This is a genomic window from Paenibacillus sp. CECT 9249, assembly GCF_918697855.1.
In the GTDB taxonomy this organism is placed as follows: Bacteria; Bacillota; Bacilli; order Paenibacillales; family Paenibacillaceae; genus MSJ-34.
The window spans coordinates 230319-287989 of record NZ_CAKKLI010000001.1; the positions used below are offsets into that span (position 1 = coordinate 230319).

Sequence of the window (57671 nt, forward strand, 5' to 3'; positions counted from 1 at the left end):
CCGGTTTATCGGATCGCGCAAGTTTATCGTGCAAACTTATTTGCGCTTGAACAACCGCAACGGCGAACCGTTCGACATTCGCGCCTTAGTGCAAAAAGGAGAGAACGGCTTATGGCAATTGACGGGCATGGCCGTCAGGAAAGGAAAAACCGGCACCTTAACCTCCAATTTGCACGGCGGCGGGCAAGCGGCGAAAGTATCCCCTTTTTTGGAACAGGAATTCGGCAAAGAAAAAGGAGAAGCGATCATCGAGCAAATCCGGCAGCTTTCCGCCCGGATTCCCGAGATATTGGAATCCGGCCACGGAAGACTTGTAGAACTCGGCATCGATTTCGGCGTCGATTGGCAAGGGCGTTTATGGATTTTGGAAGTGAATTCCAAACCCGGACGTACCGTTTTTTTACGAATAGGCGATACGGAAAGCTCCGCCGAATCCGTTGAAAATCCGATTCGATATGCCCGCTATTTAGTGCTTCGACAACTTAGGAGGGTCAATTCATGAGTTTGACTTTTTGTAATGTTCATTTTACGCAGCAGCCCGAAAAGGTCGTCTATGTATCCAATTCCTTGCTGAAAATGCTGAAACTGTCCGGGAAGAAATCGATTTATTTGCGTTTGGGAAAGATTAGCGTCTCGGCGACGATCAAGCCGATCAAAAAGTCGGGCAAACATCTTTATTTGCCGGCAGGAATACGCAATTCGATCCGAGTGCCGAAAGCCGGCAGCATCATGCTCTTGAACAACAACGACGAAGTCCATATCGGCCCTTTAATCGGCGTTTTATCCGACAGCGCCGTCCGGTCCGTCACGCATCCGTTCGGAAACCGTACCGGTTTTATTAAGCAGCTTCTGCGCGAAGGGAACAAGAGAGCGTATATATTCGCCTTTACGCCGCGGGATATCAATTGGCAGCAGGAAACCATTTTGGCATATTTTCTTAGCGAAACGGGCGGTTGGACGCGCAAAACCGTCCCTTTGCCCGACGTGATCTACAATCGGCTGCCAAGCAGGCGGGCGGAGACGGGCGCCGCCGTCAACAGTTTGCGGGAAAGGTTTATTCGCAAAAAGATCCCTTTTTTCAACTGGAGCTTTTTCAATAAATCCGATGTCTACGCATTGCTGGAAAACGAACCGGAGTCGTACCGGTACGTTCCCGAATCGTTCAACGGTCCCAGTCCGGATAAAATGAAGGAAATGCTCGAAAAGCATCATTTCGTTTATTACAAACCAACGGCGGGCAGCCTTGGCAAAGGCATCTACCGTTTAATCTATCATCCGAAAAAAGGCTATTTCGCCCGATATCGCCGAAGCGGCTCGAACGTGCTGCTGCGGTTCAGCAGTTTCAACAGCATGATGAGAATGCTTCATGCCAGGCATGGGCGCTCCTTGCGCAATTATGTCGTGCAGCAAGGCATCCGGCTGATTGAAATCGACAGCTGCCCGATCGATTTTCGCTTTCATATGCATAAGAACGGCAAGAACGAATGGGTTGTCGTCGGCATCGGAGCGAAAAAAGCCGGGAAAGGGAGCGTGACGACCCATTTGAAGAACGGCGGCCAGCTGCTCACTCCCGAGCAGGCATTATCCCGTACGTTCGGTTCGCGCGCGTCCGACGTACTGCATAACGCCAAACAAGTGGCGATCAAATTAGCCGAAGCGATCGAGCGCAACTACCCGCATCTGCTCGGCGAACTTGGTTTCGACATCGGGATCGACCAAGACGAACGCGTCTGGATGTTCGAGGCGAATTCCAAACCGGGACGCTCCATATTCAAGCATCCCTCGCTGAGGTCGGAAGGAAGATCTTCGTTAACCCATATTTTCGAGCATTGCCTCTACCTCAGCAAATTCCGGAGGAGGGATGAACAGTGAGCGCCAACGCTGAACCAAATTCGACCCGGCCGACCATCGCCATCTTGACGGTGGATGACGACAAGCTGTTTTTCCGCGGCAATCGCGACAATTTTATGGATTTGCTGAAATTGGGAAAGGAGGCCGGCTATCCGATCTATATCGTTACGGCGAAAGATTTAAAGCTTTCGGCCAAAAAAGTGATCGGCTACACGTTCGATTTCGAGCAAAAGGTATGGGTGCAGCAATGGTTCCCGCTGCCTAACGTCATCTATAATCGGATCCCGCTGCGCGAGGACGAACTTGCCCCTTCCGTGCAGCGGAAAATCGACGAATGTTTGAAGCATCCGAACATACGCATATTCAACCCTTATTTTTTCAATAAATGGAACTTGTTCGAGTGGCTGCGCAAATCGAAGACGACGCGTCCCTTCATTCCGCTCACCCGCAGAATGACAAGTTCGACGGAGCTCGGGAAACAATTGCTCAAACATCCGTTTTTATTTTTGAAACCGGAAAGCGGTAAAGCCGGGGCGGGTATTATGACAATTAAATATCAACCCGCCAAACCGCTTCCTTTCAAACTTCAAATCCAAAATAAGAAGAAAAGTTCGACTTACAGATGCGCCACGATTGGCAAACTTTGGGCACGTATTAAGAAGGAAGCCGGATCGATGCGCTATATCGTACAGCAAGGCATCGAACTCGTCTCCACGAACCGGCGCCCGTACGATTTGCGCGTCCTCGTGCAAAAAAATCAAAAAGGGCAATGGGATATTTCCGGGGTCGGCGCCCGCGTAGCCGGTTCTTCAAGCATTACAACCCATGTTCCGCGCGGCGGCAGCATCGAAGACCCGGTAAAGCTGCTGGAAGCGTCCTTCGGGCCCGAAGGATCGAAGCGAATCCTGGTTCGCGCCAAAAACACGGCCTTGCTCATCGCCAGACAAATCGAGCGCGGTTCCGGCTATTTGCTTGGCGAAATGTCGATGGATCTCGGCATCGACCAGCAAGGCGGCGTTTGGTTTTTCGAAGCGAATTCCAAGCCGATGAAATTCGATGAGCCGCATATAAGAAAGCGCTCATTGGAACGCATTTTTCAGTACAGCCATTTTTTGGTAAAAGCGAAGTGAGGTTATAGGCGATGAAAATACGAGTCATTGAACCGGGCAACGCGGATAAGTGGCCCAAATTAAAGCAAATGCTGCTCCGATTTGTTACCAAATACGGCGACGGCCGAATTACGACGGATGCCTTCGATCGGTTGGCAAAGCTCGCTCCCGAGCATTTGCGCAGGCGGGGAACGCAAATCGTCACCGCGACCGTATCCGTCGACGGCAAAAAGCGGCTGGTTGGCTTCTCTTTCGTCTCCGATTTCGGCCGGGAAACTTGCATCGTCATCGTCCATCCGGACTATCGGAAGCAAGAGATCGGCACCAAGCTGCTTCTGGAACAAACTTCGCGTTTGGGGCAGTTGATGTGCCAGGTGGCGCTGGACAATGCGGCCAGCATACAGATGTGTTTTAAAGCGGGGCTTGTGGCGGCGCACATGTCCGACGGACCGACCGGAAAGCCTACCTTTCATTTCGAAAGCCGGCCGGTTGCCGTCAAAACCGCACAGTCTCTTACAAAAGGATCGCAAAGAAGGTGAATTTGTTTGCCTCAACCCGTCCTAGGTATTTTAACGATATATATGAATGAGAAAAAACAATTGGAAGAGCGGTCCATCTATCAAAAAATGACGATCGCCGGCAAAAAAATCGGCATCGATTTATTCGTTTTTACGCCGGAGGACGTCGATCAGCGCAAAAAGCTGATCAACGGCATGTTTTATCAAGTTCAATCGAATAAATGGACGCGTAAATGGACGTCCTTTCCCAATCTCATCTTCGACCGCGCGCGTCTGCAAAAAAGCTACCGTTTCACCCAGTTAAGGCAGTTCCGTTCCCGCTATCATTCGCTCCTGTTCCTTAACCGTCCGCTCGGCGACAAATGGAGTACGTATCAAACGCTCAAGGAAAATTCGCTCATCAGCCCCCATTTGCCGGCTACCAAAGTGTTTACTTCCCCCGATGATGTGCTTCAAATGTTGAAACGGGAAGGAATCGTGTTCGTCAAGCCGATCAACGGCACCGGGGGCCGCGGCATTATGCGGATCGAAAAATGTAAAAATCCGAAATTATTTTATATTCAAGGCCGCGATTTGCGCCGTAAAATCATTCATCCGCAAAAAATTCACGCCGCCACGTTAGGAGCGAAGCTGAACGTTTGGACGTCCAACCGTCCTTATATCGTTCAAAAAGGAATACAGGTGAAGCTGCCTGACGGGCGCGTGCACGATTACCGCATGCTGGTGCAAAAGGACGGCAGCGGCAATTGGGGGGTGACAGGCTGTGCCGGGCGCGTCGGTCCGCAAAAGAGCGTCACGTCCAATTTGCACGGCGGAGGAATAGCCGTCGGAATGTTAAAGCTGCTTGAAGTGTGGATCGAAGACGAAGAGAAAATCAAGCAGGTAAAAGAAACGGCCGAGAAGCTAGGCGTGGAAACCGCCAAACATTTGGAACAAAAATATGGAGCGCTCTGCGAGCTGGCGCTCGATTTGGCCATCGACCGCGACGGAAACGTCTGGCTGCTTGAAGTGAATCCGAAGCCGGCCCGCGAAGTGTTTCAGCTAGCCGGTGAAAAGGAAACTTACAACCAGGCGATCTCGAAACCGCTCGAATACGCGTTATGGTTGTATAACCAAAAAGCGCTCAAAGTAAAACGAGCCAAAAAAACGTCCACAAGCAAAGAACGGAAATAATCTTCGCTATGGATGCAAGCGTCTGATTTGTTCGGCGACTTGGCTGGCCGCATCGGCTACGTCCGCCGCTTCGCAAACGATTTGCGCTTGATTGCCGGCAGCGTAATCGTAACGCGGGTCGTAGTAATGCTCAAGCAGAAGCGATATCGCTTCTTCGAACCGGTCTTCGCCCAGCAGCGATTCGATGAGAGCCGCGACAGGCGTATGGATTCGCTTTTTAATCTTTTGAAACGCCTCAATATATTGCTGCTTGCGCTCTTGCGGCTTGTACACTTCCATAATATTGCGAACTCGTTGCGCTAACGGCATGTCCACATAGATGGAGATGCCGTTAGTTTTCGCTTGGACGAGGAAATCGGGCAAAACCGCCTTGCCGATCCGTTTGCTCTCCGCCTCGATAATGATATACGGAGTGTCGCGCCACTTCTCCAATTCCTGTACAAGCAGCGACTCGAATGTTTTCTGGTTGCTCGCTTTCATGCCGATATGCCCGAATACCGATCCGCGGTGTTGCGCGAGTCGCTCCAGTTCGATCACGGGATACCCGAACTTCGCCAGGTGCCGCAATATTTCCGTCTTCCCGGTTCCGGTACGGCCGGCGACGACAATCATTTGCGAACGCAGATCGTAATTCGCCAGCGTCTCCACGACCCAATTCCGATAGGCGCGGATTCCTCCCGACAAGCGATCGGCTTGTATGCCCATCAACGAAAGGACGGTTGCCGTCGTTTTGCTGCGCATGCCGCCGCGCCAGCAGAATACGGCCTTCCTTCCTTCGATTTGCCGGAACTGCCTCACCAAATGCGGCAGCTTGGCCGAAACGATCTCCAGGCCGCGGTCCTTGGCAGCCTGGATGCTTATCTGCTTATATATCGTGCCGATTTCGGCGCGTTCCTCGTCATCGAAGAGCGGAATGTTGACGCTTCCCGGTATCGTAAATTCCGCAAATTCCCCCGGAGAGCGAACGTCGATGAGACGAACGCCTCCGGCGTTTTGAAGTTCTCGCAATTGTTCGATCGTTATGTCTTGAAACATCGAGCGGCACTCCTTTTTCTAGTTCTACTCGATCGTACCCACTACGATACGCCCCGGATGTTCGGCGACCGCTTCGCCGACGATCCTTGCTTCCACCCCTGCCTGACGGAGCGCAGCCAGCAAATCGTCGGCGCCTTCCCGGGCGGCGGCGATAAGCAGTCCGCCCGACGTTACCGCATCGCAAAGGATCCATCGATCCGTTTGATCCAGATGCGAAGCGAACGTCACCGTATCTTGCACATGCGCATAGTTGTTCTTCGTTCCTCCCGGTACGAAGCCCGCTTCCGCCAGTTCGCGGACCCGCGGCAAGACCGGAACTTGGCCGGGGTCGATCCGGAGCCCTACGCCGCTTCCTTTTGCCATCTCCGCGGCATGGCCGAGCAGTCCGAAGCCCGTTACATCCGTACAAGCGTTCACCGCGTACGGTTCCATCGCTTCCGCAGCTGTTTTATTCAATGTCGTCATCACTTGGGTGACCCGCTTGATTTCTTCTTCGTTCAGCTGATCCTTCTTGATCGAAGTCGTCAAGATGCCTACGCCGATCGGTTTTGTCAGTATCAGCTTGTCCCCCGGTTTGGCGCCCGCGTTCGTGCGCACTTTGTCCGGATGAATCGTCCCCGTTACCGCCAATCCGAATTTCGGTTCGTTGTCGTCGATGGAATGCCCTCCTACGAGCGTTGCTCCGGCTTCGCTTACTTTGTCGGCGGCGCCGCGCAATATCGCGGCAAGCACGCTTTTGTCGAGCTTTGTAATCGGGAAGGCGACAATATTAAGAACCGTCAGCGGCTTCCCTCCCATCGCGTATACGTCGCTGAGCGCATTGGCGGCTGCGATTTGCCCGAACGAATAAGGGTCGTCCACAATCGGCGTAAAAAAATCGACGGTCTGGACCAGCGCCAGTTCGTCATTGATGCGGAACACGCCCGCGTCGTCGCTCGTCTCCAGTCCGACAAGCAAATTCGAATTCGGCGTCCCTTGCGGAATGTCCCGCAACACCTGGCTTAATTCGCCCGGTCCGATTTTGCAGCCGCATCCTCCTTTGCTCGAATAAGCGGTCAATTTGATATGATGATCCCGTTCGTTCATGCGAACTCCCTGCCTTTCGATTACTTAACCTATGTATTCCATTATAATACGATTGAAGCGAATATGCGATTTATCTATGTTTGCTACCGTTAATTCGGCACGTTTGCCAAGGCTATTTTACTAACGCGCGATTTTTGTTATAATTACCTCTAAATTTATTGGAAACACGATGTGATGTGGAGGGGAAACAATATGTTCGATCTTACTACGTTGAGCACTTTTGTAGTGATTGTAATCGGCCTTTTTCTTGTGCCGGGGCCGGCCGTTCTTCTCGTCGTGACCCGTACGGCTCAGGGCGGGCGCAAAGCGGGAGTGATGGCCGGGCTTGGGATCGCGACCGGCGATTTGATTCATACGCTATGTGCGGCGGTAGGGCTTTCCGCGATTTTGATGACTTCCGCGGTCGCGTTCAATTTTGTCAAATTTGCGGGAGCGGCTTATTTGATTTACTTAGGAATTCGCGCGATATTGGAGAAGCCCGCAGATCCAGAGATGCCGAAGGTAGCCCCGGTGTCGGCTTTCCGTTCTTACGGTCAAGCCATTATGGTGGAAATTCTTAACCCGAAAACCGCCCTCTTCTTCCTGGCGTTTTTGCCCCAGTTCGTGCATCCGGAACTAGGGCCGACGATTCCGCAATTTTTGGCGTTTGGCCTCATCTTCGTACTTCTTAGCGCGGTTTATACAACGCTCATTGCCATGAGCGTCGGCGTTCTCGGGCGCTTGATCAAGCGTATCTCCTGGATCGGCCGCTGGAGCGGCAAATTTGTAGGGGCCATCTATATCGGACTCGGATTGAAAGTGGCGTTTCAAAGCCGGTGAGCACAGCAAAAAGCCTCTTCCGCGTCGAATGGAGGGGGCTTTTTCACTCTTGCTCATTGCCGCAAGCGGATCGTCTTTTTTCGCCTTTTGTGGAAATCCCTTTCGTTCAGAAAGATACCGGGTCCGCCGCGATCGTGCCGCGCCGGCATTGCCGGGGACCGTCGTTCCGTGATTTGAATCGTATCTGCGTTGGCCTGAATGAGGGGGATATCGAGCCACAGATCGCTGAATCAAACTACTGAATGAGGGGGATATCGACAGAAGGGCGGGATAAAGAGAGGTCCGAGTCGTCAGAACCGGAATAATGGACTGTTTATCCGCGTTACCCCCAATACCGTTACCCTGCCAAAAAACTTTCGATAACGCCGCGCATAAAAAATAAAGCATCTTCTGCCTGAACCAAGTTCGGCGTAAGATGCTGCCATTTTTCGTATTCTCAAAACACCTTCTTTTTATCCCGCTCGTCCTTCAATATTTCGACCGCTTCCCGGAAACGAAGGGAATGAACGATTTCCCGTTCGCGCAAAAACTTCAGCCCGTCCTGCAAATCGACATCGTCCGTCATATCGATCAGCCATTGATACGTAGCGCGGGCTTTTTCTTCGGCTGCGATATCCTCGTAGAGATCCGCGATCGGATCGCCCTTAGCCTGAATGTATGTAGCCGTCCACGGATCTCCGGCGGCATTTTGATAAAACAGCGCCTTGTCATGATTGACATAATGCGGGTCCAATCCCGCCGCTTTGATCTGCTCCACCGTCGCGTCTTTTACGAGTTTGTAAACCATCGTCGCAATCATTTCCAAGTGCGCAAATTCTTCCGTGCCGATATCCGTCAGCAGGCCGATCACCCGATCCGGAATAGAATACCGTTGATTTAAGTACCGCAATGCTGCCGCAAGCTCGCCGTCCGCTCCGCCGTACTGCTCCAGCAGCAATTTCGCCATATGCGGATCGCACTTGCTGACGCGCACCGGATATTGCAATTTTTTTTCATAGATCCACATGGATACGTTCCTCCTTATTTAGATATGACAACCGGGCGAACCGCGCTTACACCTGCCACGGCCAAGGACTCTCCACCCATTGCCATGGATACTTGGAGAAGCTGTGCCCGAATTGCATCAGCGGACCGTATGCCTGCTCGAATTGATAAGCGCATTGCATCCGCTCTTGAGCCAACTGGTTGAATTGTTTAATGGCGTTTGCGTCGGTCGGATGCGTATTCAAATAAAGAGAAAGTTCAACAAGGGCGAAATCCAACGTTTGCAATTGCTCCAGCATTTGATAATATCTTTCGTCCAAACGGTTTTCCGTTTCCATAGCGGATTACCTCCCTTTCCCCCATTTCGACTCGTACGGACTGTAGAGCGCCGGCCATAACGTTCCCCGCTTAAGCGCCTCACGCAGCGGAAACTGCGGTAAATTCGGCGGCTGAAACACGATGAATTGATTCGGCGGGACAACGTACGATTTCACCCTAATCGGCGGACATGGATCGAAAGGTCCGATAAAAGGGTAGTAATATCTAACCTGCGAATTCACTATTTTTCGACCTCCTAAAAAGTGATTTGCGATTCGCTTCGCTTCCGTTTTCTTTTACTAACATATGACGTTCGCCCATGAAAGTGACCGCTTTTTTTAGACAAAAAAACCTTCCAAGCCCGACAAGCTTGAAAGGTTTGTCACAAAACAACGATGAAACGTTTGGTTGCCGTTGCGGATTTAAAACCTGATTTTGATTTGCAGCAGTCCCGCTTTGCGCATCGCCTGATAAATAATGACGACGAGCGGACCGAGAAACAGTCCGACAACGCCCACCAGTTTAAATCCGACATAAAGGCTGATTAACGCGGACAAAGCGCCGATTCCGACGGCATCGCCCAATATTTTCGGTTCGATGACGCGGCGCAGTACGGTAATGAAGATAAATAAGACGATCAAACCGATTCCGACAAACCAGTCTCCCGTCAGCAGACAATAGATCGCCCACGGAACCAATGCCGAACCGACGCCCAAAATCGGCAAAATATCTACAATCGTGACAAGCAAAGCGATGGCCAGCGGATATTCGACCCGCAATATTAACAGTCCTGCCAATGTCGTAATATAGGTAAACAAGCTCAGTATGATTTGCGCGCGAATGAAGCCGAAGATCGATTGTTTCAAGCTGCTCATCACTTCGTTCACTTGCTTATGGGACCTTTCCTCGAACAAAGATAGAATCGACGCTCTCATCGTCCCCATGCCGAAGCTGAACATATAAACGGCTACCAAGAATACGATGAAGAACACGAACAATCCCGGAATGCCTTTGGCAAGAGACAGAAACGTTTGCGACAACGTGTTAACCACTTTCCCGAGCTGACCGCTCAATCCGGACAAAAATTGCTCGATGGAGCCTGCGACATCCGGCGAGAAATTTTGGTACAATCCTTGCGCTTGCGCGAACGCGGATTGAATATAAGCCTGTACGTCTTGAAAGTAGACGGGAGCGTATTGCCAGTAGTTCATAAATTGGACGAATACTTGCGCGCCGACGATATAAATGCCGCCGATCAGAAGAAGGAGGAATACCGTGCAAGTCAACGTCGCTGCAGGAATGCGCTTCAGTTTCAACGACCGCATCAAAAACGCGGTGATCGGCTCGAGCAGCACGGCAAGCACAATCGCGAGCAGAAAGGGCGCGCCGACCGTGAACAGCCCGTACAAAAAGCCGAGACCGAGCGCAATGACAATCAGTTGCTTGACAGACATAACTCACAACCTTTCCCGTAGATCATCTCGTTATACGATGTCAGGAAATGCGATTCTCGTTGTAAAGTCGATATTTTTGTAGTACATATCCGCTACCAGCAGATTCGGTCCGCAGCAGTTCGCAGCCGGGCAATGGCAGTTCACTTGCGCGGCAAGCGGATGCTTCCGCAACCATTCGTTAAAAACGGAATCAAGCGTCTGTTCGCGGATGTTGCCGAACGAAGGAATTGCGGCGAAATCGGTCACGAACACATCGCCGGTAAACAAATTGACATTAAGCCGGTTGCGCCCGTCGGGATCGTTGCGGAGCGTTACATTCGGTTCTGCCTGCAGCCGCCGCAACAACCGCCGGTCCTCGTCGTTGTCATTGCAGCGGAAGAACGGCAGCGTCCCGAAGAGCATCCATAACTCCGGATTGCGGCCGTCGAGCAGCCGATGAATGGCTGCGCGCATTTCGTCCAGCGACAGCATCGGCAAATTGGATGCGAACGCCGACGGATACATCGGATGCACTTCATGCCGGCGGCAGCCCATCTCGTCGATGAGCCGATGAATTTCGACGATCTTATGATGCGTGCGGTAATTGATCATCGATTCCGCCGATACGAACATACCCGCCGCGCTCAGCTTGCGCGCGTTCTCGATCATTCTTTCATACAGCTTCGCCGCGGCGTTGTAATTGACCTCATGCCCCGTACGGGCGAAACCGACCGCGTGAAAGTCTTCGGCGCTCGTATAGTTGAAGGAGATATGCATAACGTCCAAGTAAGGAGCGAGCGCCTCGTACCGTTCGTAATCCAACGTGACGTTCGAATTAAGCTGCGAGCGGACGCCACGTTCGCGGGCGTATTTCAGCAACGGGATCATGTATTGTTCCACCGTTTTCCGTTGAAAGGAAGGTTCTCCTCCCGTTATGCTGATCGTTTCCAAATGCTCTACTTCATCGAGCCGCTTCAACATCAGTTCAAGCGGAATATGCTCTCCCTCCGTCACGGATAGCGAGTATCCGACCGCGCAATGCTCGCACCGCATATTGCATAAATTCGTCACCGTCATCTCGACGCTCGTCAATACATGCTTGCCGTACATTTGCAGGGAACGAATCGGATCCCACGGATCGTATTCCGGCGATAAAGGCTGCGCCGTTAATGCTTCTGCTACACTATTTCCATTCTTCATCTTGCAAACACCCGTTCCTATTCCGTTATTTTGACCGGGGACGAATCGGGTTCATCCATTTGGGCGCCCACCAATTCGCCTTTCCCATCAGTTTCATGAAAGCCGGCACGAGAAAAATACGAACCAGCGTTGCGTCCAGCAACACCGCCGTCGCAAGCCCTAAACCGACCGCTTTCATCATTTCATTATCCGTGAAAATAAACGCTCCGACCACCGTAATTAAAATAACGCGGCGCTCGTAATCATGCCTCCGGTCTTCATCAGTCCTTTAGCAGTACTACGCATGTTATCGCCCGATGTTTCATATTCTTGGGCGATGCGCGAAATGAGGAATACTTCGTAGTCCATCGAAATGCCGAACACGACGCAAAAAATGATCAGTATCATAAATACGGTGCCGGTCGACGTTGCCTGAAACAAATCTTTCAAATAGCCCGATCCAATGGCCCCATCGCCAAAAAACGCCCTTCACGGCTGCTTCTCTCAACTGCTATGCTCCCTACGGTCGATGTTCGTTCCGCGGCTTGGCTATCCATCGATGAAACTCGAAAAAAACCTGGCGCGTTGCCAGGTTTCATGCGAAACGACTTGTGCCGATCGAAGCATGCAACGTCGATCTAACCCACTTCCGTAATGATCAAATTCAGGCGGGTGGACAGATCGATCTCGTAAGGAGCCGAGAGCACGGTATTGTCGGGCGACTGCAGCACGCGCACGACCGGACGCTGCGGGTTGCTCGGATGAATCCGTACAACGACGCCCTTCTCCCCCGTGTTTAGCCGCACGTCGATTCCTAGCGGGTAGATGGCTACCTTGTCCCGAAACGTTTCCAGCATGCGCTGCTCGTACAATGTTCCCGAACCGGTATACAATATTTCCATCGCCTGATGCGGAAGGCGGGCTTGCCTGTACACGCGATGACATGTCATGGCATCGTATGAATCGACTACGCCGATCCATTTGGCGTATTCATCGATCGCGTCCCCCTGCAGTCCGCGCGGATACCCGCTTCCGTTAATCCGTTCATGATGTTGAAACGCGCAATGGGCGGACAACAACGGAATATTGGGCTCGTCCTTCAACATTTGGAAACCTAAGACGGTATGCCGTTTCATCTCCGCAAATTCCGACTCCGTCAGCGGTCCGGGCTTTTGCAAGATGTCATCGGATATTTGCGTCTTGCCGATATCGTGCAGCAGCGCACCGAGTCCGAGCGTCATTAGCTCATCGCGCGAATACCCGTTAGCGATGCCTAACAGCGTCGCATACATGCATACGTTCAAGGAATGACGAAATAAATAATGATCGGTTGAGTTGATTTCCGTAAGCATAATCATCGCATCTTCGTGGGCGCTCAAATCGTCAATGACCGATCCCAGTACCTTGCGAAATTGCTTGCCCAATTGCGGATAGGAGAAAGCCTGCTTCTGCACGGGCTGCTCCATTAACCTGCGAAATTGGGATCGTATTTCAAGCATCGCCTCTCGCCTCGTTGTTTCCGACAATAGTTCGGGAACGACGACATCCTCTGTCATCGCGTCTACGATATACACGAAATCGATTCCTAAACGCTCCAGCCGCTTCAAAATCGAAGCGGTCAATTCGGCGTTCTCCGCCAGCAATACAAGTCCTTCGTCGTTGATTATTTTTTTGGCAAGCCTCATGCCGGGCTTGCAAGCATGAATGGATAACAAACGCAATGACAAAACCCCTGTTCCGCTCCGTGAATATTTCTTAGCAATCGGCAAGGGGCAGAAATTCCGTCCCTTTTAGTATTGGCATGTTTGCCAAATTTTAACGCATCACGAAAAGCCAAAATAGTGCGGCGATCAGAAAACGATAATACGCAAAATGCCGAAGCTGAATTTTTTGAATATATTTTAAAAAAGCGACAACCACGATATAGGCGACGACGAATGAAACGATGAAGCCGACGACGAAAAAGCCAAGGTCGCCCGATAAAATAGCTTTGTAGCTGCTCAGCAGTTCATAGCCTGTGGCGGCGCACATAATCGGAATGGCGATCAGGAAGGAGAAATCCGCGGCCGCTCGATAGCTAAGACCGCTTAACATTCCCCCGGAAATCGTCGCGCCCGAACGGGAGAAGCCGGGCCACAAGACGGAAATACATTGATATAAACCGATGATGGCCGCTTGCTTGTATGTAATGCCGTCCATATCATGCGCCGTCGTTCTAACTTTGCTGCGCGACATAAGTTCGGCGAACAACATGAACACCCCACCGGCCACCAGGGCGAGAAGCACCGTCTTGGCGCTGAACAAGCTTTTAATATAATCTTTGGCGAAAAAAGCGACGATTAATGCCGGCGCAATCCCAAGGGCGACGTGCAGCAAATTCAGCGTCTTCCTCGCCGGTTCGTTCCATTTCCGCGATTCCGTGCGGTAAATGCCGAGCATATTCATAATCCGCTGCCTGTAAACGACGGCAATGGCCAAAATGGCCCCAAGCTGAATAATGACTTCAAACGATTTATGCAATGCGTCCTGGTCGTTAATGCCCATTAATTCCGATGCCAAAATCATATGCCCTGTCGACGAGACAGGGATAAATTCCGTCAAGCCTTCCACGATGCCCAAAATGATTGATATGAGTATGGAATTCATACCGCATCATGCCCCTTCCGCTATAAGAGGTAAAATAGAAAGCCCTCCTTCATCGTTTCGCCTATCGTGTTCTTATGCTCCGCTTCGATGCCAACGGCGTTGAAGGCTTCGCCGCACTTGATCGCCGTCCTGTAATTCCATTCTGACAAGGTCGCGAATGAATTCCGGCAAATAATATTGCACGTCCGTACCTTCCTTCAACGTCTGATAGCCGATGCCGAACGTGAACATGTCGATCGTTCCGACGTTATAGGTTCGTTCGGCGTCAAGCGGTTCCCCGCCAACGGTAACCTGTACAATTTTATCATACGGGGCGTTGTTTGGGTGAAACATAATTTCCATCCCGTCTAGGCATAATGTGCCGAGCGTCTTGCCGCGGAAGCCGAATCCGCGAATTTCCAGTTGCGTGAACTCGGGCAGCAGCGCTTCCTCCAGCGCGCGAAGCAGTCCCGCGCCCGTTAGCGTTATACGGCACGGGTTGATCGGCGAAGGGCAAATGCGATGCAGCATTCCGCTCGTTACGGGGCCCGCAGCCAACGGCGCAGTAAATTGTCCCGCGTTGACCAGTCCGATGTCCGCTTTCGTCCATTTGCGCAGGGCGGCGGCAAGCAAGTTGCCCAAAGACGATTCTTCGTCCGTTTCCGCCGAAAGATCGCAAGCCAATTCGGCTACCGTCTCGTTTAAATTCCGTTCCGCTTCCGTCTTGCGACCCCTTATTAACGTCTCGATCCCCTCATGCGAAGGCAGATCGTCAACCGGAACGCAGCCGGCTTCAAGAACGCAGCATCGCCTTGAAAGGCGATCGAATTCGATCACGACTTTGCCTACATGATGTCCGAATTTGCCGGCAGCGCAAACATAGGTTTGTCCGATCCGTTCGGCCTTTTCAAACAAATGATGCGTATGACCTCCCAGAATCAAGTCGATGCCCGGAATTTGCTCTGCCATCATGCGGTCATGTTTCATGCCCAGATGGGACATGACGACGATGAAATCGACCTGTCCGCGCAATCGAGTCACGCATTCCGCTACAGCCGCCAAAGGATCGGTCACATGCCAATCGATCAAACGGTAGAAATCGGAGAACGCGGCTGTCACTCCGATCAAGCCGATCGACATTTCTCCTTTGCCGATGATGGCATAGGGTTTCAACCAAGCCGGTCTCTTCCCATCGCCGGAGCGTACCATATTGCTGCCGATAATTTGGAACGAGATGGGATCGGCATAGGCTTGGGCCAACTGCTGCGGCGTATAGGTCAACCCTTCGTTGTTGCCGAGTACGACCGCTTCGTAGCCCGTTGCGTTCAGCACCTCGACGTTCGCCAGACCGCCGGTTCCTTCCGTTTCGACGCGCATCCGATCCATATGATCGCCGATATCGAGCAGCAGCGTCTCCTCCCCGGTTTTCCCTTGCCGTTCCCGACGCACGAACGTGGCGATTTTGGCCATTTGCTCGAAGTGGCTGTGAATGTCGTTCGTATGCAGTATCGTCAAAATTTGTTGCTCGCTCATAGCGTCTCCCCTCGCGTGTTTACCTGCCGGATTCGATCAAGATTCGCGCCGGCTTTCATCGCTTAAATGCGGCCGCTCGTCCGCGAAGGACCCCGATAGTCGTCTCTCTCATATATACGGCGTCATAGATCGTTTCAGTACAACCTTAAGATGGCGATGCAACCGGATCCGCATGCCCATAGGTCTTTGGAACCCGTTATCATCGATGCCGGCCATATACCGGCCCCCTTCCGATACTTAGGTCTTAGTCCTATTTTCGCAAATCATATGAATCTGTCGAAACCTTATTGTAAGAGCATAATTTAGTTGATATCATTATAGCAAGAAAAATATGGCATAAAAAAGGTGGCGTCCTAGTTGAAAATACATGTATCCGAACTCTCCGTAGGAGACATAGTACTAACGGACATTTTCAATTCCTATGGACTTCATGTATTATCCAAAGGAACGTGCTTGAACGAACAAGATATTTCCAAGCTGTACAACCATCAGATCGAATATGTCGATATTGAGCCTAGATCCAAAGAATCGTTTCTGACGGAATTCGACGAATTGTCCCAAGAAGCGTTCCACAGAATTAAACCGTATTATGACCAAGCGGTGGATGGCTACGGCGAAATATTCCACGAAACCGCCAGAAGCGGCACGATCGACAAAAAAGCGGTACAGGAAATGGTTACCCCGCTCACCCAACATATTAAACAGCAGAGCGATGTCGTCAATTTGCTGCTCATGTTGAATAATAAAGACGATTATACGTACCAGCACTCCATCGAGGTCGGTATGCTATCTTATTATATCGCCGTTTGGACAGGTTATAAAGAGGAAGAAGCCTTAATCATAGGCAATGCCGGTTTTTTGCACGATATCGGCAAATGCCGCATCGATTCGGATATATTGAACAAAACGGAAGCGTTGACGAAGGAAGAAGCGGAAGAGGTTGCCAAACATACCATTTACGGCTACGAGCTGATCCGCAACTCGCTGTATCAATATTCGATCGCCACGGCCGCCCTCCAGCATCACGAGCGGGCGAACGCGTCGGGATATCCGTTTGGGATGCCGGGCGACAAAATCCACCCCTATGCCAAAATCGTCGCCATCGCCAACGAATACAGCACGATGATTTCCGCCAGAAATTCGCAGGCCCAGCGGGATTTGCTGACCGTACTGCATGAATTGCATCGGCTTAGCTTCACGGAACTGGATCCGACCGCGACGCATACGTTTATTGCGCATATGATCCCGAATTTCATCGGAAAGAAAGTGGTGCTCCAAACCGGAGATGTCGGCAAAATCATTATGACCAACAAAGACGATTTTTTCCGTCCGCTGATCCAAATCGACGACCGTTTCATCGACCTGTCGACGGAAAGGGATTTGGTTATTAAAGATATTTATTTATAGGAACGTTCCTGAGCGGAAGCTCAGGAACGTTTTATTCTTGTAGCAGCGAGCGAGGGACGATAGGATATGCGGAACCACGATCTGCGGCGATACCGACGAGGTATGTTCAGCGGCCGGAGCGAGGGGGTCGATTTATTGCGGACCGTTTTGACGTGAGAGAACGGAACAGAAAACGAAAATGATTTTTTCGTTTACATTTAGACGGATTAGGGTGGATTAAGGTTCAAATATCGCGATTTGTGTATGAAATTTCGAACAAAATCGACGGATTGGATCAGTGCGGTCATTGTGTGATTTATTGTACACATTTACGAATTAGGGCTCAAATCCACCGGCGTTTCCTCGAAATAGGCTGCGAATTCGATTTCATGAAAGTAATCATACGTGATTGGCCGGCAACTCACCGAATACCAATTCCTGCGAACATGCATGTATTTGCCCAACCAAACAGGAAATGAGTCAAAAAGCGTGTGATTAGAGTTAATTTCATCATTCGCCACCGTTGGTTATTGCGCATATTGAAGGGTCTACCTCCCTAGGTGATCCGTGCGGACCTACGCTCCTTATTGGCGCTAACGAAACTGGCAAACCTTATTGGGCTCAAAATGAAGACGTTCCCAATTTAACGAATATACGTATCGTTATTCATAGGAAATCGGCGGTTTTATCGCATTTTTTCCCTCATTAGCGTGTTTCCGTTTCATTACAAAGAACAACAAGGTGATTTACAGGCGATTAGCGTCTATGCGTTTCGTTAGCGCTACGATGAGTCGTCGGCCGCAAGCGGTATTTTGAAATTGACTCATTATGCAGGAATTCCGCCCTAAATCATCCCACTCGCCATCGAAACGAGAAAAAAGATGCATTTACCAGGCTTTGCTGTAGCATCCGCTACTTGGCCATCAACAATAGTGACAACTTCTGACACAGACTTGATATAGCGCAAAAAAATAAGAAGACGAACTTTAAAAGTTCGCCTCCTATACGAAAAGAAAAATCTGAATCGGCACAAATTCGGCACGTGCCTTTTTGTAAGAGCGGAAAACCATTCTGGAATAAGGCTTATCCGATACTTCCTTCCATCTCGAACTTAATCAACCGGTTCATCTCTACCGCGTATTCCATCGGCAGCTCTTTCGTGAACGGCTCGATAAAGCCCATGACGATCATTTGCGTCGCTTCCGCTTCGCTTAAGCCGCGGCTCATCAAGTAGAACAATTGATCCTCGGATACTTTCGATACGGTCGCTTCATGCTCGAGCGTAATGTTGTCGTTCATGATTTCGTTGTACGGAATCGTGTCCGAAGTAGATTCGTTATCCAAAATGAGCGTGTCGCATTTGACGTTCGCTTTGGAACCTTCGGAATTGCGCCCGAATGTCGCCAGCCCGCGATACGTTACTTTGCCGCCATGCTTGCTGATCGATTTGGAAACGATCGTCGACGTCGTATCCGGAGCCAAATGATGAATCTTCGCGCCCGCGTCTTGATGCTGTCCTTTGCCCGCAACGGCGATGGACAATACCATCCCTTTCGCGCCGCGTCCTTTCAGGATAACGGCCGGATATTTCATCGTCAGCTTGGAGCCGATGTTGCCGTCGACCCACTCCATTGTCGCATTTTCTTCGGCGACGGCGCGCTTCGTCACGAGATTGTAAATGTTCGGCGCCCAGTTCTGAATCGTCGTATAGCGAACGCGGGCGTTTTTCTTACAGATAATTTCGACAACCGCGCTGTGCAAGGAATTCGTACTGTAGATCGGCGCCGTACAACCTTCAACGTAATGTACGAAGCTGTCTTCATCGGCGATAATGAGCGTGCGCTCGAATTGGCCCATGTTCTCGGAATTGATGCGGAAATAAGCTTGCAGCGGAATTTCGCATTTGACGCCTTTCGGCACGTAAATAAAGCTTCCGCCCGACCAAACCGCACTGTTCAGCGCAGCGAATTTGTTATCTGTCGGCGGAACGACCGAACCGAAATGCTCCCTGAAAATTTCCGGATGTTCCTTCAAAGCGGTATCGGTATCCATGAAAATAACGCCTTGCTCTTCCAGATCTTTCTGCATGCTGTGATACACGACTTCCGACTCGTATTGCGCCGAAACGCCGGCCAGAAATTTCTGTTCCGCTTCCGGAATCCCCAATTTGTCGAACGTTTCTTTAATTTCCGCAGGAACTTCTTCCCATGTTTTCCCTTGTTTCTCGGACGGTCTTACATAATATTGAATGTCGTCGAAGTCCAAGTCGTCCAAATTGCCTCCCCAACGAGGTACCGGCATTTTTTGGAATTGGGCCAACGATTTCAAACGGAATTCCAGCATCCATTCCGGTTCGCCTTTAATCCGCGAAATCTCTTTGACGATTTCCGGAGTCAAACCTTTTCCGGTTTGGAAGACAGCCTTATGTTCGTCGCGAAAGCCGTATTTATACTCTTCCAGTTCAGGCATTTTTTTCGCCATTTCGAATCCCTCCTAAAAGTTTGGTAAAGGGGCGTCTCCGCCTCGAAAGCGTTCGTTCGCCATCGTTAGGCGAGGCTTCCCCGTAAGTCCACATTTAATGTTTATGCTGCTCTTGCTCTATTCCTTTGCGCAAAGCGTTCCAAGCCAGCGTGGCGCATTTGATGCGCGCCGGGAACTTATTGACTCCGGCCAACGCTTCGATATCTTCGTATTCTTCGAATTCGGCCGCTTCGCCTTTCATAAGCGAAGAGAAGCGCGCTGCCAAATCCATCGCTTCTTCCAACGTTTTTCCTTTGACCGCGTCCGTCATCATCGATGCGGAGGACATGCTGATAGAGCAGCCTTCGCCGGTAAATTTCGCCGCTTTCACGATGCCGTCTTCCACTTGCAGCTGCAGTGAAATCCGGTCCCCGCATGTCGGGTTGTTAAGGTCGACCGTTACGGCTTCCGCGTCGAATTTCCCTTGATTGCGCGGATTTTTATAATGATCCATGATAACGCGGCGGTATAAATCATCCAATTGCATCGCCGAAGAACTCCTTTGTTTGGATTAAGGCGCTCGCAAGACGGTCGACATCATCTTCCGTATTGTATAAATAGAAGCTCGCCCGCGCCGTGGCGCTCGCCTTCAGCCAGCGCATCAGCGGTTGGCAGCAATGATGTCCGGCGCGGATCGCGATCCCTTGCGAGTCGAGCACCGTCGCCACGTCATGCGGGTGAATATCGCTTAGATTGAACGTAATGAGTCCGGCGCGTTCCTCGCGCGGCCCGTAAATCGTTAATCCTTCGATTTGCGAAAGCCGGTCCAGCGCGTAGGCCGTAAGCCGCTTCTCATGACGATCGATTTCATCCATGCCGATCTCTTGCAGAAAATCGATTGCGGCGCCAAGTCCGACCGCGCCAGCGATGAGCGGCGTGCCGCCCTCGAATTTGTAAGGAAGTTCCTTCCAGGTCGACTCGTACAAATCGACATGATCGATCATCTCGCCGCCGAATTCGATCGGCTCCATCCGATCGAGCAAATCTTTTTTGCCGTACAAGACGCCGATTCCGGTCGGACCGCATAATTTATGGGCAGAGAACGCGTAGAAATCGCAATTCAAATCCTGCACGTCGATTTTCATATGCGGGGTGCTTTGCGCCCCGTCGACAACCATGACCGCGCCGCGGCGGTGGGCAATTTCCCCAATTTGCTTGATCGGGTTCACGACGCCGAGCACATTGGACACATACGTCATGGCGACGATTTTCGTGCGGTCGGTAATGGTCCGCTCCGCATCGCTCAGGTCGATCGTGCCGTCTTCTTGCAGCGGGATATATTTCAACGTCGCTCCCGTCGCCTTCGCCACCTGCTGCCACGGAATCAGATTGCTATGATGCTCCATCGGCGTAATGACGATTTCGTCGCCTTCGCGGCAAACCGCCCTTCCGTACGACGAAGCGACGAGGTTCAAGGACGTCGTCGTTCCGCGCGTGAAAATAATTTGTTCCGAACGCTCCGCGTTCAAAAACTTCGCCACTTTGGCGCGGGCGCCTTCATACGCATCGGTTGCGCGGGACCCGAGCGTATGTACGCCGCGATGCACGTTGGCGTTATCGTGTTCATAGTACTGTTTCACGGCCTCAATGACCGAGACCGGCTTTTGCGAAGACGCGGCGCTGTCGAGATACACTAACGGATGCCCGTTAATTTCCTGATTCAAAATCGGAAAAAGCTCTCGAATTTGCGCGGCGTTCATTGTCCTAACTTCCTTTCAACGAGGCTTTGCAGCTGATTTTGCGTGCCCTCGTGCGTAATTTCCGCAATGACGGGAGCCAAGAAACCGTATATAATGAGCCGTTCGGCCTCTGCTTTAGAAATGCCCCGAGACATCAAATAATACACTTGCTCCGGATTGACCTGTCCGACCGATGCGGCATGTCCCGCCGTAACGTCGTCCTCGTCGATCAACAAAATCGGGTTCGCGTCTCCGCGCGATTTCGGGCTGAGCATCAACACTTTTTCGGTCTGCTCCCCGTTCGCTTTCGTTGCGCCTTTTTCGATTTTGGTAATCCCGTTAATAATCGCCGTCGCTTCGTCGCGCATGACGGCGCGGGTAATCATTTGGCTGTCCGAGCTTTTGCCGAAATGGACGGCTTTCGTCGTAATGCTCAAATTTTGCGAATGGTTGCCGATCGCGATGATTTTCGCATCGGATTCGGAACCGTTTCCTTGCAATACGGACATCGTCTCCGACATCGCATTGCCGTTATGCATCTCTCCTACGACCCATTCGATCCGGCCGTCGTTCTCAACGACGGCGCGGCGGTATGTCAAATCCGTCGCCGACTCGCCCAAATGATGGACGGAAGCGTAATGCACTTTCGCGCCCGGTTTGACGAATACTTCCACGATGCCGTTATGAACGAAAGGCTCGGCCATGTCCGCCGAAAAATACCGGTCGATATACGTTACCCGGCTGTTCGAGTCGGCAACGATCAACACATGCGGCGCAAACGTCGCTCCGGCGTCGTCAGCCAGGAAGCAAGCTTGCAGCGGCACTTCGACTTCCACGTTTTTCGGCACGTAGACGAACACGCCTCCGTTCCACAAAGCCGCATGAAGCGCGGTCAAACGGTTTTCGTCCTTCTTGACGGCCGTCATGAGATGGCGTTTCACCAAATCCTCATGTTCCTTGGCAGCCGTCTCCAAATCGGTCAGAATGACGCCTTTGGCCGCCAATTCGGCAGACAATTGCTTCAAGACGGCGCTCGAGTTGCGCTGCACGACCACATTGCTTGCGTCGTCCAATTTGGCCAGATCTTGCACGGTCTGCGGCAATTCCGCCACGGATTTCACCGCATCCGCTTGTTTATAGGAACCGTAGGCGTCCAAATTCCAACGGTTGATTCTCATTTTCTCCAATGTTGGCCATTCCAACCGGCCGGCGAGTTCCAAAGCGTTCAATCGCTCGGCGGACAGCCAAGCGGGTTCGTTCTTGCTTTGCGACAAGGCGGCAACAGTTTCGCGGTCAACCGGAAGAATCGTTTGTGTACTCATGTTTCCTCATCCCTCCTCCGGTGTTAGGCTTCTTGGCCCACGGTTTCGTCAACGATGCCGAGTTCTTCTTTCACCCAGTCGTAGCCTTCGTTCTCGAGACGTTCCGCCAGTTCCGGACCGCCGGATTTGACGATGCGTCCTTGCATCATGACATGCACGAAGTCCGGTTTAATGTAGTTTAACAAACGCTGGTAGTGCGTAATAATCAAAAAGCCGCGGTCTTCTTGACGCATTGCGTTGACGCCGCTCGCCACGATTTTCAAAGCGTCGATATCCAAACCGGAGTCGATTTCGTCCAAAATTACGATTTTCGGCTCAAGCATCATCATTTGCAAAATTTCGTTCCGTTTTTTCTCCCCGCCGGAGAAGCCTTCATTTAAGTAACGGTGCGCGAATTCCGGATTCATTTCGAGCTCTTTCATTTTGCCTTCCATTTGGCGAATGAACTTGATCAATGAAATTTCGTTGCCTTCGCCGCGGCGGGCATTGATTGCGCTGCGCAAAAAGTCGGAGTTGGTCACGCCGGCAATTTCGCTCGGATATTGCATGGCGAGGAACAAACCTGCGCGCGCGCGTTCGTCTACTTCCATTTCCAGCACATCTTCTCCGTCCAATGTAACGGAACCTTCGGTCACTTCATATTTTGGATGCCCCATAAGCGCGGAAGCGAGTGTACTTTTCCCCGTTCCGTTCGGTCCCATGATGGCATGGATTTCTCCGCCATTCATTTCCAGGTTGATGCCTTTCAAAATTTCTTTTCCTTCGATGGTAGACTTTAGCCCATCAATAACAAATTTCGTTGCCATGATTTTGCTGCTCCCTCCGAGATCGTATATTTTGAAAATCAGAAAAGGTATTACGTTGTAATTATTCTAAAATGATTCTCATTGATTCTCAATATACTCATCTTATAATATTTTTTATAATAAATCAATTGAACGGCAAGCTTTTTCGATTTGTTCAAGCTGGATTTCAAATTCGCGATCGCCTATAACCGGGCTCATCCCGGAGGCCGAATTTCCCGCGTCGAGACCGACCCACGACTTGCAGCCGAGATGCTCCGGAACGATCGGAATTTCCAGCGGATCCTGCAAGCGGTAGACGCGAAGCACGATAACATGCAAAGGATGCTTTCTCTTCCATTTCAGCCGCTCTTCCGCGAAACGGTCGGTCCATATGTGTAAATGACGCAACCGGTCTAGCGTTTCTTGATCTCGTATTTCGATATCGCGGACGGCTTCCGCGTAAGCGGCGATCGTAACGGACGAATCATTCGGAGACCAATCGGCAAGCGTTTCGTTCAAGACGTGCTGATATGTGTCTTTCAATAAATGTTTACGTTGATGCTCGTATGTCGGGTATAAGTAAAAAGAATGGCTCTTCAGTTCGAAATGTTTCGTCTCTTCTACGATCCCGCCTTTGCGCATGACGATCGTTTGCCGGCCATCCAGCAACGCTTGAACGGCGACGGCCCATTCTTTCAAAGCGACGGCCTGTCCGGTTTGCGACAGATGTGCCATATCGTCCGTTTCCACCTCCCGTCTTATTAGAGTCGCCCCTATTATACCGAAATTACGCGGCGGTTCAACCGTAAATGGAAAATTTAATATTTTACCCTGCCCGAATATTCGCTATACTAGAAGAACGATCGCCCTTTCGGACGCGATACCGGAATGTTCGTTCGACAAAGACGGGCGTAGAATCCATTATTAGAATGGCCATTTTCCAATAAATCATAAATGCAAGGAGTCATAGGATGAAAACTACAACGCTTCAATCCGTCAAATGGGCGGGTACACATCTCGATTTGCTCGATCAGCGGCTTCTTCCGGGCGATATTGTCATATTGGCGTTAACGACGGCGGAGGAAGTATGGGAAGCGATCCGTCATCTGAAAGTGCGGGGCGCGCCGGCGATCGGCATTGCCGCAGCCTACGGCGTCGTCCTCGGCGCCCGCAGCTACGTTGGCGAGAACCGGGCGGACTGGCTGCGCGAAGTCGAGCGCCGGGCGGATTATTTGGCGACATCCCGTCCGACTGCGGTCAACTTGTTCTGGGCGCTCGACCGTATGAAACGGCATGCGGCCGAACTGGCAAACGGCGGGGACAAGTCCGTTTCCGAATTGAACGAAGAGTTGCTTGCCGAAGCGAATCGGATTCAAGCGGAGGACGAGGAGGTGTGCCGCCGGATCGGCGAACATGCGCTTACGTTATTCGAGAGCGGTATGGGCGTGCTGACGCATTGCAATGCCGGGGGACTCGCCACGGCCAAATACGGAACGGCGCTCGCACCGCTTTACTTGGCCCAGGAGCGCGGCATCCGTTTGAAAGTGTTCGCGGACGAGACCCGTCCGGTGCTGCAAGGCGCGCGGCTAACGGCGTTCGAGCTGCAGCAGGCCGGCGTGGACGTAACGCTGATTTGCGATAATATGGCCGGGCACGTCATGTCCAAGGGCTGGGTGCAGGCCGTCATCGTCGGCACAGACCGCGTTGCCGCAAGCGGCGACGTCGCCAACAAAATCGGCACGTACAGCTTGGCCGTACTGGCGAAAGCGCATGGCATCCCTTTCTACGTTGCCTGCCCGCTATCGACGATCGATTTGCAAACGAACACCGGAGCGGAAATTCCGATCGAAGAGCGTCCGGAGAGCGAAATTACGGAAGGTTTCGGCATGCGCACCGCGCCGCAGGGCGTGCGGGTGTACAATCCGGCGTTCGATATCACCCCCCACGATTATGTAACGGCCATCATCACCGAACGCGGCATTGTCCGTCCGTCGTACCGCGAGAATCTGGCGAAATTGTTCGAATCGTAATCGATCACGGCTTCATCGGGGCTGCCGCGCAGGCAGCCCCGTACTTTCTTCCATTCGCCCGGCAGTCGTTAACGTCGCGGAACTGCGCGGACTACAACATTTTCAGTACGGCCTCTTTCCCTTTCATTCCGGCGAATATGCCTAATTCTTCGGCGCCGTAAGTAACCGATTCCAACGGGGCTTCCAGTAAATCGCCGATGGTGCGGACCCCTACCGCCCTGCCGGCGACAATGCGGCGATCCCCCAGTTTATCGTTGAGCAGTTTCACGTCCAGCGCTCCGCACATAATGTAGCCTTTGTCCGTCGTAACGGCAAGCAGCGTCGTTTTCGGAAGTTTCACTTCGATGCCGACAACGGTCATCCCTTCGATTTGCAGCGGCTCGACTCGGATCATCTGCATGCACCTCCTTCAACCTGTCTGACTATACTATATGCGCGACTTTTTAACAGGTGCGGACATACGGGCGGGAGGCATGGCGGAACTTCCGTCCCGGCCGGGCGCTTGCCAATAAAGACCTGGTCGTTCCTTAGACGGATATTTCCTACATTCCTACTATATATCCCGACCAATTCATGGTACAATATATTGGAAATGTAATAGATATTTTATTCACTCTAACCAATTCGTCTCATTAGTCTGCTTGAAGTTGGGGGCCATTAGTAATGAAAGCATTGTCATCTACGTCAACGAACAGATCACCGGACTACTTATTCAACGTTGACCTCAGTTCGGCCATCTTATCTTCCGATATGTCCATTGAAGATGTCATTTTTGCATGCATTCAGCAAAATCGTTTAATTCGTTTTAATATAAATAAAGGATTAGGCGTAAAACTAAGCGTTCCCGGACGTTTGCTCGATTACGATCCCGAAACGCAAATCATCTGCGTGTATCACGACGACGAGAAACAGGTTTATACGTTCCAATTAAATGAAATTGACGATCTTGTCGTATAGAAAGGGAGAGCCGATTGGTCGGTTCTCCCTTTCTCGTCGTCCCGTCGGTCACATCGCGAGCAGCATCTCTTCGAGCTGCTGCACCGGAACCGGAGGGCTGTAATAATATCCTTGGATTTCGTCGCAACGGTGCTCCTTCAAAAAATCGAGCTGCTCTTCCGTTTCGACGCCTTCGGCAATGACCTGCAAATTCAAATTATGGGCCATGGCGATAATGGCCGCTACGATCGCCGCGTCGTTCGGATCCTGCATAATATCACGAACGAATGAGCGGTCGATCTTCAAGCGGTTGATCGAAAAATTTTTCAAATAACTTAACGAACTGTATCCCGTCCCAAAATCGTCGATGCTGATCCGAATGCCCAATTTGCTAAGCTCCATTAAACAATGGGATGCGCGATCGACGTCCATCGTCATGCTCTCCGTAATTTCCAAATCGAGATAGCGGGCGTCCAGTCCCGTCTTCTTCAGTACATGCTCCACCTTCTCGTACAGATTCTGGAGCAGAAATTGCCGCACGGACAAATTGACCGACACCGGAATTGGCGGCAATCCGGCATCTTGCCACGCTTTGTTCTGCCGGCAAGCTTCTTCCAATACCCATTCGCCCAAAGGCACAATTAAACCGTTTTCTTCCGCGAGCGGAATGAACACGCTCGGCGAGACCATTCCTTTGACAGGATGATTCCAGCGCAACAACGCTTCCGCACCGACGATTCGCCCGGTTTCCATCTCGATCTGCGGCTGGTAATGCAGCACGAATTCCCGGTTGCTCATCGCCTTGCGCAAATCATGCTGCAGCGTCAACCGTTCCAACGATTTCATATTCATATCGGGGGAATAACCCCGGTAATTGTTACGTCCTTGCTCCTTAACGAGCGTCAGCGCGATATTCGCCTTCTTGATCAGCGAGCCGGGATCGTCGTTGCGATCTTCGTTCATTGCGATGCCGATGCTGGCCGTCAGCAAAAAAGGATGATCCTGCAGTACGAACGGCTCCTCAAGCAGTTGGGTAATCAATTCTCCCTTTTGCAACGCTTCCGATTCCGATTCGACATCGACGAAGAACAACGCGAATTCGTCGCCGTCCATCCTCGCAACCATATCGCGCTCGGTCACGCATCTCGTCAGCCTTTCGGCAACCTGCATCAGCAGCATGTCGCCGAATTCCTGCCCGAAGGAATCGTTAATCAATTTAAATCGGTCCAAATCCAAATAGAGGACGGCAATATAGCGATCCCGATACAATTCCAGCGCATTGTCCAAATGATCCATAAATTGTTTCCGGTTCGGCAGTCCTGTCATATCGTCATAATTCGACAAGTAACGAATGCGATCGTTGATCCTCCTGCGCTCGCTGATGTCTTGGCAAATGAACAGCACGTGGCTTACGTTTTCGTCGATGGCGACCGGCGCCGCAGTAATTTGCAGATCGACGCGGTAACCGCTTTTATGTACAAGATAAGATTCGAATCTTTTTTTGTTTCCTTGCAGCACATACTGAATATCGGCGACGGGGCATTCCGACAACATATGCAGCGGGCGCCCGACCAACTCGTGGTCCTCATAACCCGACATTTCCCAAGTGTACGGATTGGTGCGGAGAATGGTTCCCGACGTATCCAGTACGATGACGGAAATGGGGCTGTAATCCAGCATCGTTTGCAGCAATCGTTCCTGTTGCAACAGCAATCGCTCGTTCATCATGCTCCCCCTCCGATTATGATTTACGAACCGCAGCGAGCGCAAGCATGAGCCAACCCGCCAAAAAAGCCACTCCTCCGATCGGGGTAATCGCCCCGAGCATTTTCAGACCGCTGACGCTTAATATGTACAAGCTTCCCGAGAACAAAATGATTCCAATCCATAACAATCTTGCGGACCATAAGACTTTCCGCGAAGAAGACGGAAGCGAACCCGCAAGCAACGCGACGAGCAAAATGCCGAACGCATGCACCATATGATATTGCACAGCCGTCTCATAAGTCGCGATCTGCGACGCGGTCAACGTCGACTTTAATATATGCGCCCCGAATGCGCCCAGTCCTACCGCCGCCAACATATTCAAACTTCCGATGATTACATAATTACGCAGCAATCCGAGACACCTCTCTTCATTGTTGTACCGCATAGTTACTAATCTTATCATAAACAAATCTATACGATTTTACCATCATGAATTGTCATACCGGAAATAATGATTGCAAAAAACGTGAAACACATAGAAAATATATGGAAGAGACCATGAATCAAATGTTTGGTTTAGAAAGGAGTATTTTGTATTATGGAAGCAACTTTCACCCCGTATCCGCAGCACCCGAACGAACGAATGAAACATTCCGGGCCGGGCATCGCCTCCTTTATTATCGGATTAGTCGGTTTAGTTTCGTTAATCGGGCTATTGATCGGAGCGGCCGTCGTCACCGTCAACTTAGTATCCGATTTTTCCGCCGGCGAACTGCCGTCGCAGGAAGTGCTGGAGCAAAGCGGCGGCATTATCGTTATCGGACTGCTCGCCATTCTCATCATTTTCATGATTTTGATCGGATTGATTTTAGGCATCGTCGGACTTGTCCTTAAAAACCGCAAAAAGGCATTCGCCATAACGGGTACGGTCATAAACGGCCTGCTGCTGATCGGCACCGTTTCTTTGATCGTCCTCGGCCAATACGCAGCCTAGAATCCGCATGCTTCCCTCTTCGCTTCGGAGAGGTTTTTTTCGATCATGCGCACAACCTCATTATTATTTATCGGCTATTCAACATCAATGAAAAAGATCATGGAACGATCGCATTGCGTGTCGCGAACGAGGAAGAACCTCCGGTCTCAGGGCCGGAGGTTCTTTTGTGATTTTCTTTATATTCAGTGCATTGCATATATCCTTATACTGTTGATGATCAGGATTATCAAAGGGGGAGAGCGGATGCGCAATATGATGCCTTTACTTCCGCGATCGAGGAATACGGATTGCTTCTCCGATACCAGCATTCGGAAGCTGCAAGAAGCGATGCTGCCGTATCGGGCCGGGGCGGACGGCTTCCTGTTTACGGAAGGAGAACCGGCGACGAAGGCGTTTTATATCGAGACAGGCCGGGTGAATTTGACCAAAGCGAGTGACGACGGGAAGGAACTCGTCTTTTTTACGTTTCGGGAAGGCGATTTGGTAGGACAAATCGAACCGTTTCGCGATACGAGACAAAGCTTTAACGCCAAACCGTCGGACAACAGTCTGTTAGGCATCGTCGATAAAAAAGATATTGAGGCGTTATTGCTGCGGCATGGCGATTTCGCGGTAGAGTTTATGAAATGGATGGGACGCATGCATGCGCTCACGCAAAACCATTTCGTCGATCTCCTGCACCACGGCAATCCGGGTGCGCTCTGTTCCGCGCTGCTCCGCTTGTCCAACCTGTACGGAACGGAACATGAAAACGGCATTCGCATTTCGGAAAAAATGGCCGTCGCGGACCTGGCCGCCTATATCGGGGCGACGGGAACGAGTGCGAGCAAGATGCTGGAACATTTGCGCCAAGAACAGATCATCAGTTATGAAAGCGGTTATATCGTCCTCAAGGACTTGGACTATTTGCGAAAGGGCTGCCATTGCGAGCATTGTCCGGAACCGGTTTGCCGCATATCGCGCTAGCCCCGTTCGCCGGTCCGCAAAGGTTGACGGATGCAATTTACGCCGATTCCCCTCACATATCATTCTCCCGTTTGAATATATTGAATAACAACGGATTTCTACTTTTATACTTCAACGAGGGGGTGTTCTCCTATGGATCCGTCCGTCTTTATCGTGTCCCGCGAGGATTGGTCGCTGCACCGCAAAGGGTTTCAAGATCAGAGCAGACACCAGCAAAAGGTGCGCGAAGCGATCAAACAAAATTTGCCCGATCTTGTAACGGAAGAGAACATTATTATGTCCGACGGCAAGCAAATTATTAAAGTGCCGATTCGCAGCTTGGATGAGTACCGTTTTATTTATAATTACAATAAAAGCAAGCATGTCGGCCAAGGGGACGGGGACAGCCAGGTAGGAGACGTGCTTGGCACCGATCCGGCGCAATCGCCGGGCAAAGGCGATACGGCGGGCAATCAGCCGGGGAGCGATATTATCGAAGCCGAGGTCAGCATTGCCGAACTGGAGGAACTGTTGTTCGAAGAACTGGAACTTCCCCATTTGGAGGATAAAGATAAGGAACAGCTCGAGACGACCGATATTCGGTTTAACGATGTCCGCAAAAAAGGGATTATGTCCAATATCGACAAAAAACGCACCATCCTCGAAAATTTGCGCCGCAACGCGATTACCGGCAATCCGGGAATTCACGGCATATCTCCGGAAGATTTGCGTTTCAAGACATGGGAAGATATCGTCACCTCCCATTCAAGCGCCGTCATCATCGCGATGATGGACACTTCCGGATCGATGGGCAGTTTCGAAAAATATTGCGCCCGCAGCTTCTTTTTCTGGATGACCCGCTTCCTCCGCCATCAATACGAAAAAGTGGAAATCGTCTTCGTCGCCCATCATACGGAAGCCAAAGAGGTGACGGAAGAGGAGTTTTTTACGCGAGGCGAGAGCGGAGGAACCATTTGTTCCTCCGCCTATATCAAAGCGCTTGAAATCATCGACCGGCGTTACCCGCCTTCGCAATATAATATTTATCCGTTTCATTTTTCCGACGGCGACAATTTAACGTCCGACAACGAACGCTGCGTCAAGCTGATCCAGGAATTGCTGAGGCGATGCAATATGTTCGGATACGGGGAAGTTAACCAGTACAACCGCAGCAGCACGCTCATGTCGGCCTATCGGCATATCGACAATCAAAAATTCGCATATTACGTCATCAAAGAAAAGGGCGAAGTATATCGGGCCCTCAAGACGTTTTTCAAAAAAACGCCGGGGGTGACGCGCTAATGTCCGATGAAATCGCCCGCTTGGAATACGCGATTCGCGAAATTATGGAGGTGGCCGACGGCTTCGGCCTTGATTATTATCCGATGCGGTACGAAATTTGTCCGGCGGATATCATTTATACGTTTGGCGCATACGGGATGCCGACCCGCTTCAGCCATTGGAGTTTTGGGAAAACTTTCCATAAATTGAAGATGCAATACGATTTTGGCTTGAGCAAAATTTACGAATTGGTCATTAACAACAATCCATGTTACGCCTTCCTGCTCGACGGCAATTCGCTCATCCAGAACAAGCTGATCGTCGCGCATGTGCTTGCGCATTGCGATTTTTTCAAGAACAACGTCCGCTTCTCCGCCTCGAACCGCAATATGGTGGAAAGCATGGCCGCAACCGCCGAGCGCATCAGCCGTTATGAAATCGAGCATGGGACGGAAGCGGTCGAGAAATTTATCGACGCCGTGCTCGCCATCCAGGAACATATCGACCCGGGGCTGATCAAGCCGCAGCGTCTCGACAAAAAACGGTATACGGATTTGCTGCTGAAGCAGCAAAAAGAACGCGCGCAGCAAGGGAAGGAGCAAGGCGAGTACGACGATTTATGGAATTTGGACGATCTCGGCCACTTCCCTTCCGCCGGGTCGAAAGAACGTCATTTCCCTCCGGAACCGGAAAAGGATCTCGTTTGGTTCATCCAAGAGTTCTCCACCGTTCTCGAAGACTGGCAGCGCGACATTATGTCGATGCTCCGCGAAGAAATGCTCTATTTCTGGCCGCAATTGGAAACCAAAATTATGAACGAGGGCTGGGCTTCATATTGGCATCAGCGCATCATTCGCGAGCTCGACTTGACGTCGGAGGAAACGGTCGAATTCGCGAAGTTGAACGCTTCCGTCGTCCAGCCGTCCACCCGCAGTCTGAACCCGTATTATCTCGGGCTGAAAATATTCGAAGACATCGAGCGGCGCTGGGAGCATCCGACCGAAGAGGAGCGGGAAAAGCTCGGGCGCAAGCCGGGCCAGGGGAGAGCCAAAATATTCGAGGTGCGCGAGTTCGACTCGGATCTGTCGTTCATCCGCAACTACCTGACCAAAAAATTGACCGAAGAACTCGATTTGTACGTGTTCGAAAAGAAAGGGTCGGAGTGGAAAATTACGGATAAAACATGGGAAAACATTCGCGACCAGCTCGTCTATTCGCGCGTCAACGGCGGTTTCCCTTACATCGTCGTGCAAAACGGCGATCATTTGCGCAACGGGGAATTATACTTGCTGCATCGTTTCGAAGGAATCGAGCTCGATTTGAAATATGTGGAGCGCACGCTGCCATATGTTTATCATTTATGGGGGAAAACCGTCCATTTGGAAACGGTTGTGGAAGATAAGCAAGTGCTGTTCACATACGACGGCAAAAAGCATAATCGCAAATTTCTATGACAAGAACGCGGGGGAACCTCTTCCCCTGCGTTCTTGAGCAAATTGACTGTTGCCCGACCCAAATCTATAATTAGAGATAATCAAAGCATGCCGAAAAGGAGGCTCCCTAAAACGATGGAAGAATATCGTTGGAAGCAGCGGTTCGACAACTACCGGAAAGCCTTTTTGCAACTGACTGAATTTATAGATAAAGGCCGGCTGAATAAATTTGAAGCTCAAGGACTAATTCAATGCTTCGAGTATACGTTTGAATTAGGTTGGAAGACGCTGAAAGATTATTTAGAGCAAGAAGGTTTTGATGTAAACAGTCCTCGATCGGCGATCCAAACCGCATTCCAAGCGCAATTGATAACAGACGGACATATTTGGATCGACATGCTGGAAAAAAGAAATATGATGGCGCATACATATAATGAAAAATATGCGGAACAAGCGGAACGCCTCATTCGCGAGCATTACTTCCACGTATTGCAAGATCTTAGCGTCATTCTTGGTGCGAAACGATGAAATTCGGGCTGAGCAACGAAGACTTGAATGAAATCGTACAAATCATTTCCGCGTTCGATGCGATCGAGAAAGCCGTCTTGTTCGGATCTCGCGCCAAAGGAAAATTCAAACCCGGATCCGATATCGATATTGCTATCTATGGCGATAAAATAAACTTCCATGTCGTTTCCAAATTGCATGCACAGCTCGAAGACAACAGCAAAATGCCTTACTTGTTCGATATCGTTGACGGCACGCATCTAACGAATCTTGAACTTCGAAATCATATCGAACAAGTTGGACAAATCATTTTCTCCAAATCGGCGCCAAAACTATAACATCGCCCCGCAGCGGATCGGCGGGGCGATGTGTCATTTCTTATCGACTTGCAGAAGCGTTATGTTCTTGATGGTGTAAGTGTCCTTAATCGTATCCTCGGTAATGACGTTCAGTTTGATCAAGCTTGCAATCTTCGACGGATCGGGCCGCGAAAGCATGCGCCAAACGTCCGGATCCGGCAGCGCCGCATAAAGCTTGTTGTCGTCGTACTCCTTCCGTTCCTGGAATACGGTTCTCACCCTATAGCTCCCGATTTCGCATTCGGATACGCCCAGTTCCGCGCAATAATCCGTAATTTGTTCGCGCAGTTCCGACAGTTCCCGCTCGATTTCCCTTTGTCTTTGCTTTAACTGGTAATACCGCTTCACCTGTTCGTTCATTCGCGTTCACGCTCCTCTACTTCTACATATGTATGCGAAGCGAGGCGCGTTAAGACAAGAAACGCGAATCAGCTTACGTTGAAACGGGTATAGCTGTATCCTTCCTTCGTTTTCTTCACTTCCAGCACGGCCGGGATCGCCTGTTTCAATTCCTGGACATGCGAGATGACGCCGATCGTCCGTCCGGACTGCTGCAAATCGATCAATGTATCGATCGCCTTGCTCAACGATTCCTCGTCCAAGGCGCCGAAGCCTTCGTCGATAAACATCGTTTCCAGCGAAATTCCGCCTTCGTAGGATTGAATGACGTCCGCCATGCCGAGCGCCAGACAGAGCGACGCATTGAATTTCTCTCCGCCGGACAACGTCTTGACGTCCCGCAATTGTCCCGTGTAATTATCGTAAACGTCAAGGCCGAGACCGCTTTGCCTGCCCCGTTTTTCCAGACGGTCGCTGCGGACCAAATAATATTGTCCGCTCGAAATCCGCTGCAGCCGCTCGTTTGCGATATGAATAATTTGTTCCAAAAACTCGATTTGCAAGTACCGCTCAAAGGAGATTTTTTTGCCGTTCTCTCCGCGGACGACATCATATAAATCTTTTATGACTTGATGCTGGTATTCCGCTTCTTTCCAATTGCGCTCGGCTTCGATAATGTTCGCCTTGGCCTCCGTTCCTTTCTTGTAGTCGTTCTGAGCTTGCATATGTAAGTTGCGGACGGATTCGATTTGTTGTTCCAACGCTTGCAAACGTCCTTGAAGCTCGGCAAGTTTTTGTCTTGCCTTACCCGAGAGCGTCCCGGTCAACTCCTCGATTTGCCGGCGCAAGGAGGACAGTGTGAGATGGTATTCCTCGATCTGTCTTTTCAGTTCCGTTTGGGCCGATTCGCTCATCTTGGCCGCATGATAGGCGGCTTCGTCCTCAAAGCCGGCTTGCCGCATCGCTTGGACGAAGCTGCGGCCAGCCTTCTCTTTGTCCGCCTGCGCTTCGATCCGTTGATTTTGCGCGTGGCTAACGCCTGCCGCCGCTTTCACATACCGCTCGTTTCCTTCCTTGTACTGCTGCTGCGCTAATTTCCAATCGGCCTCCAACTGCCGCTTGCGTTCTTCCGTCGTTCGCATCCGCTCCGCGAGCCTTTCATAATCGCGCACTTCTTCGGGGATCGCCGCCAGCGCTTGCTGATAAAGTGCTTTCTCCGCGGCATACGTTTCTTTCGTATCCTGGAGACTTCGATTCAGATCGTCTTTAAGCTTGCTCAATTGCTCAACTTTGGCGTCGAGCTCCTCAAGCGACTGTTTCAGAGCGGACAGTTTGACGCTATCGTCTTTTAATCCGTTCACTTCCGCGGCTAACGATTTGCCTTCTTGCACAAGCGCTTGGAACCGTTCCTGGATTCCTTCGATAAGGAAACCGTGCTCTCTCATCCGCTGCTCTTTCTCTCTCATTTGCTTGACGGTCGCCGCGAGCATCGCTTTCGATTGGAGATACTGCTGTTCCATGCCGCTCTTCTCGCTTCTTATCCGGTCCAGTTCCTCGCGAGAAGGAATATTGCCGGTTTCCTCCGCCTTCCTCGGATGCTCGGCGCTTCCGCAAACCGGACAGGGATCGCCGTCATGCAAATGACGGGCGAGAATGCCCGCTTGTCCTTCCACCCAGCGGATTTCGAGTTCTGAATAAGCCCGCTCCGCCTGCTCGAAAGCCGCTTGATGCCGCGCTTCTTCCCTCCGCTCTTGTTCCGCGGTTTGCACCAGTTTCAAGTATTCTTGCACGACAGCCGCTTGCTCCCGCAGCGCCGCGAGTTTCTCCGTTCGCTCCGATAACCGGCCGACCCGTTCCTCCAACGTTTTCAGTTGCGCCGATATCGATTCCCGCTCGGTTCGTTTCGCGGCAAGCTCCGCCTCGGCGGCTTGCAATTGCTTCCCCTTATGCGCCGTTTCGGCTTCCAATTCGGCAATGGCGTTCCGCTTCCGCTCCAAATTTTCCACGATCGGCGCCAATCCTTGCAATCGTTCCAACTCGCGCACCGCCTGCTCGCGCAGCTCGCCTTTCGCCTCTTCCCGCTCGTACCGAACGCGGGCGTCTTGCAAAGCGGCCTCCGCTTGCGAGCATTCGGCCGCCGCCTCTTCATACAGCTTCGTTCTGCGAACGAGCAGGGCGGACATTTCCGCATCGTGGCGCTCATACATTTCTAAATGGACGGCTTTCTCGGCCGAGTGCAATTGCTTCGTCTTGTGTTCGAAATGTTGGGCTTGGTCTTCAAGCTGTTGTTTATCCGCAATTTTCCGGTCCAATAGATCGAATTGTTCGTTCACGCTTTGCGCTTGATGATACAACGCCGTCTGTCGTTGGAACTCGGCCGAAAGCTCCCGCAGCTTATGGCTCAGCTCTTCGATTCGCGCCGCATAATGCTCCGTCTCCCGATCCAGCGCTTCCAGAACTTGATGCGTATTATAATGCTCCTGAGCAAATACGCGCTGCAGGTCGGAGCCTTCGCGGCCGGACAGAGCGCCTTGCACCTGGTTCATATGGTATTCCCGGATGCCCGCCAATTCCTCGCAAACGCGCTGCATCTGTCTGCGCTTCTCGTTCAACCGGTCGGCAACGATTTTATATAATCCTGTTTTGAAGATGCGGCGCAAAATTTCCTCTTTATTCTCCGTTTCGGAAGTCAGCAATTTTCGAAATTCCCCTTGCGGCAGCATGACGATCTGGCTGAACTGATCTTTCGTCAGCCCGATCATTTCGGACAGCTTCTCGTTCACTTGCGTAACGATAAAGCGGTCCGTCAGCGGCGTTTCCCGGCCGTCTACGATCCCGTACAGCTCGTAGCGGTCGCCGGTCGCGCTTTTGTTGCCTTCCTTCACATGGGCGAGCTGCCGGAAGACGCGGTATACCTGGCCTTTCAGCTCGAACTGGAAATCGACCGACGTATACGTATCGTCATCCGCGAAATGACTGCGCAGCATTTTACTGTCATTGCGGTCCTCCCCGCTCGCTTCCCCGTACAAGGCAAAGCAAATAGCGTCGAAGATCGACGTTTTGCCGGCGCCCGTATTGCCCGATACGACGAATAACCGATGGCCTTCCAGTTCGGTGAAATCGATCTCCTCTCTGTCTTTATACGGCCCGAACGCCGTCATGATAAGCTTCAGCGGCCTCATCGCGCTCACCTTCTTCCTGACGCAGTTCCTGCAGCGTTTCGACGAACAGCTGCTCCGTTTCCGGCGGAAGCTCCGTTCCTCTGACTTCATAATAAAATGCTTGAAACAGCGAAAGATCGTCCATCTTGGCCCGCCCATTTGCGGCGGCTGCCGCCTCTCCGCCAAGTCCGGCGACGGGCGTCTTCCGTTCCACATGCATCGCATTCGGGTATACAGAACGAATCCGCTCCATCGGCGACAACACCGGAGCCTCGTCCAGCAAGCGCACGAACACATAGTCTTCGTTGATCCGATGCCGCTCGATCTCCTCGATTCGTCCCTCGACGGTCCGCATGTCGCGTCTTGGAATCAGCTCCCGCTTCTCGATATGCGAGTTCCCCTCGCGATCCAGCTCCACGATCAAATATCCTTTGCGGTGATGTTCCTCCGAGATGGAGTATTTCAGCGGCGAACCTGCGTAACGGATCGTCCCGCTTCCCACATGATGCGCCTGATGCAGATGACCGAGCGCCGTATAGGCAAAGCCCCGGAAATGTTCCGCGCTCACATGCTCCGCCCCGCCGATGGACAGCGGACGTTCCGAATCGCTCGTATTGTCCCTGGCTTCCCCTTGCGGCGTGACGAAAGCGTGGCCGACCAGCACATGGCGGGCTTGCGGATCCATCTTCGCGCGAATCGCTTCCGTTATTTTTCCCATGGCGTCGTTATGGGTTCTAATCCTTTCATCGCCGAACAAATGGCGCACCTTCCCCGGCTCGGCATAAGGAACCAGGTGGAAATGAACTTCGCCGTCTCCGTCCCGCATTACGATCGGTTCCAGCGGATATGTAAGCTCTCCCGCGATATGTAATCCTGACGCTCGCATCAAATTGCTGCCAAAGTTCAGGCGGCTCGGACTGTCGTGATTGCCCGCAATCGCCAGAACCGTAACTTTCAATTGGAGCACGATCGTTTCCAGGATGCTGTCAAGCAATTGCACCGCCTCTGCGGGCGGAACCGCACGGTCGTATAAATCGCCGGCAATGATGACGGCATCCGGCCTCTCCGTTTCGATGTCGGCAATCAATTGCGCGAGCGTATATTGCTGATCCTCGGTCATATTGACGCCCTGCACCAATTTTCCCAAATGCCAGTCGGCAGTATGAAACAGTTTCATATTCGAAAACCGTCCTTCCCCATGCTTGTTTCTATCCGCTATCCGTCTCAAACATACAATGGTATGATTTCTATGAATATAGCTTTGTCTTCTTCATTATAGTATACCAAAAGTCCCCTGTCATGAGCGGAACGCAGAACCTTTGTTTGCATATTTTGGGATTAACAATGCTGTCTCGTGCGACCCGCCGGTCACCATTGGAATATATACAACAAAAAACGCCATTTTGCCGAGTTAAATGATGATCTATTGGAAAACATCCAATAGATTGATCCCAATTTTGTTTTTCGGCCGCGTTTTTGCGGAATCTATTGGATAGAATCCAATGAAATGCCGCCGCGGGGTTTGCGAATAGCCAAAGCATTGGAGGAATTCCAATGCCGGTCGATTCCATAACAAAAGAACCTAAGAGCGTTCCTCTTAGGTTCTTCGACATTTCCGCGAAACAGGGGTCGGAACGACGCGACGCCTCCTCCGCTTATCCTGCCGCTTTTTCGGTTGCGGCTACCTCCACTCGTTTCGCCAAGGCGAAAGACAAGCCGTAAATGACTAGAAACAAGGCCATAAACAAAGCCGATAAACGGAACATCATCGCGTAGCTGCCAAGCTTCAATGCGATCACGCCCAAAGCGAGCGAACCGATCGCAATGCCCAAATCGATCGAATTGTAGAACATGCCGTTCGCTACGCCGCGCCGTTCCGGGTTGACCCGCTGAATCGACCACGCTTGCAGCGAGGGCTGAATCATGCCGTACCCGATCCCGTAGCAGACGGCCGATACGACCAGCATGCCGAACGACGTTGCGAACGACAATATCGTCAGGCCCGCGATAACGAATAATCCGCCCGCCGGCAAAATCGCGATATGCCCTTTCGCATCGAAAATTTTGCCCGAGAACGGCCGAACCAGCAATACGGCCATCGCATTAAACAAGAAAAACCACCCGACGTTGGCAAGATGGTTTTCTTTGCCGAATAACGTAATAAAGCTGATCAATCCTCCGTAAGTAACGGACAACAATAAATTCAAGGAGAAGGGAAGCAGCACTCTTTTATCGAAAAAATCGAATTTTTTGCTTCCCGCTCCGCTTGCGCGGGCCGGCTGAAGGATGCGCGCGGCCTTTCCGGAGCCGAAACGAATCATCGGCACGAATAACAGCACGACGCCTACCAACAAAGTGGAAATGAAAATAAGCCGCCCGAAGCCGTAAGAATCCAGAAGCCAAAGACCGATAACCGGAGCGATGGACATCGACAAACTCGTCGACAAACCGAAATAGCCCATTCCTTCGCCCATCCGTTTCGCCGGCACGATGTCGGAGACGACCGTCCCCATCGTCGTGCTTACAATACCGAAGCCGACGCCGTAAATAATGCGGATCAATACGATCAGCGCAATCGTCCCTAACCAATAATAACCGGCCGACGCCAATATATAAACAAGTAGGCCTGCAACGAAAAACTTCTTCCGGCTAACGTTCGCGAGCGCCTTTCCGGCAAACAGCCGGGCCACGATCGCCGAGAGCGCAAAAGAACTGACGACCAGGCTGATCGTAAAGCTGCTTGCCGCGAAACGGTCCGCGATATAAGCCGGCAGGGCGGGCGTAATCATTTGCAAGTTCAAGTATATGAATAAACTCGATAATGTAAACAATATAAAATCTTTGGTCCATAGTCTAGCGTTGTTGTTCTCTGTCTGTTCCTTCAAGCATGACACCTCTAGTCTGTATAATCGTAAGCATTTGTCTGAATAAAACCATTTGTTCTTCCGGGATTCCCTCCGTCAATTGTTCCAACGTTTCCTTTTCGATCGGAAGCAATTGGGCGGCAATCCGGCGGCCTTCCTCCGTCATATAGATCGAATAGGCGCGTCTGTCGTCCGTTTTCGGTTGCCTGCGAATCATTCCTTTGCGCTCCAAGCAATCCAAAATGCGCGTCGTGGTCGGCTGATCTTTGCCGCTGCGTTCCGCCAGCTCCTTCTGCGTAATCCCGTCGTCTTCGTGCAAGCGAAACAATACCGCAAATTGTTCCAGCGTAATGTCAAACGGCTTAAACCGCATCGTCAGCACATGGCTGATTTTCCGGTAAGCTTGTCCGATTAGAAATCCGATCGATTCCTGCCCCGCGCCGTTCCTTTCGCCGTCATCCCGCATCCTTCTGTCCTCCGTCTTTCGTCTCATTCACAAGCATCGATTTCCGCATTGCCAGAATACTTGTTATACTAATTATATCTAAAACAATTAAATTTGAAAAGTATTTTCTGAAAACGAATATTTCAAAACCGTTTCCAATCGATTTCATTGTATGAAAAAAGGCCTCGCCGGCCATTGTTTGAATTCATATCGGGGAATAACTTTCATGAATTGAAAAGAAGGATAAAACGAGCAAAACCCCGGATCGACCCGTTATGCTAAACGTGCGGTCGCCCCGAGGCGGGAGAACTCGATAAGAAATTTATGGCTCGACAAATGCGCTCATTACTTTGCCGATGCTTTCCTGCAATACATAGTTGGCATGTCCGTCATATGCCGTCGGGGATTTGTTGATCAGGATCAATTTATTTCCCCGGTAATAGCGAACCAATCCCGCCGCCGGATATACCGTCAGCGAAGTGCCTGCCACGATAAACACATCCGCTTCTTCGATATGCCGGATGGCGCGGTTCAGCGTCTCTCGATCCAGTTCCTCTTGATACAACACGACATCCGGTTTCACTACGCCTCCGCAGCGGCTGCAGCGCGGTACGGCGCCCGCGTCGCCACCCCCGGCCGCAAGCACGTCGTCGAGCGAAGCAAACGCTCCGCAATCCATGCAATGATTCCGATGCACGGAGCCGTGTAGTTCCAAGACGTTAACGCTTCCCGCCAGTTGATGCAAACCGTCGATATTTTGCGTGATGACCGCCTTCAGCCGCCCTTCCCGTTCCAATGCGGCCAAAGCGGCATGCGCCGCATTCGGTTTCGCGTCTTGATAGATCATGCGGGTTCGGTAAAATTCGTAAAATTCCTCCGTATGACGCATGAAAAAATCGCGGCTTAACATCGTTTCCGGGGGATAGCGATGCCGGCTCTTCGTCTGATATAGTCCGTTCGCCGAGCGAAAATCGGGAATATCGCTTTCCGTCGACGTGCCCGCGCCTCCGAAAAAGACGATATTGCCGCTTTCTTGCACGAGCTGTTTCAAATGCTGCAAATCCACTTCGATCTTCGTCCTTTCTTCTATCCGGATTCCGGCTTGCGGTGCGTAACCATAAATTCATCGTCGGTAATATACATCGGAATCGGCGGTTTTTCCTTTAAATAACGATCCCGGAGCAACAAATCGTAGTGCACCAGGCCGTCCGGGCGATCCGGCACGACGGGCAGCTTGTTATGTTCCGACACGTAATCGTCGACCGCCGCCTGCACCGAATCCAAATATTGAGGAATCATCTTGTCGTTCTCGCCGAATATTTCATAGGTTTCCTTGCTCATATAGAAAGATTCGCTCGGTTCCCCGCCCAAAAAACGGGTTAACTGCGAAAAGTCGATACGATTGTCCTTCCCGATCAGTATCGTTCGTTTCACCGTGGGCGGAAGCTGTTCTTCAAACTGCAATACGGCGTTTTCTACCTCTTTCAGAGTTGCGTGAATGCGTTTCGATTGTTGCGGTTGTTCTTTCGCTTTCTTTTTCCGTTTCCAGAACCACATTCCGAATCACTCCTTCAACCGATTGATAGAAGCGCTTGCATCCTGTTTGCAGATGAGAAATAATCTACTACTTATATTTTACCATATATTTAATCTATTATCGATTTTATTGCAGCCCTTTCTGATATTGCGAAGGCGTCAAACCGGTCCACTTTTTGAACGTTGCGCTGAAATGCCGCTCTTCCTGATATCCGACAAGCTTGGCGACCGCGAACATTTTCAAGTTTTGGGCGAGCAGTTCTTTCGCTTTTTCGATCCGGTACTGGTGCAAATAATCGAGAAAATTGATTCCCAACTCCTGTTTGAACAAAGAGCTCAAATAAGTATTGGAGACGTAGGCCGCCCGGGCGACGGCATCCAAGGTAAGATTCGTATTATACTTTTCCCGGATCAGATCGACGGCAAGCTGTACCGTTCGATGGAGCGAACGCTGACGGCATAGAGCCTCTACTAGACTTTGCATAATTTTCTTCATAATGGTCGATAATTCGTCGAGCGTCTCGACTTGGGGAATTTGCTCCATCCAGTTGACCAAATGTTGTTTCCATTCGAAGGTCGTCGCGTTTTTCTCCTCCGCCAACCGCTGCAGTTCGAGAATGAACGCCGTCGCGCGAACGTTTACTTCGTGCTTGCCGTACCGCGGCGCCGTCTGGAAGCGTTCAAGCCAGCGCTCCATCTTGTCCAGCGCTTGCTCATAAGCGGCGCCTCGCATTTGCATGACGATTTCCCGTTCAAGCCGGTCGAAGGCTTCATCGTCCAAAATCGTCCCTTCCTCCTGCTCTCCTTCCTTGCGCGCCGTCTCGTTATACAGGAAGATTCCGCCTTTGCTCCGGTAAAATCGCACATTCATCGCTTGCAGCGCCTCCCGGTAAGAGATGTGCGCATCGTCGACCGATTCCCGGCACGTGCCGACCGCAATGCTGACGGATAAATTCAAGTAGATTTCGAGATTGCGCTGCAATAAGCCGAGATTGCTTTTCAACTCCTCATCCGCGCCGGTGCCGGTCTCGCCGGCACTTGCTTCCGCCAGCGTCGCGTTAGCGATCCATAGCAAATCGTCTCCGTCGCGAAACGCTTCGATCTTTCCCCGGTAAACCGGAGCTAACGTTTCCAGAACGATGTTGAGCGCCGCATATCGGATTAATTCCCAATCCGGTTCGCCGTAATTGGGCGAGAACCGCGTCGTATCGAAACGGATTAGTCCGACTTGCAGCATAACCGGAACGATGGCCATCTGCAATTCCGCGATCAGCCCTTCGCGGCGCTCAAGCGGTATTTTCGGATAATGAATCCATTGGGACAGCACTTGATTTTTGAGCAAATGCATATTTCTATTCCATGCCTGGTCCCGTTTATTCCGGTCGAAATTGGCCGATTGCTCGGATTCGATCGCCAACTTCGCCTCCAAAACGATCTTCAAAATATCGTCGGGCCGGCACGGCTTCAATATATAGTCCAACACTCCGAGTTTCAGCGCTTGTTTCGCGTAGGAAAATTCATTATATCCGGACAGCACGATCGCGCGAAAATCAAGGCCCGCCCGCTGCGCCTCTTCGATCAATTGCAGCCCGTCCATGTACGGCATGCGGATATCGGTCAGCAATACGTCCGGCCGGTGCCGTTCCAGCAAAGGAAGCGCCTCTCTCCCGTTCGCCGCCTCGCCGCATACATCAATTTGATGCCTCTCCCAATCGATCATCGACAGAATGCCTTCGCGTATCGTTTGTTCGTCCTCCACGATGAACAATTTTAACGCCATCGATCGTCACTCCTTTACCTGAATTTGAATTTTCACGCAAGTTCCCGCCCCTTCGGTACTGTCAAGTTCGATGACCGCATTGGGAAACGCCAACTGCAGCCGTTCCCGCATATTGGCGAGCGCGAAACCGGAACGCCGTTCCATCCGGACGGCGCCCGCGCCGTTCGCCGTCTCCGCAGCGGCGCGCAGCAAAAATTCGAGCCTGCCCGTCTCCATGCCGATACCGTTATCGAGCACCTCGATCGTGACGAGATCTCCTTCCTTGCAAGCGCGTATCGAAATATGGCCGTTGCCTCCGAGCGGCTCGATCCCGTGAATGACGGCATTTTCCACAAGCGGTTGAATCATAAGCTTCGGAATGACGAAGCCGCGGACTTCGGGAGCGAGCTCGATGTCGAAATCGAATTGGCCGGCATACCGGGTTTTATGTAAGAACAAATAATGTTTGACCAGTTCAATCTCTTGTTCCAGCGTAAAAAAATCTTTGCCGTCGTTTAAGCTTAAACGGAATACTTGCGATAAGGAATAAACCATGTCCGCGATTTCCCGCTCTCCTTTGCGTTCGGCAGACCAGCAAATCGTATTTAACGTGTTGTACAAAAAATGAGGCCGGATTTGCGCTTGAAGCGTTTTCAATTCCGCTTCTTTTTGCTTTAATTGAGAAGCGTACATATCGTCGATTAACGTTTTCATGCGCTGCACCATCGTGTTGTACCAAAAGCCGAGCTGCCCGATTTCGTCCGCGCCGGCAAAATTGACGCGCTGGGTAAAATCGCCCGTTTGCAATCTTTTCATCGACCGGGTCAATTTTTTGAGCGGTTTCGTAATCATCGTCGCCGCCATCCACGTAACGATCAAGCTTAATAATAAACAGACGACCGTCAATGTGACGCTTAACAGTCCGATCCGGCCGAGTTCCCGCACCAACGTTTGTTTCGTCTGAATGACGACGACATACCATCCGGTCGTCGGCGATTCCGCGTAAGTGATGACCCATTCGGAACGCTCCGCCTTCCTTTGCAAGCGGTCCAGCGTCGTCAGGTCCGGATTCGAATCTTGGAAATACGGCAAATCCAAATCGCGTTTGCCGATCCATTGGCGATTCGTCGCCGAGACGATCATGCCTTCCCGGTCCATGACGAACATATCCGCTTCGTCTTTGGCGGCTTCCAAGTATTGCTTGCCGATTTTATGCGCATCGATGCCGATGACCATCATGCCGGCATGCTTCAAATCGTAAATGTTCTTGATGACTTTCGTAAGGATGACTTTCTCATTGGGGTCGCCGACGAATAAAGCTTCCGACGGCTTCAATAAATGAAACACCGGTTTGCCGTCCGCCGCGATCGCTTCCCGATAATATGGCGTCTCTTGAAACTTCTCCAGCGTCATCGCGCTCGTCACTCCGGTCTGATCGACGCCGAACGGGACGAATTCGTAGTTCCCCTCCTGCAATTTATACAAAATGAGCGATTGCACCGAATTGCTGGCCACCATCATATTGGACACCGTCCGAAATACTTTCTGCCTCTCCGGCGTGGGATCCTGGGACGTAAGCAGTTCCTGCACCCCCGCGTTAAGAAATAAATTGTTGGCAAAATAGATCGTGTCTTTCGCCATCAGATCGATTTGATCCGTCGTCTTTTTCGTCAAATGGTCCTGCGCCTGCTTGATTTTGTCCACCACTTCTTTCGAGGCGATATAGTAGGAGCTCCAGCCCATAATCGCAATCATCGCCAGAAGCAGAGGAACGAACCAGAACAACAGCTTGAACTGGATCGACCGGTTTACATACCAGTTGAAATATCGGGCTGTTTTCTTCAAGTGATCACCATTTTCAATAGGAAAGGTTGTATTCGTAGTATAACGGAATTGCCGAGAGCCAGAAACAGGTTCGGACCAACAACTGAAAAATGCCTACATTCATCTGAAATTTCGCACATGTTTATTGCGTTATGAAATCGATAAGATAAAGTTGCACATTGGAGCTAGCTCTCAAAATACGAAGAAGGTGGGGAAACGAATGAAAAGTATGAAGCTGCTGCTGCTATCCCTTATACTCGCGATCGGCTTGGCAGGCTGCGGAACGAAGGACGCCGGGAATACCGGATCGAATGCCGACAAGCCGCCGGAGACGGGAACGGAGCAAGAAACGAAAAACGAAAAGACCGCCGATCCGGTTACGTTGAAATTTTTCACGGCATTGGCCGATCGGACAAACGGAATCGGCAAGGTCGAACAAGATATTATCGACGCATACATGAACGAAAACCCGAATGTCAAAATCGAAGTCGAAGCGCTGCAGGACGAACCGTATAAATCGAAAATCAAAGTGTATGCTTCAACCAACGAACTGCCGGACATCATTCAAGCTTGGGGACAGCCTTCCTTCCTGAGCCCGCTGCTCGATAACGATTTGCTGCTCGAATTGAATCCGTCCGATTTTGCGTCAAGCAACTTCGTTGCCGGTTCTCTCGACGGCTTCTCCAAAGACGGCAAGCTGTTCGGTTTGCCGAGAAATACGGACTACGCCATTATGTACTACAATAAACAAATATTCGCGGATAACGGAATCGAAGTGCCGAAGACGACCGACGATCTGCTCGCGGCCGTCAAAAAATTGCGCGAAAACAAAGTCAATCCGATCGCCATGAACGGCATGGACGGCTGGACGCTGCCGATTTGGTACGACTATGTCGCGCAGCGCGTTACGGGAGACTTTAACGTCATGGACCAAGCGTTCGAACGGCAAATTTCGTTTACGGACGAACGGCTGGTGCAGGCTGCCGCAAACATGCAGGAATTCGCCAAGGCGAAAGGGTTCGCCGACGGCTGGCTAACCGCCGATTACGGCGCGGCCAGAAACTTGTTCGGCCAAGGCCAAGCGGCGATGTTCTTTATGGGGAACTGGGAAGCGGGCCTTGCGACGGATACGAATTTCTCCGAGGAATTCCGCAACAATGTCGGCGCTTTCCCGTTCCCGGCCTCGGATAAAGGGAAGGAAACGGATATTACGGCATGGTACGGAGGCGGTTATGCGATCTCCAAAAACTCGAAGCATCAAGAAGCGGCCGTCGATTTCATGAAATATTTTTTCCAGCCTGACCATTGGCCAAAGCAAGTATGGCAGAGCGGGGCCGGAACGCCTGCGCAAAAATTCGACGAATTTCTAACCGGCGACGAAACGGAACTGCAAAAGCAACTCATCGATATTTTCAACAACATGACTTCTTCCAGCGGCACGCCGCTGCAGGATGTCGCAACCGACGAGTTCAAGCAGAAAGTAATGGAAGCGCATCAAAGCTTATTGAACGAGAAAATGACGCCCGAGGAATTCGCCAAGGCGCTCGACGCCGCAGCGGATAAAGTGGCGGGCAAGTAAGCGGGAAGCGGGAGCGGGGGATTCCTCCGCTCCCGTTGTACCGATAAAGGCGGGATGATTCCATGCATAAAATAATTAGCGACAAAAAAACGATTTTCCTCCTCGTCGCTCCCGGTCTCCTTCTGTTCGTCTTTATGATTTGCATTCCCGTATTGATGAGCGCCTATTACGGATCGACCGATTGGGGAGGAATCGGAAAATACAATTTTGTAGGTTTGGGCAATTATAAAGAGATTTTGCTGCATGACGAGGTGTTCTGGCGGTCTTTGCGAAATGCGCTGCTGCTCGCGGCGGCAACGGTTTTGCTGCAGCATCCGGTTGCGATATTGCTCGCAATATTCCTGCAGCATTGCGGCAGATTCGAGAAGCTGTTCCGTACGATTTTCTTCATTCCGGCCGTCATTTCGATTGTCGTCACGGCCAAACTTTGGGCGGGCATATTTCACCCGAATTACGGGCTGTTCAATAAATTGCTGGAGAGCATCGGTCTGGAAGCGTTGAAGCACGACTGGCTCGGCGATTCGTCCACGGCGATCTGGGCGATCATTATCGTGGTCATGTGGCAAGGGTTCGGGTACGCCCTGCTCCTGTATTACGCAGGTTTGCAAGGCATTCCGAAAGATTTGCACGAAGCCGCCAAATTGGACGGCGCGACGAATGCGAAGCTTTATCTCCATGTCGTGCTGCCGCTGCTCATGCCGATGGCGCGCGTGGCGATCGTCATCGCCGTCATTACTTGCCTGAAGCAGATGGAGACCGTCTTCCTGATGACGAACGGCGGTCCGGCGAACAGTACGCAGTTTCTCGGCAATTATCTCTATAAAGTTGCGTTCTCCTCATCGTTGTACGGATACGGCAACGCGATTTCCATTTTGTTCATCGTATTTTGCCTTGTTCTGACCGTTATCCTCAATAAAGCGTTGAAAAAAGATGTCGGAGAATTTTAACCGGAAGGAGATGCGTAAGTTTTGACGATGAATTCGACTTCGCCGCGTACCGCGGCATCCGTGCCGGCCGCAGCGCATCCCGGCAAACCGCCCGGAGCGGGCAAATGGCCGAAAATGTTGCTGTTCGTTTTTATGAGTACGATCGCTTCGATGCAGTTGTTCCCGCTCATTTGGCTGGCCGACTACTCTTTGCTCAAGAGCGGAGATTTCTTCGGAAGCTCTTTTTTGAAATGGCCGGATCCGCCGCAATGGGAAAATTATATCAATGCCTTCACCTACGGACGCGTACCGCGCTACTTTTTCAACAGTTTGCTGATTACGACGATTACGGTCGTCGTCTCGGCGGTGTTCGCCTTGATGATGGGCTACGCGTTTACGCGCATGAATTGGAAGCTGCGCGGAACGGTATTGAATCTGATTATGCTCGGCATGATTATTCCGATCCACGCGACGCTGCTGCCCAACTTCATACTGTTCAACAAGCTGGGCATGCTCAACAATATGTTTACCTTGATTTTGCCGTATATCGCGTTCTCGATTCCGATCAGCATGTTCATTATGACCGGTTTTCTGGAAACGATCCCGCGGTCGATCGAGGAATCGGCCGTCATGGACGGTTGCGGCGTGTTCGGCGTCGTATTCCGCATCATTCTCCCGATCACGAAACCGGCCATCGCCACCGTCAGCGTGCTCAATTTTATCAGTTGTTGGAACGAGTTCATTATGGCCAATACCTTCATTACATCGGAGAAGCTCAAGACGATTCCTTTCTCGATCATGAAATTCGCCGGCGAATATTCTTCCAATTACGGCGCCCAATTCGCCGTGATGACGATGATCGCGCTGCCTACCATTCTGATCTACCTGCTGTTCACCGAACAGATGGCGCGCGGCATTACGGCCGGAGCGGTAAAAGGATGATCCAACGTCCCGTTCCGCCTTAACCGGCGTAACGGGACGTTTGCGTATTGGTTTATGCTTTTCCCACCAAAAAGCTGATGATTAAAATGACGAGTACGACGGCGGCAATGGCGGTATATAGTTTGTCCCCTTCCCGCATGAATACCCATATCGATATGGCGACCCGCAGCACAGGGGTCAGGATCAGCAGAATCAAACCGGCGGTAATGACGGCGTAAGGCTTCCATGCCTGCAACCCCTTCATAATATCCCGCAGGTTATGCGGATAAGCGCCGTCGTGATAACCGCTGTCGCCTTGAACGAAAAAGAAGATCAAACCGGTAAAAATGACGGCGGCGCTTATCAGTACGCCGATTCGGAGCCAGCGGCTTACGGCCAGTTCGACATCGGTTAAATCTTGTTTATTCTTCATAGACTCAGCCCCGCTCCCTGAAAGATCATTTGCAACGCCACGTATAAAAGTACCGGAATAAACAACATTCGGATCGTTTTGCTCTTCAGTCGCTGCATAATCCGGGCTCCGACCGTCGCTCCCGCGAGCACGCCCAAAGCGACGGGCCCCGCGATATGCGGATCGATATCCCCCCGCAGCAGATATACCCCGGCGCTTGCGGCGCCGGTAACGCCCATCATAAAGTTGCTGGTAGCCGTCGACACCTTCAGCGGCAGCTTCATGAACATGTCCATAGCCATCACTTTAAAGCTGCCGCTGCCGATCCCGAGCAGCCCGGAGATGACTCCGGCTCCGTACATCACCGAAAAGCCCCCGTATACGTTGCCGACATGATACGGCACATGCTGCCCGATCGCTTTGTCGTAGTAGGTTCCTTCGAGCCGCAGCTTTTCCGCGGCAGGACTCGACTTGGCTTGATCCGGCCGGTCCTCTTTCCTTTTCTTGATCATATTCAGCGCCGAATAAGCGAGCAGAACGCCAAAAATAATATAGAGCAAGTTTGGAGCGATCAACCCTCCGATAAAAGCTCCCGTAATCGCTCCGGTAGTCGTGGCGATCTCCAGAAACATGCCGACGCGAAGATTGGTAATCCGGTCGCGGATATAAGCGATCGCCGAACCGCTTGAGGTCGCGATGACCGATATAATGCTGGCGCCGATCGCATGCTCGATGCTGACGCCGAAGAGGAGCGTGAGCGCCGGAGTGACGATAATCCCTCCCCCGAGGCCCAATACCGAACCGGTAATCCCGGCGAGGACGGAGATCAGAAGGATTTCTAGCGATAATGTAATCAATGCAAGCACACCTTCCCGTAAATGAATTTCATGTTGGATTGCATTCTTCTCCGGTCTGCCTGTACACTGGAATCAGTGAACCGTCCCGGCAACCGGATCAAATCACTGTTCCATTATACAACGATTGTAAAATAATTAACATACAAACGAGCTTTATTTTTAAGTATTAATTTTACATTGTAAATAAAAAAGAGAGGAAGACGCGAAAATGCGATTCAAACAATTGGACGAGAAAGACGGCCTGATTCTGGAACATTTGCTGGACAACGGCAGAATAAGCCATGCCGAGCTGGGAAGATTTGTCAATTTGACGAGGGCCGCGGTGCGGGAACGGGTAAACAGCCTGATTGAGCAAGGAATTATCGATAAGTTTACGGTCATTGTCAATCCGCTCAAGGCCGGCAAAAGCATGTCCGTTTATTTGAATATCGAAGTGCAGTGGGGCTTGCTGGAAACCGTAGCGGATACCCTGCTGGCGGACGAGGAAATTACGAGCGTATACCAGATGAGCGGCGGACCGCATTTGCACGTTCATGCGCTGATGGACGATCAGGAGCATGTCGAACGGTATTTGCGGAAATTGCAAACGATCAAAGGCATTACAAATGTACATAGCGAATTTTTGATTCGGCGGTTTAAAGAACGGGAAGGCATTCAGATTTAACGGATGCGGCCATCGAATGGCACATTGCGGCAGGCAGATTGGTTAGCTGTTTCCCCGTGGCATAGATGTATTGTCACAGGCTTTGCCGCAGCAACCGATCAAAACGGGTGAAAGGATGCGCAATGAATCAATTTCATCATACCGCTGGCGGCTGACGATCCGCCCGAGCGGGGTAACGAAACTGATACACGCTAATAACCTGTAAATCATCTGTTGCAATGTCTAACGAAACTCAAACACGCTAATGAGGGGAAAAAGGCGGTAAAACCGCTGATTTCCAATGAATAAGGATACGTAGTTTCGCTAAAATGGGGACGTCTTCATTTTGAGCCTAATAAGAATTGCTAGTTTCGTTAGTGCCAAACAAGGAGCGTAGGTCCGCGCGATCGCCTTCGAAATGCAGGGAGGTATCCTTCTATACGCGCAATAAAGCCAGCTACATCAACGGTGGCGAATAATAAAGTAGACTCCAATTGCGGGTTTTCGAAGCTATCAACTTCTCGATGCGACGCCAGTGCTAATGAGGGGAAAAAGGCGGTAAAACCGCCGATTTCCAATGAATAAGGATACGTAGTTTCGCTAAAATGGGGACGTCTTCATTTTGAGCCTAATAAGAATTGCTAGTTTCGTTAGTGCCAAACAAGGAGCGCAGGTCCGCGCGATCGCCTTCGACATAGGCAGGTACCCCCTTCTCTATGCGCAATAAAGCCAGTTACATCAACGATGGCGAATGATGAAATTGACTACAATTGCAGGTTTTGCAAGCTAACGACGATGCTCGGTGAAACGCTATTGCGGGAAATCCCTTTTTGACAAAATAAGACCCAGAACGGGTCTTATTGAGCAAAAGCGCTGCATCGTGCAGAGCAAACCGGACCGCACAGGCGTTATTGCCCGTCCAAAGCCGGCTATTCGCCGCTTAGGGAAAACGTGGGCAATGGCGTTGTATCGAGAAATGGCTATCCGGACCGTACGGCCGTTATTTTTTCGTCATAACCGCTTATTCGCTGTTTCGGCGGACATTGGTTCCGTTATCCGTTCGTCGGAGGGCTACTATTTACGTTTTGCAGCGAATAACGGCTCCCGTGTCCGCGCACTGTCCTAATATTTGCAAACAAGATTTCAACGACACGCGGCGGAGCATCGATTCCCGACCGGACGCAGCCGTCTCAAAAAACGAACGATCTTGAAACAAAGTCAGCAACGCCTTCATGGCCGCTTCCAACGCCAAAGCTTCCTGTTGCAGAAATGCAAAACAAACTTGATAGCATTTCTCTTCATATTTTCTTAACAATGTAACACGTTCATGAAAACCGATAAAGCATCCTCCTCCTTCGTACCCCCCTGCAATAAATCAATGTTACGGTATCGTATTTAATCCGGCACAAGCGTTTCGTTTCGGCCGTCCCGATCGATCCGATATTTTTTAAGATCCGCCTCATTAACATAGAAAATATGTTGACCGTCGCAAGCAAAGCTTAGTACGGACTTATCCGTTATCTTACGCAATGTGAAATCGCGCAAATTCATCGCATAGATTCTTTGCCGGTCCTTCCGATTCAAAAAAAGCAGCTCGTTATCGGTCAAAACAAAGTAGCGAGTGACCAGATCGGGAATCGCCGTCCCGGAATCCGTCTTTGTGTCATACGCAACCACCTGGGACTTCTCGTTGACATAATAGATCGTCCGGCCGTCGAACGCGAGGCTCCTTAATACCGGAATTCGAAGAATGACACTCATGTCCCCGGTCAACCGGTCGATTCGCCTGATCTCGCCCTGGCCGACGAAGTAGATGCTCCGTTCATCCAGGAAGAAGGAACTGACGGTCATAAAAAAGGCCGCATCGCGATCTCCCGATTTCACCAGCCCTAAAACCATGCTCTTATCCGTACTTAACTTCTTTTCGAACACGATCCTTTCCTGAAAAGTCGTCGTATCCACTTCGATCACGGAAAATCGGGCAATATTTTCTTTGAATCCCGATTTGTCGGAATCGTATTTCATATAGTAGACACGCGTACCATTCCCGTAAATCGAGTGCTCCGCCTTGGTGAGGGAAGACATGGGGTTTCGCACGAAATCGCGTACTTCTCCGGTTTCTTTATCCTCGAAGACAATCCGCATACGGTCCAGTTCCCGCTCGTCCACATAGAATCGATAACGCTCATTCTCGAAGGACTGTCTGGAGGAATAATTGTAAATATCGCTTGTCCCCGCGTTCCCGGAAAACCCGCAGCCGGAAAGCGCGAACGCCGCCATACTAAGGATGAGCAGCATGCAAAACGCTCTCGGCCCGAGCTTTCGTTGCCGTGCGCCCCAGCCGTTTGTACGCCGGATCAAAATTACGGCGAGCATGGCGACGCTGAGACCGAGCGTAATCGCAAACACGACGCTCCATGCGGTTAAGGAGAGTTCCCGAAAGACGACATCCAACTCATCCTTGAACGGATTGCGCTTATACTCGTCCCCTCTCAAAAAGCCGGTCGATACCATAAACCCGAGCGGCCCCGGCAGAAAATATTTCGAGGATTCCAGACGCAGCCCGTAATAGGGGAGCAGGAGCGCCGCCGAGCAGGAAAACAGGGTAACGGCATACTTCTGCAAACATACCGAAACAAACAGAATCAGCACGGCAAAACATAAGCTGCCGAACAGCTTGCCCGTCGTTATCCAAAGAAAAGCTTGAGACAACGTCATTTCTTTCGTGGACGTCCCGAAGTAAGACAGGGATTGCAGCGGGTAATTGCCATTGCCCAAGCCATACTTCCACTGATAGAAGCCGTACCGCAAACCGGCCGTCAACAGGCACAGCGCGGCGACCGTCAGCAGCGCCAGGCCGATCTTGCAAAGCGCGTGATGCCGCGTCCCTTTCTTAACGGTAAGGAGGAGGGTGTCCATCCTGCTTTCATACTCGAAGCAAAACACCGGAGCTACCAGAAGAAGCAGCAACAACAGCCATAGGAAGTCCAAACTGTCATTCGCTAGCAACCCGTCCCAGCCGTTCGTATGCAAAAAAAAGCGGTTGGCCGGATTCTCGCGGACATAGGTATATTGCTCATAAATCAATTGAAAGCCTTTTTCGTTTTCCAGAATGCGCTCGAGCGGCCCGGACGCGGCGAGGAATTCCTCTTCCCCTATTTTCCCGTCGTAGTAATCGTCCGTCGCTTTTTGCAGAGCAACCTTGGCATCGGAAATCTTCGCGGCTTCGCTCGCAAAAAATCGCTCTGTCTTGTCCGTGTACGGACCTTGAACTTGATGCAAATAGAACGAATAGAGCGAAGCATTCATCTCGATTTCCGGGTTCGCGGGCTTGTCGAAAAGCACCATGTACGCCAAGCTCAAGACGTAAAACAGGCCGATGAATAACAAGCCCTTCTGAAGGAAAAACATCTTTTTCATCTCATAGATCCAGGACGCCACGCTTCTCTCCCCCTTTCGCAAGCGCATTCTTCCTCACGAAGAGCAAAATGCCGCATAGAAATACCGCTCCCCAGGCGGCCGCGAACAGGAAAGCGGCGATATAGCCCGGCAAGGGATGGTCCCACAGAGGAAGGAACTCCGCTTTGCGAAACAATTCCCGATTGACAATCAGCGCGAACGGGTTGACGATTTTGAACAGCACGCGCCCTGAGCCCATGAAAGACTCCTCCAGATAAATGCTCCCGAACGCGGCAAATAGGCCGATGATGAATGGGATCAAGGCATTTCGGAACAGGCAGGACAGCAACAGAAACGCCAGGCCGAATACGAGCATCCCCGCCGTTTTCGCCAGTGCGGACAACAGGGCGTATTGTCCCAGACTTGCGTTGAGCGAAGCGTGAATGAAGTCTTCCAGAACGTATAAAGGCGAGGAAGCGGCGTCCCAGAAGCCGAATATGGCGGAAAATGCCGCGAAATCAAGCAGCCAAAACCAGAACGAGACGCCGCATACGAACAGGGCGGAGGCAAAGAGCTTGGCCCAGATCGTTTTCAAGCCGCCTGCCGTCGCGGTTAGCAGCAATGTGTCCATTTCCGTTTCTTTCTCGGACAGAAATACATGCATGAGACCGTATAGACAAATGAACAGGACCAGCAACGCCGAGAAGTCGTACTGAACATAATATTTGTACATCTCCGTATACGAGAAGCTCGCAACTGACCGTCCCTGGAAAAGCTTTGCGATCGCCTCGTTCTTGTGATATTCATAGGAATTGCCTAGCGATCGATAGAAATCCATATTATCCTTCGCCGCTCCCGCCACGTCGCGCGCATACGCCTTGTAATCGTAGGCATACTTCATCGGATTCACATAATTCCAATCGAAGAAATAGAAATCCTCATAAACATTAGTCAGGTAAGTATTCGCATTGCGATAAGTCGTGCTTGCCGTACGATCGGCTGTCTGTTGTTCAAGCGGCCGATAGATCGCCATGAGCTTCCCGATTTTTTCATCGGTCATAGGGCCGCCGAAATCCCCGTACATTTTCCAATATAGTTCTTTCCAATGCGGGTATGCGAGCAGCGAGTTCCCCTCATACACGCTGTATATTTTCACGACGTTCAGAACAGAGAAAAGAAGCACCGCCACGATGACGGACGTTTTCAGAAAATGCTTGCGCCATTCGAAGCCGATTAATCTTACCATGGCTCGCCCGCTCCGAAATAGTAGAGGAACACGTCCTCCAGATTAGCCTGTACGTTCGCGGCATGGTCGTCCGGTTTGTCGTCATCGACCACCCGCAAATGAATGTCGTTCCGATCCCGCATCATATTGCTGATTTTGAGCCGCTGCACCTTCTCGTTCATCGTTTCGTCCGTCGCCTTGACCGTCCATACCTTTCCCTCCAAACCGTCCACGAGCGCTTGCGGCGTATCCTGCTTGATAAGCCGTCCGTCTTTCAGCAGAATGACCTGGTTGGCGATAAATTCGATATCCGAAACAATGTGCGTAGCCAACAGGACAATGCGGTTGTCGGAAAACTTGGTAATCAGATTGCGGAAGCGGATTCTCTCTTGCGGGTCGAGTCCCGCTGTCGGTTCGTCCAGAATGAGGATGTCGGGATCGTTCAGCATCGCTTGCGCAATGCCGACGCGCTGGCGCATCCCGCCGGACAAGGCTCCGATTTTCTTGCCGGCGGCGTCGCTCAAGTTGACAATCTCCAACAGTTCCTTCGCTCTTCTGTCCCCTTGCAATTTCGGGATCTCCTTCAGGACGCACATATATCTCAGGAAATCCATGACTTCGAAGTTCTTGTAAAATTGCGGATATTGCGGCAAGTATCCGATATGGGATAGAAAACGAACGCCCATGCTCCTTGCATCCGTGCCGTTGATCAAAACTTGTCCTTGATCGCTTCGCAGAATACCGACGAAAATATTGATCAGCGTCGTTTTGCCCGCCCCATTCGTCCCCAGGAGTCCGTATATCCCGTTCTCCAACTCTGCGGAGAAATCTTGCAGCGCATATTTTCCTTTGTATTGCTTGGAAATGCCTTGAAACGTAACTTTCATGAACCGTCCCACCTTTTAAAACCGGCCAACCTCGACCTTCGTCTTGATCTCGGCTTGTTTCGCTCCCACCAGTACGATATAGGTCTTCGTCTTATCAATGATTTTTACAATCGGGTGGTTGGCCATATACAGTTCCTCTCCGTCGCCCGATATGCGTTGCTCCGCTTGCAGTTTGCCGCTGCCGGTCTCGTATACCCGAATTTTCCAACCTGTTTTGTCGGAAACGGTAGTTGCGAAATAACGGCCCGAGTCGGAGCCCGAGACAAACCCGCTTTCCCGTTTCTCGGTCAGCTTGTGCATTTTCGTCTTGCCTCCGGGGATGTCCATGACCAGCACTCTCCCCGACGGAATCGTAAAATCCTCCGCCAAGATCAGTTGTTTGTTATAAGCCGTTAGTTCCTTGCATGTATAGTTGTCGAACGTTCGGTTCGACAGGCCGCTGCCGTCCGTATTCACCGTCCCGCAAGTATCGAAGGAGGGCTTGTCGGGTACGGCGGGAATATCGAAGCTTTGCGCCTTAAAAGCAAGGGTCTTGTCATCGCCCGCGAACCCGATCTGTTCGAAAACAGCGACGCCGGAACGAGCTTTCAGATCTTCTCCGTTCAAATCCACGACCGTTGTTTTTTGCTTCGTTAAGAAATCGTAGAGATAAAGTCCGTTCAGCGTGGCATAAGCCGCTTGCGTACCATCGGCGGAAATCGCAATCGCCTCCAGGGACAGAATATCCTCATTGTCCTTCAGCAATTCGCCAAAGCGAAACTCCGATTGTTTATTTAGCTTGCGGTCGTAGAAGACGGCGCTGTACTCCATCCCGGTGTCTATCGCCATCAAACCGCCGCTGCCGTTGCCGGTATTGATCTTGGACCCGACCGCGACGAATCCGTTTTTCACCGTGTGGAATAGAATTCCATCGGATGCTTGCAGCGAAGTTTCTGCCGCTACGGTACCGCTACTCAAGTCATATAAGTACAATTTGTCCGCCAAGATGAGAACCTGACTCCCATCGGCGTAATAGACGTTCTTGATATCGCCTTTAATTTTATCCAATTTTATATTTGCGGCGACGGGCGGCGCGGTCGAACCGGATGCGGATACCGGAATCACTTCGTTCTCGCCGTTTGACGAGGCGTTTGTTGCGGCAGGGCCGGATACGGCTTTCACCGGCGTACATCCTGCGGTTAAAATTACGAACAAGGCCAATATCATTAACAACCGTTTTCTGTTCATTTTAACTTTTTTCTCCAATCATCGATATAATAAAATAGACGCGGTCTTTTCCAATACGACAACATCATCGGGGAAATCATCCGCATTCACGGGAACCGAAACTACATAAAACGTGTTGAA

At 51.2% G+C, this 57671-nt stretch carries 57 protein-coding genes (2 of these 57 cut by a window edge); 19 read left to right on the top strand and 38 right to left on the bottom strand.

The genetic code is table 11. The features are described 5' to 3' along the window. The 5 genes in view from LQ229_RS01095 to LQ229_RS01115 are tightly spaced (at most 42 nt apart) and all read left to right on the top strand, a layout consistent with a single transcriptional unit that may run on beyond the window. Positions 1-502 carry the end of a YheC/YheD family protein gene (locus LQ229_RS01095; protein WP_230190723.1) on the top strand. It extends 617 nt beyond the left edge of the window, so the window shows 502 of its 1119 coding nt (coding positions 618-1119); the start codon falls outside the window, past its left edge; its stop codon occupies positions 500-502. Beyond that, positions 499-1872 carry a YheC/YheD family protein gene (locus tag LQ229_RS01100; protein WP_216537311.1) on the top strand — a complete coding sequence of 458 codons (1374 nt, stop codon included), beginning with the start codon at positions 499-501 and terminating at the stop codon, positions 1870-1872. The genes LQ229_RS01095 and LQ229_RS01100 overlap by 4 nt, the downstream gene beginning before the upstream one ends. Continuing rightward, positions 1869-2981, top strand: a complete 1113-nt coding sequence (locus tag LQ229_RS01105) for a YheC/YheD family protein (protein WP_230190724.1) — start codon at positions 1869-1871, stop codon at positions 2979-2981. Before LQ229_RS01100 ends, LQ229_RS01105 begins: the two co-directional genes overlap by 4 nt. Positions 2982-2992: 11 nt before the next feature. Then, a complete protein-coding gene (locus LQ229_RS01110) occupies positions 2993-3499 on the top strand; it encodes a GNAT family N-acetyltransferase (RefSeq protein WP_230190725.1) in 507 nt (168 codons plus the stop codon). Between the two features lie 42 nt (positions 3500-3541). Beyond that, positions 3542-4651 (top strand): YheC/YheD family protein, encoded by a 1110-nt coding sequence (locus LQ229_RS01115; protein WP_230190726.1) that lies wholly within the window; start codon positions 3542-3544, stop codon positions 4649-4651. A 6-nt stretch (positions 4652-4657) separates the two neighbouring features. Here the strand turns inward: LQ229_RS01115 and mnmH are convergent, their stop codons facing one another. After that, positions 4658-5686, bottom strand: coding sequence for a tRNA 2-selenouridine(34) synthase MnmH (gene mnmH / locus LQ229_RS01120; RefSeq protein ID WP_216537308.1), 1029 nt, complete (start codon positions 5684-5686; stop codon positions 4658-4660). A 24-nt stretch (positions 5687-5710) separates the two neighbouring features. Beyond that, the gene (gene selD, locus LQ229_RS01125; RefSeq protein WP_216537307.1) at positions 5711-6772 is read right to left on the bottom strand and encodes a selenide, water dikinase SelD; all 1062 of its coding nucleotides are present in this window, start codon (positions 6770-6772) and stop codon (positions 5711-5713) included. 192 nt (positions 6773-6964) lie between these two features. On the opposite strand from selD, the gene LQ229_RS01130 reads away from it, so the two are divergent. Then, a complete protein-coding gene (locus tag LQ229_RS01130; protein ID WP_230190727.1) occupies positions 6965-7591 on the top strand; it encodes a LysE family translocator in 627 nt (208 codons plus the stop codon). A gap of 436 nt (positions 7592-8027) precedes the next feature. On the opposite strand, the gene LQ229_RS01135 is transcribed toward LQ229_RS01130, so the two are convergent. The 10 genes from LQ229_RS01135 to LQ229_RS01175 all read right to left on the bottom strand — a co-directional run bounded on the left by LQ229_RS01135 (position 8028) and on the right by LQ229_RS01175 (position 15663). After that, positions 8028-8597 (bottom strand): manganese catalase family protein, encoded by a 570-nt coding sequence (locus LQ229_RS01135; RefSeq protein WP_216537305.1) that lies wholly within the window; start codon positions 8595-8597, stop codon positions 8028-8030. Between the two features lie 46 nt (positions 8598-8643). After that, a complete protein-coding gene (locus tag LQ229_RS01140) occupies positions 8644-8913 on the bottom strand; it encodes a spore coat protein CotJB (RefSeq protein ID WP_216537304.1) in 270 nt (89 codons plus the stop codon). Between the two features lie 6 nt (positions 8914-8919). Continuing rightward, the gene (locus LQ229_RS01145) at positions 8920-9135 is read right to left on the bottom strand and encodes a spore coat associated protein CotJA (protein ID WP_216537303.1); all 216 of its coding nucleotides are present in this window, start codon (positions 9133-9135) and stop codon (positions 8920-8922) included. Between the two features lie 180 nt (positions 9136-9315). Next, positions 9316-10347 carry a sporulation integral membrane protein YtvI gene (gene ytvI, locus LQ229_RS01150; protein WP_216537302.1) on the bottom strand — a complete coding sequence of 344 codons (1032 nt, stop codon included), beginning with the start codon at positions 10345-10347 and terminating at the stop codon, positions 9316-9318. A gap of 30 nt (positions 10348-10377) precedes the next feature. Continuing rightward, positions 10378-11526: a radical SAM/CxCxxxxC motif protein YfkAB gene (yfkAB, locus tag LQ229_RS01155; RefSeq protein WP_216537301.1), complete on the bottom strand. Its 1149-nt coding sequence runs from the start codon at positions 11524-11526 to the stop codon at positions 10378-10380. Between the two features lie 25 nt (positions 11527-11551). Continuing rightward, positions 11552-11740 (bottom strand): MMPL family transporter, encoded by a 189-nt coding sequence (locus LQ229_RS27245; RefSeq protein WP_356709177.1) that lies wholly within the window; start codon positions 11738-11740, stop codon positions 11552-11554. Between the two features lie 5 nt (positions 11741-11745). Then, positions 11746-11955 carry an MMPL family transporter gene (locus tag LQ229_RS27250; protein WP_356709180.1) on the bottom strand — a complete coding sequence of 70 codons (210 nt, stop codon included), beginning with the start codon at positions 11953-11955 and terminating at the stop codon, positions 11746-11748. Between the two features lie 188 nt (positions 11956-12143). Beyond that, positions 12144-13226 (bottom strand): HD-GYP domain-containing protein, encoded by a 1083-nt coding sequence (locus LQ229_RS01165; RefSeq protein WP_230190728.1) that lies wholly within the window; start codon positions 13224-13226, stop codon positions 12144-12146. Between the two features lie 94 nt (positions 13227-13320). Continuing rightward, a complete protein-coding gene (locus LQ229_RS01170) occupies positions 13321-14151 on the bottom strand; it encodes an undecaprenyl-diphosphate phosphatase (protein ID WP_230190729.1) in 831 nt (276 codons plus the stop codon). 72 nt (positions 14152-14223) lie between these two features. Next, a complete protein-coding gene (locus tag LQ229_RS01175; protein ID WP_230190730.1) occupies positions 14224-15663 on the bottom strand; it encodes a bifunctional UDP-sugar hydrolase/5'-nucleotidase in 1440 nt (479 codons plus the stop codon). 357 nt (positions 15664-16020) lie between these two features. Here LQ229_RS01175 and LQ229_RS01180 point away from each other — a divergent pair, with 357 nt between their 5' ends. After that, the gene (locus tag LQ229_RS01180) at positions 16021-17070 is read left to right on the top strand and encodes an HD domain-containing phosphohydrolase (protein ID WP_230190731.1); all 1050 of its coding nucleotides are present in this window, start codon (positions 16021-16023) and stop codon (positions 17068-17070) included. A 1062-nt stretch (positions 17071-18132) separates the two neighbouring features. Here the strand turns inward: LQ229_RS01180 and sufB are convergent. The 6 genes from sufB to LQ229_RS01210 form a co-directional block, all read right to left on the bottom strand. Beyond that, on the bottom strand, positions 18133-19530 hold the full coding sequence (gene sufB / locus LQ229_RS01185; RefSeq protein ID WP_230190732.1) for a Fe-S cluster assembly protein SufB: 1398 nt from the start codon (positions 19528-19530) through the stop codon (positions 18133-18135). Positions 19531-19624: 94 nt separating this feature from the next. Then, entirely contained in the window at positions 19625-20056 is a 432-nt protein-coding gene (sufU, locus tag LQ229_RS01190; protein ID WP_216537295.1) for a Fe-S cluster assembly sulfur transfer protein SufU, read from the bottom strand. Beyond that, entirely contained in the window at positions 20043-21269 is a 1227-nt protein-coding gene (locus LQ229_RS01195; RefSeq protein ID WP_230190733.1) for a cysteine desulfurase, read from the bottom strand. Before LQ229_RS01195 ends, sufU begins: the two co-directional genes overlap by 14 nt. After that, a complete protein-coding gene (sufD, locus tag LQ229_RS01200; protein WP_216537293.1) occupies positions 21266-22570 on the bottom strand; it encodes a Fe-S cluster assembly protein SufD in 1305 nt (434 codons plus the stop codon). The genes LQ229_RS01195 and sufD overlap by 4 nt, the downstream gene beginning before the upstream one ends. A 23-nt stretch (positions 22571-22593) precedes the next feature. Then, positions 22594-23376 (bottom strand): Fe-S cluster assembly ATPase SufC, encoded by a 783-nt coding sequence (gene sufC, locus LQ229_RS01205; RefSeq protein WP_216537292.1) that lies wholly within the window; start codon positions 23374-23376, stop codon positions 22594-22596. A gap of 114 nt (positions 23377-23490) precedes the next feature. Further along, positions 23491-24090 (bottom strand): DUF1802 family protein, encoded by a 600-nt coding sequence (locus tag LQ229_RS01210; RefSeq protein WP_216537291.1) that lies wholly within the window; start codon positions 24088-24090, stop codon positions 23491-23493. A 236-nt stretch (positions 24091-24326) separates the two neighbouring features. Here LQ229_RS01210 and mtnA point away from each other — a divergent pair, with 236 nt between their 5' ends. Further along, positions 24327-25385 (top strand): S-methyl-5-thioribose-1-phosphate isomerase, encoded by a 1059-nt coding sequence (gene mtnA, locus LQ229_RS01215; RefSeq protein ID WP_216537290.1) that lies wholly within the window; start codon positions 24327-24329, stop codon positions 25383-25385. 91 nt (positions 25386-25476) lie between these two features. Here mtnA and LQ229_RS01220 read toward each other — a convergent pair whose 3' ends face one another. Next, entirely contained in the window at positions 25477-25779 is a 303-nt protein-coding gene (locus tag LQ229_RS01220; RefSeq protein ID WP_216537289.1) for a DUF1805 domain-containing protein, read from the bottom strand. 269 nt (positions 25780-26048) lie between these two features. Between LQ229_RS01220 and LQ229_RS01225 the strand changes: the two genes are divergently transcribed. Beyond that, positions 26049-26342, top strand: coding sequence for a hypothetical protein (locus LQ229_RS01225; RefSeq protein WP_216537288.1), 294 nt, complete (start codon positions 26049-26051; stop codon positions 26340-26342). A gap of 48 nt (positions 26343-26390) precedes the next feature. Here LQ229_RS01225 and LQ229_RS01230 read toward each other — a convergent pair whose 3' ends face one another. Together LQ229_RS01230 and LQ229_RS01235 are read right to left on the bottom strand one after the other, a co-directional pair. Further along, on the bottom strand, positions 26391-28049 hold the full coding sequence (locus LQ229_RS01230; RefSeq protein ID WP_230190734.1) for an EAL domain-containing protein: 1659 nt from the start codon (positions 28047-28049) through the stop codon (positions 26391-26393). A 13-nt stretch (positions 28050-28062) separates the two neighbouring features. Further along, positions 28063-28440, bottom strand: a complete 378-nt coding sequence (locus tag LQ229_RS01235; protein ID WP_216537287.1) for a DUF423 domain-containing protein — start codon at positions 28438-28440, stop codon at positions 28063-28065. Between the two features lie 186 nt (positions 28441-28626). Here LQ229_RS01235 and LQ229_RS01240 point away from each other — a divergent pair, with 186 nt between their 5' ends. The 6 genes from LQ229_RS01240 to LQ229_RS01265 all read left to right on the top strand — a co-directional run bounded on the left by LQ229_RS01240 (position 28627) and on the right by LQ229_RS01265 (position 33526). Next, positions 28627-29022 carry a hypothetical protein gene (locus tag LQ229_RS01240; protein ID WP_216537286.1) on the top strand — a complete coding sequence of 132 codons (396 nt, stop codon included), beginning with the start codon at positions 28627-28629 and terminating at the stop codon, positions 29020-29022. Between the two features lie 243 nt (positions 29023-29265). Next, positions 29266-29988 (top strand): Crp/Fnr family transcriptional regulator, encoded by a 723-nt coding sequence (locus LQ229_RS01245; protein WP_230190735.1) that lies wholly within the window; start codon positions 29266-29268, stop codon positions 29986-29988. 132 nt (positions 29989-30120) lie between these two features. Next, positions 30121-31269 carry a sporulation protein YhbH gene (yhbH, locus tag LQ229_RS01250; RefSeq protein ID WP_216537284.1) on the top strand — a complete coding sequence of 383 codons (1149 nt, stop codon included), beginning with the start codon at positions 30121-30123 and terminating at the stop codon, positions 31267-31269. Then, the gene (locus LQ229_RS01255; RefSeq protein WP_216537283.1) at positions 31269-32702 is read left to right on the top strand and encodes a SpoVR family protein; all 1434 of its coding nucleotides are present in this window, start codon (positions 31269-31271) and stop codon (positions 32700-32702) included. Before yhbH ends, LQ229_RS01255 begins: the two co-directional genes overlap by 1 nt. Positions 32703-32816: 114 nt before the next feature. After that, a complete protein-coding gene (locus LQ229_RS01260; RefSeq protein ID WP_216537282.1) occupies positions 32817-33209 on the top strand; it encodes a nucleotidyltransferase substrate binding protein in 393 nt (130 codons plus the stop codon). Beyond that, positions 33206-33526 carry a nucleotidyltransferase domain-containing protein gene (locus LQ229_RS01265; protein ID WP_216537281.1) on the top strand — a complete coding sequence of 107 codons (321 nt, stop codon included), beginning with the start codon at positions 33206-33208 and terminating at the stop codon, positions 33524-33526. Before LQ229_RS01260 ends, LQ229_RS01265 begins: the two co-directional genes overlap by 4 nt. Positions 33527-33559: 33 nt before the next feature. On the opposite strand, the gene LQ229_RS01270 is transcribed toward LQ229_RS01265, so the two are convergent. The 9 genes from LQ229_RS01270 to LQ229_RS01310 form a co-directional block, all read right to left on the bottom strand. Next, entirely contained in the window at positions 33560-33907 is a 348-nt protein-coding gene (locus LQ229_RS01270; protein WP_216537280.1) for a hypothetical protein, read from the bottom strand. 68 nt (positions 33908-33975) lie between these two features. Beyond that, positions 33976-37068, bottom strand: coding sequence for an SMC family ATPase (locus LQ229_RS01275; protein WP_230190736.1), 3093 nt, complete (start codon positions 37066-37068; stop codon positions 33976-33978). Continuing rightward, entirely contained in the window at positions 37025-38224 is a 1200-nt protein-coding gene (locus LQ229_RS01280) for an exonuclease SbcCD subunit D (RefSeq protein ID WP_230190737.1), read from the bottom strand. The genes LQ229_RS01275 and LQ229_RS01280 overlap by 44 nt, the downstream gene beginning before the upstream one ends. A 478-nt stretch (positions 38225-38702) precedes the next feature. Further along, positions 38703-39932, bottom strand: coding sequence for an MFS transporter (locus LQ229_RS01285; RefSeq protein ID WP_216537277.1), 1230 nt, complete (start codon positions 39930-39932; stop codon positions 38703-38705). Next, positions 39901-40404, bottom strand: a complete 504-nt coding sequence (locus tag LQ229_RS01290; protein WP_230190738.1) for a MarR family transcriptional regulator — start codon at positions 40402-40404, stop codon at positions 39901-39903. Before LQ229_RS01290 ends, LQ229_RS01285 begins: the two co-directional genes overlap by 32 nt. A gap of 274 nt (positions 40405-40678) precedes the next feature. Beyond that, entirely contained in the window at positions 40679-41422 is a 744-nt protein-coding gene (locus LQ229_RS01295; protein WP_216537275.1) for an NAD-dependent protein deacylase, read from the bottom strand. Between the two features lie 20 nt (positions 41423-41442). Then, positions 41443-41913, bottom strand: coding sequence for a DUF3939 domain-containing protein (locus tag LQ229_RS01300; RefSeq protein WP_216537274.1), 471 nt, complete (start codon positions 41911-41913; stop codon positions 41443-41445). A gap of 106 nt (positions 41914-42019) precedes the next feature. After that, a complete protein-coding gene (locus LQ229_RS01305; protein ID WP_216537273.1) occupies positions 42020-43672 on the bottom strand; it encodes a response regulator in 1653 nt (550 codons plus the stop codon). A 6-nt stretch (positions 43673-43678) separates the two neighbouring features. Then, on the bottom strand, positions 43679-45496 hold the full coding sequence (locus tag LQ229_RS01310; protein WP_230190739.1) for a sensor histidine kinase: 1818 nt from the start codon (positions 45494-45496) through the stop codon (positions 43679-43681). Between the two features lie 199 nt (positions 45497-45695). Between LQ229_RS01310 and LQ229_RS01315 the strand changes: the two genes are divergently transcribed. From LQ229_RS01315 to LQ229_RS01325, 3 genes are all read left to right on the top strand, one after another. After that, on the top strand, positions 45696-47054 hold the full coding sequence (locus tag LQ229_RS01315; protein WP_230190740.1) for an extracellular solute-binding protein: 1359 nt from the start codon (positions 45696-45698) through the stop codon (positions 47052-47054). 62 nt (positions 47055-47116) lie between these two features. Continuing rightward, on the top strand, positions 47117-48001 hold the full coding sequence (locus LQ229_RS01320; protein WP_230190741.1) for a sugar ABC transporter permease: 885 nt from the start codon (positions 47117-47119) through the stop codon (positions 47999-48001). 27 nt (positions 48002-48028) lie between these two features. Beyond that, positions 48029-48922 (top strand): carbohydrate ABC transporter permease, encoded by an 894-nt coding sequence (locus tag LQ229_RS01325; protein WP_230190805.1) that lies wholly within the window; start codon positions 48029-48031, stop codon positions 48920-48922. A 52-nt stretch (positions 48923-48974) separates the two neighbouring features. Here LQ229_RS01325 and LQ229_RS01330 read toward each other — a convergent pair whose 3' ends face one another. Both LQ229_RS01330 and LQ229_RS01335 read right to left on the bottom strand, forming a co-directional pair. Next, entirely contained in the window at positions 48975-49334 is a 360-nt protein-coding gene (locus LQ229_RS01330) for a DUF1634 domain-containing protein (RefSeq protein WP_230190742.1), read from the bottom strand. Next, positions 49331-50170 (bottom strand): sulfite exporter TauE/SafE family protein, encoded by an 840-nt coding sequence (locus LQ229_RS01335; protein ID WP_216537268.1) that lies wholly within the window; start codon positions 50168-50170, stop codon positions 49331-49333. The genes LQ229_RS01330 and LQ229_RS01335 overlap by 4 nt, the downstream gene beginning before the upstream one ends. 208 nt (positions 50171-50378) lie before the next feature. Here LQ229_RS01335 and LQ229_RS01340 point away from each other — a divergent pair, with 208 nt between their 5' ends. Continuing rightward, a complete protein-coding gene (locus tag LQ229_RS01340; protein ID WP_230190743.1) occupies positions 50379-50834 on the top strand; it encodes an Lrp/AsnC family transcriptional regulator in 456 nt (151 codons plus the stop codon). Between the two features lie 1057 nt (positions 50835-51891). Here the strand turns inward: LQ229_RS01340 and LQ229_RS01345 are convergent. The 6 genes from LQ229_RS01345 to LQ229_RS01370 all read right to left on the bottom strand — a co-directional run. Then, complete coding sequence (locus LQ229_RS01345) at positions 51892-52128, bottom strand: hypothetical protein (RefSeq protein WP_230190744.1); 237 nt, start codon at positions 52126-52128, stop codon at positions 51892-51894. Between the two features lie 80 nt (positions 52129-52208). Next, entirely contained in the window at positions 52209-54254 is a 2046-nt protein-coding gene (locus LQ229_RS01350) for a DUF5050 domain-containing protein (RefSeq protein WP_230190745.1), read from the bottom strand. Further along, complete coding sequence (locus tag LQ229_RS01355) at positions 54235-55458, bottom strand: ABC transporter permease (protein ID WP_216537264.1); 1224 nt, start codon at positions 55456-55458, stop codon at positions 54235-54237. Before LQ229_RS01355 ends, LQ229_RS01350 begins: the two co-directional genes overlap by 20 nt. Then, entirely contained in the window at positions 55452-56324 is an 873-nt protein-coding gene (locus LQ229_RS01360) for an ABC transporter ATP-binding protein (RefSeq protein WP_216537263.1), read from the bottom strand. Before LQ229_RS01360 ends, LQ229_RS01355 begins: the two co-directional genes overlap by 7 nt. A gap of 15 nt (positions 56325-56339) precedes the next feature. After that, positions 56340-57551 carry a transcriptional regulator gene (locus LQ229_RS01365; RefSeq protein WP_230190746.1) on the bottom strand — a complete coding sequence of 404 codons (1212 nt, stop codon included), beginning with the start codon at positions 57549-57551 and terminating at the stop codon, positions 56340-56342. A gap of 18 nt (positions 57552-57569) precedes the next feature. Then, positions 57570-57671, bottom strand: partial view of a beta-glucanase/beta-glucan synthetase gene (locus tag LQ229_RS01370; protein ID WP_230190747.1) — the 3' portion only. It continues 732 nt past the right edge of the window; 102 of the gene's 834 nt are visible here — the last part of the coding sequence; the start codon falls outside the window, past its right edge — the gene reads right to left on this strand; the stop codon is at positions 57570-57572.

Bases quoted from the DNA above. Each gene is read 5' to 3' on its own strand.
- LQ229_RS01100 (WP_216537311.1), top strand. From the start codon at position 499: ATGAGTTTGACTTTTTGTAATGTTCATTTTACGCAGCAGCCCGAAAAG.
- LQ229_RS01110 (WP_230190725.1), top strand. From the start codon at position 2,993: ATGAAAATACGAGTCATTGAACCGGGCAACGCGGATAAGTGGCCCAAA.
- LQ229_RS01115 (WP_230190726.1), top strand. From the start codon at position 3,542: ATGAATGAGAAAAAACAATTGGAAGAGCGGTCCATCTATCAAAAAATG.
- mnmH (WP_216537308.1), bottom strand. From the start codon at position 5,686: ATGTTTCAAGACATAACGATCGAACAATTGCGAGAACTTCAAAACGCC.
- selD (WP_216537307.1), bottom strand. From the start codon at position 6,772: ATGAACGAACGGGATCATCATATCAAATTGACCGCTTATTCGAGCAAA.
- LQ229_RS01130 (WP_230190727.1), top strand. From the start codon at position 6,965: ATGTTCGATCTTACTACGTTGAGCACTTTTGTAGTGATTGTAATCGGC.
- LQ229_RS01135 (WP_216537305.1), bottom strand. From the start codon at position 8,597: ATGTGGATCTATGAAAAAAAATTGCAATATCCGGTGCGCGTCAGCAAG.
- LQ229_RS01140 (WP_216537304.1), bottom strand. From the start codon at position 8,913: ATGGAAACGGAAAACCGTTTGGACGAAAGATATTATCAAATGCTGGAG.
- ytvI (WP_216537302.1), bottom strand. From the start codon at position 10,347: ATGTCTGTCAAGCAACTGATTGTCATTGCGCTCGGTCTCGGCTTTTTG.
- yfkAB (WP_216537301.1), bottom strand. From the start codon at position 11,526: ATGAAGAATGGAAATAGTGTAGCAGAAGCATTAACGGCGCAGCCTTTA.
- LQ229_RS01170 (WP_230190729.1), bottom strand. From the start codon at position 14,151: ATGAATTCCATACTCATATCAATCATTTTGGGCATCGTGGAAGGCTTG.
- LQ229_RS01175 (WP_230190730.1), bottom strand. From the start codon at position 15,663: ATGAGCGAGCAACAAATTTTGACGATACTGCATACGAACGACATTCAC.
- sufB (WP_230190732.1), bottom strand. From the start codon at position 19,530: ATGGCGAAAAAAATGCCTGAACTGGAAGAGTATAAATACGGCTTTCGC.
- sufU (WP_216537295.1), bottom strand. From the start codon at position 20,056: ATGCAATTGGATGATTTATACCGCCGCGTTATCATGGATCATTATAAA.
- LQ229_RS01195 (WP_230190733.1), bottom strand. From the start codon at position 21,269: ATGAACGCCGCGCAAATTCGAGAGCTTTTTCCGATTTTGAATCAGGAA.
- sufD (WP_216537293.1), bottom strand. From the start codon at position 22,570: ATGAGTACACAAACGATTCTTCCGGTTGACCGCGAAACTGTTGCCGCC.
- sufC (WP_216537292.1), bottom strand. From the start codon at position 23,376: ATGGCAACGAAATTTGTTATTGATGGGCTAAAGTCTACCATCGAAGGA.
- LQ229_RS01210 (WP_216537291.1), bottom strand. From the start codon at position 24,090: ATGGCACATCTGTCGCAAACCGGACAGGCCGTCGCTTTGAAAGAATGG.
- mtnA (WP_216537290.1), top strand. From the start codon at position 24,327: ATGAAAACTACAACGCTTCAATCCGTCAAATGGGCGGGTACACATCTC.
- LQ229_RS01220 (WP_216537289.1), bottom strand. From the start codon at position 25,779: ATGATCCGAGTCGAGCCGCTGCAAATCGAAGGGATGACCGTTGTCGGC.
- LQ229_RS01225 (WP_216537288.1), top strand. From the start codon at position 26,049: ATGAAAGCATTGTCATCTACGTCAACGAACAGATCACCGGACTACTTA.
- LQ229_RS01230 (WP_230190734.1), bottom strand. From the start codon at position 28,049: ATGATGAACGAGCGATTGCTGTTGCAACAGGAACGATTGCTGCAAACG.
- LQ229_RS01240 (WP_216537286.1), top strand. From the start codon at position 28,627: ATGGAAGCAACTTTCACCCCGTATCCGCAGCACCCGAACGAACGAATG.
- LQ229_RS01245 (WP_230190735.1), top strand. From the start codon at position 29,266: ATGCGCAATATGATGCCTTTACTTCCGCGATCGAGGAATACGGATTGC.
- yhbH (WP_216537284.1), top strand. From the start codon at position 30,121: ATGGATCCGTCCGTCTTTATCGTGTCCCGCGAGGATTGGTCGCTGCAC.
- LQ229_RS01255 (WP_216537283.1), top strand. From the start codon at position 31,269: ATGTCCGATGAAATCGCCCGCTTGGAATACGCGATTCGCGAAATTATG.
- LQ229_RS01260 (WP_216537282.1), top strand. From the start codon at position 32,817: ATGGAAGAATATCGTTGGAAGCAGCGGTTCGACAACTACCGGAAAGCC.
- LQ229_RS01265 (WP_216537281.1), top strand. From the start codon at position 33,206: ATGAAATTCGGGCTGAGCAACGAAGACTTGAATGAAATCGTACAAATC.
- LQ229_RS01270 (WP_216537280.1), bottom strand. From the start codon at position 33,907: ATGAACGAACAGGTGAAGCGGTATTACCAGTTAAAGCAAAGACAAAGG.
- LQ229_RS01275 (WP_230190736.1), bottom strand. From the start codon at position 37,068: ATGAGGCCGCTGAAGCTTATCATGACGGCGTTCGGGCCGTATAAAGAC.
- LQ229_RS01280 (WP_230190737.1), bottom strand. From the start codon at position 38,224: ATGAAACTGTTTCATACTGCCGACTGGCATTTGGGAAAATTGGTGCAG.
- LQ229_RS01290 (WP_230190738.1), bottom strand. From the start codon at position 40,404: ATGAGACGAAAGACGGAGGACAGAAGGATGCGGGATGACGGCGAAAGG.
- LQ229_RS01300 (WP_216537274.1), bottom strand. From the start codon at position 41,913: ATGTGGTTCTGGAAACGGAAAAAGAAAGCGAAAGAACAACCGCAACAA.
- LQ229_RS01305 (WP_216537273.1), bottom strand. From the start codon at position 43,672: ATGGCGTTAAAATTGTTCATCGTGGAGGACGAACAAACGATACGCGAA.
- LQ229_RS01315 (WP_230190740.1), top strand. From the start codon at position 45,696: ATGAAAAGTATGAAGCTGCTGCTGCTATCCCTTATACTCGCGATCGGC.
- LQ229_RS01320 (WP_230190741.1), top strand. From the start codon at position 47,117: ATGCATAAAATAATTAGCGACAAAAAAACGATTTTCCTCCTCGTCGCT.
- LQ229_RS01325 (WP_230190805.1), top strand. From the start codon at position 48,029: ATGAATTCGACTTCGCCGCGTACCGCGGCATCCGTGCCGGCCGCAGCG.
- LQ229_RS01330 (WP_230190742.1), bottom strand. From the start codon at position 49,334: ATGAAGAATAAACAAGATTTAACCGATGTCGAACTGGCCGTAAGCCGC.
- LQ229_RS01340 (WP_230190743.1), top strand. From the start codon at position 50,379: ATGCGATTCAAACAATTGGACGAGAAAGACGGCCTGATTCTGGAACAT.
- LQ229_RS01355 (WP_216537264.1), bottom strand. From the start codon at position 55,458: ATGGTAAGATTAATCGGCTTCGAATGGCGCAAGCATTTTCTGAAAACG.
- LQ229_RS01360 (WP_216537263.1), bottom strand. From the start codon at position 56,324: ATGAAAGTTACGTTTCAAGGCATTTCCAAGCAATACAAAGGAAAATAT.
- LQ229_RS01365 (WP_230190746.1), bottom strand. From the start codon at position 57,551: ATGAACAGAAAACGGTTGTTAATGATATTGGCCTTGTTCGTAATTTTA.